Raw genomic sequence first — 57,245 nt, forward strand, 5'->3', positions numbered from 1 at the left:
GAAGAGTCAGAGCACCCGGCAGGGCGCTCCGGCAAGTGTCAATGCTTGAGGATCTGGTCGAGGAAGCTGCGTGTGCGCGGGCTCTTCGGATTATTGAAGAACTCCTCCGGGGGACCATTTTCGACAATCTGGCCCTCTGCCATGAGGATCACGTTGTCGGCCACCGTCCGGGCAAAGCCCATTTCGTGGGTGACACAGACCATGGTCATCCCGCTTTCTGCTAGCTCGATCATGGTATCGAGCACTTCCTTGATCATCTCTGGATCAAGTGCAGAGGTCGGCTCATCGAACAGCATGATCTCAGGCTGCATGCACAACGAGCGAGCAATCGCCACGCGCTGCTGCTGCCCACCCGAGAGTTGCAGCGGATATTTTTGCGCCTGCTCTGGAATGCGGACTTTTTCAAGGAAATGCATCGCCAGTTCCTCGGCGGATTTCTTGCTCATCTTGCGTACCAGCATCGGACCAAGCGTCAAATTATCGAGCACACTCAGATGTGGGAACAGGTTGAACGACTGAAACACCATGCCGATATTGCGGCGGATCGCCTCGATGTTCTTGATGTTCTCGGTCATCTCGATGCCGTCGACAATAATCGTGCCTTGCTGGTGCTCCTCCAGCCGATTGACGCAGCGAATCAGCGTGGATTTTCCGGATCCGGAAGGCCCGCAGATCACGACCCTTTCTCCCTTTGCGACATTCAGACTCACGTCATTGAGCACTTTGAAGGTGCCGAACCACTTGGAAACATTGCGCAGTTCGATCATCGTGGTTTTTTCGGGCTGTCTCTGGGCCGGCGCGGTCGCGACAGAAGTTTCAGAAAGATTTGCGGGCATGAAAGTCATCCTTTCCAGCCATATTCAGATACGGCCCGTGTTGATCCATTTTTCGACCTGGCGCGCATAGAGCGAAAGCGCATAGCCGAAGAAGAGGTAAATGGCGGCGACAAAGAGATAGGCCTCAACGTAGTAGCGGCGCCAAAGCGGATCCTGCATGACCGCGGTGGTTGCCGTGAGGATGTCGAAGAGGCCGATGATTATGACGAAGGAAGTATTCTTCATCGCGGCGATGATATGGTTGGTGATCGCCGGCAGACTGATCCGCAGCGCCTGCGGCAGGATAATGCGTCGGGTGGTCTGCCAATAGGTCAGGTTGAGCGAGGCGGCGGCCTCGTACTGCCCCTTTGGAATGGCCTGGAGACCACCCCGGATCACCTCTGCCTGATAGCAGGCGAAGAAAATCGCGATGCCAATCACCACCCGCAGCAGCTTGTTGACTTCCACGCCGGCCGGCAGAAACAGTGGAAACACGTTGACCGCCACGAACAGGATAGTGATTAGCGGCACCCCGCGAAGAGCTTCGATGAAGACCACTGAGAAGCCCTTGGCGACCGGTAAGGGAGAGCGCCGTCCAAGTGCCAGCAACACCGCTACCGGCATGCCGATCAGCACCGTGCCTGAAAACAGGATCATGGTCAGCGGCAGGCCGCCCCAATCGGCACTGGGTACGAACGGAAGCCCGAAGACGCCGCCGAACATCAGCACGAAGATCGATGTCACAGACACGACCCATAACGGTATGAGCAACTTGAGGTTCCAGAAGCGCGGCATCAGCGAGACGACCACAGTGAGGAGGTAGATCACCATCATCACGACCAGGCGCCACTGCTCATCATAAGGGTAGAGGCCAAACAGCATCGGTCGGTGTTTTTCGACAATCACCGCCCAGCACGCTCCGGCCGCTGCGCGGCAAACGTCGGGGTCGGTCGTATAAAACACCGCGTCGAGAATGCCCCAGTTCAGCACGAACCAGAAAAAACGCAGCAGACAGGCGGCAACGATCACCGTAAGAATGCTCTGCGGTACGGAGTTGAACAGGTTCTTGCCCACCCATTTCCCAAAAGGCAACGTGGCATTGGGATCAAATTCATCCATGGTGTGCACGGTTGCGGCCACCTTCGGCGCGCTGAGAGAATTTGGCATCGCCGTTACCGCTCCTTGATCGCCACGAGGCGGTTGTAGAAATTCATGAGGGTCGAGGTGACGATGCTGATGGTCAGGTAGACAAGCATCATCACGGCAATGGCCTCTACGGCCTGGCCAGTCTGGTTCATCACAGTATTGCCGATATTGACGAGGTCGGGATAACCGACAATGACGGCGATCGAGCTGTTTTTCATCAGGCTCACATACTGGCTGGTGAGCGGCGGCACGATCACTCGCAACGCTTGCGGCAGAACGACATAGCGCATGACGAAACGCGGTTTGAGCCCTATCGAACGGGCAGCTTCCACCTGGCCCCTGGGTGTTGCCTGAAGGCCTGCCCGCACGATTTCGGCAATGAAACCGGAGGCATAAAGCGCAATGCCGACGAGGAGCGCTGTAAACTCGGGCGAGATGGTTGCGCCGCCCTTGAAGTTGAACCCTTTCAGCACGGGAATGCTAAGAGCTGTTGGGGCCCCACCCGCCAGCCAGACCAGAGCAGGCAGACCGAAGATCAGCCCAAGCGACGGCCACAGCATGTCGATGTACTTCCCCGTCTTCTCACGATGCCGCCGCGCCAGATAGCTTCCGATAATTGCAAGGACGATGCCTGCTGCGAAGGCGAGGCCCATGATTTCGTGAACCGGATTTGCACTCGGCACCGTGAAGGAGAGACCGCGGTTTGTCAGAAAGACCAGTCCGTAGAAATCCATGGCGTTGCGCGCGTTCGGCAGGTTACGAAGCACGACGGCCCAGAAAATCACCTGAAGGATCACGGGGATATTACGGACGATCTCAACATAGCCGGTGGCGACCTTCGACAGCAGCCAGTTGCTTGAAACACGCGCGAAGCCGACCGCAAACCCCAGAACGGTGGCCAGAACTATTCCCGCTGCCGAAACAATCAGCGTGTTCAGCAGGCCAACCAGAAAGGCTCGAGCATAGCTGTCGCTGGCATCGTACCGGATGGCTGTCTCACCAATATCGAACTGTGCGTCCTGTTCCAGAAACCCGAAGCCGGTTGCGATATTCTGCGCGTTGAGATTGTCAATAATGTTTCGATACAAGAACAGCCCGGCCATTAGGACGATGACCGCCATCACGATCTGAGCCGCAAACGTCCGAAACGTCTTGCTATAGAGAAAATTGCCGAGCGTTGGGCGTGGCCTGCCGCCGCCCTGCATGCTCTCATCAAGGTGAGACACTTGTCACTCCTGCCTGGAAAGTCGATCTCGCGTGATCAGGTGGCGCCGCCGCTTGACAACAATGTCGCGGCGGCGACTCCGAATTGGCGATTTACTTGATTGGAAAACCGTAAAGCAGGCCGCCATCGACCCAGAGGGTATTCAGGTCGCGGTCAAGCGGCGTGGCGCTTTCCGGACCGAAGTGACGGTTGTATATCTCGGCATAGTTTCCAACTTGCGTGACAATGTTGTATGCCCAATCCTCGTCGAGGCCGAGCTTTGCACCGTAATCGCCGGTGGTTCCAAGCAGCGACTGGATGTCGACGTCATTCGACCCCTTCATTTCATCGGCGTTTTCCGCGGTGACGCCAAGTTCTTCTGCGTTGAAGGTGGCATAGACCACCCATTTCACCAGATCGTACCACTGATCATCGCCCTGCCGAACGGCGGGGGCGAGGGGCTCCTTGGAGAAAATGCCGGGAAGAAGCACGTGCTCCTTGGGGTCGGTCGTGTCATAGGCACGAACACCAGGCAGCGCGGCCTTGTCCTTGGTCAACGCATCGCAGCGGCCGGTGACGTAGGCGTCGACAAGCTGCTTGTTGTTTTCGATCACGACGGGCGTGTATTCCATTCCACGCGAAGCGAAGATTTGTGCAACGTTCCGCTCAGTGGTGGAACCGGGTGCCACGCAGATCGTCGCCCCATCCAGATCCTTGATTGTCTCGACCCCGGAGTCTGCATGCACGAGAAAGCCGGTGCCAGTGTAGAAGATAGGCGGGGCGAAATTCAGGCCAAGCGCCGTGTCACGCCCAAGAGTAGCGGTAACGTTGCGGACAAGAACGTCGACCTCTCCAGACTGGATGGCTGGAAAGCGCTGCTGGGATGACAACGCAACAAAGCGCACCTTGCTCGCATCACCGAAAATCGCAGCCGCAATAGCACGGCAAAAGTCGGCTTCAAGTCCCGCCCAGTTGCCCTGACTGTCTGGCGCTGCAAAGCCATGACGCGCCGGATGAACACCACAGAGCAGCTCTCCACGTTCTTTCACCGTCGCAAGAGTGTCCCCAGAATCAGCATATGCCGCAGTCGCGGCGAGCGTGGCTGCGACCGTGACGCAAGAAAGCATGGATTTGTAAATACTGATCATTTTTCCCTCTTCTGCTGGAAGTCAGAAGCCCCGGACCATCCTGCTGTTGCCGCAGGTTGAGGTCGTATATTGACGCTTCGATGAGCAATGTATACAAATGTTTTTATTGGAATGCAATGGTTGCCAAACATATCCCAACTTGAAAGCAGACAATGGACATTGATCACCTCGGTACCGACACCCGCCTTACCCACTGCGGTAGAAACCCTAAAGAGCATCATGGCGCGGTCAGCACACCGGTATATCGCGCCTCCACCATTCTGTTTCCCGACCTTGCATCGCTAGACGCCAAGGAAGGCGCGCGCCTCCGGTATGGCCGGCGTGGCACCCCCACCACCCATGCGCTCGAAGACGCGATCTGTGCCCTCGAACAAGCAGAAAAATCGCTGGTAACACCTTCAGGTGTGAGCGCTATTTCCAATATTCTGATGTGTTTCGCCGAACCAGGCGCCCATTTCCTTGTCAGCGACAGTTCTTATGGTCCGACCCGAAAATTCTGCGAGTCTGTCCTGCGCAAACTTGGCGTCGACACGACTTATTACGATCCGCTGATCGGGGAAGGGGTTGAGGCGCTGATACGCCCCGAGACCAAGCTGATTTGGATGGAAAGCCCCGGCTCTCAGACCTTCGAGGTCCAGGACATCGACGCAATCGTTGCCGCGGCGAAAAGGCACGACGTTAAAACCGCCATCGACAACACGTGGAGCGGCGGCTTTTTCCTCCAACCGATAAGCCAGGGTGTCGACATTTCGATGCAGGCCGGGACAAAATATATCTCAGGTCACTCCGACCTCATGCTCGGCACCATTGCTTGCAGCGACGAGATGTATCCAGCGCTACGCGAAACCTATCTGCGGCTCGGGCTTTGCGTGGGTGCCGACGATGCGTTTCTTGCCTTGCGGGGGCTGCGCACGATGCCGGTGCGAATGCGCCAGCACCACGCGAGCGGTCTTGAGGTGGCAGAGTGGCTTGCACAACAGGCCGAGGTCATCCGGGTGATGCATCCGGCCCGCCCGCAGGATCCTCACCATAGCCAATGGAAGCGGCAGTTCTCGGGTGCATCCGGTCTGTTCGGCTTCGTTATGGCTGAAACCGATCGGTCGCGGCTGGCCAAGATGTTCGATCACCTCGAGATCTTCGGGATGGGATCGAGCTGGGGCGGTTTCGAGAGCCTTCTGGTTCCCGTCAACCCGAGCATCTACCGCTCCGCGACAGACTGGTCGCCGGCGGGACAAACGGTACGCATTCATGTGGGCCTTGAAGACCCGGCTGATCTCATCCGAGACTTGCGCGCCGGTTTCGACCGTCTGAAGTCCATTTGAGTAGCCGGCAGCACAGACGTCCACTTGGCTCCCAATGTTCCTATATGTATACAGTGGGTAATGTGAGAGGGGGCAGACCCCGCCCCTCTCCAAGCCGAAGAAAGCATTGGTCACGATGAACGCTCTGATGGAAAAGAACAATCAACGCGGCACACCGCTTGAGAAGCTGCTTGCAGCAATTGAGGACGGTCAGCTTCTGCCCGGCACGCGATTGCTTGAAACGGAACTCGCGGAAAAACTCGGGGTGAGCCGTACGCCGGTGCGCGAAGCACTGCATCGGCTGCACGCGATGGGGCTCGCCGAACACGGACCGCAGCGCGGTCTGGTGGTGTCGCATCTGGGATATGACCATTTGCGCCAGCTCTTTGCCGTGCGTGAAGGGCTGGAGGGCATGGCAGCACGCCATGCCGCAGAATATGCCACGCCGGCCGAAATCGAGCTGATGCAGCAAATGGTGGCTCAGGACCGCAGCTACGATGATCCCGAAATCCTCAAGACGCGCAACAAGCATCTGCACCAACATATCGTGCGGTCCTCGCACAACATCTATATGATCGACGCCCTGGCGAACCTCCGCATCCATCTCAGTCTGCTTCCCGGTTCAACCTATTCGATGAAGGACCGGCTGCTGCAGGCGCAGGAAGAGCACGAAGCCATTGTCGATGCGGTCGCCAGCCGTGACGGGGACCGCGCCGAAAGCGCGGCCCGCGAACATATTCGCTCTGGCTATAGCACGCGACTCACTCTGCTGGCTGAGGGCCGTGACTGACGGTTCAGCTCGGCGCCAAAAAGCTGCGGTGCCGATCAGAGGATGATTTAAAAGGCAGGCAGTTTGAGGCCTGGCTCATCGTGCATCAGGTAACCTGGTATCTTTGCTATCCGCTCTCCGCTTTTTGCAATTTGAAAAAATGGTTCTCAAATTTTTTGGACGAATTTAGCAATCAAATTGCTTTTGTTTTGTTCAGATAGTCATCAACTTCTTCCCGCAAAGCTTGGGATTGATTAGAAAGTTCCTCAGCTGTATCAACAAAGTTTCCAACCGATTTGAGATTGCTTTCGGAAGCGCTAGCGACCTCTGTGAGGTTGTCGGCAACGTTCTTTACGCCGTTCGCAGCTTGTTCGACATTGCGAGCGATTTCGCGGGTGGCGCTGTCCTGTTCTTCAATGGCACTGGCAATGGAAACCGAGATTTCCTTAACCTTGTCGATTGTCTTGCCGATGCCATCAATCGCATCAACGGCTTCCTGGGTGGCACTCTGAATTTGAGAAATCTGGTCTACTATGCTGTCCGTAGCGCTCGAGGTCTGATTTGCCAGTTCCTTGACTTCCGCTGCGACAATGGCAAAGCCTTTGCCAGCATCCCCGGCTCTGGCAGCTTCAATGGTTGCGTTGAGAGCCAGCAGATTGGTTTGTTCAGCAATGGCGGTGATCAGCTGGACAACTTCGCCAACTTTGTAGGAAGCCTTGGCCAGGCCCTGAATTTTCTGGTTGGTTTCTTCTGCTTCCCTCGCAGCCCCGCTGGCAATATCGGTAGACTGGCTAATCTGCCCACTGATTTCCGCGATCGACGCTGATAGCTGTTCGGAAGCTGCTGCCAAAGTTTCCAGATTGGTTGAGGTCTCATTGGCCGCCTGAGACATGGTCTGGCTTTGTTGGTTGGTTTGTGTCGCTCCGGCAGCCATTTCCTGCGCTGATTCCCGGAGTTTGGACGATGCGGAGGACAAAGACCCGACAACATCTGCCACGCTTGCATCGAGTTTCTCAGCCAAAGCAAACATGGCAGTCCGCTTGGTTTCTTCATGTTGGGCGCGGATTTTGGTTTCTTCTACCAGTTCACTCGCCTCGGCCTGCGCCAAATTCAGTTTCATCATGGTCTGATGATTGTCTGTAAACTGACGATTGATGCGATAAGCCAGCCAGAGCATCGGCCCGCCCACAAGCACAACATATGTTGCGTGGATGAGGAAATGATGCAGAACATAGTCAGCCGAAGGCCAGACATAGAGCGGCAAGAGCAGAGAAAAGACCACGTGGTGCACGGTCGCCAGCACATTGACTATGAGGATTGTGCGCCAGCAACAATAAATGACCAGCACTGCATTCAAAACGAAAAACAGCATGTGGGCATCCAGAACCAATCCATCCGGCAATCCGCTTGCGCAGTAAACCAGCAGCGCCCAGTCACTGGTCAGGGCTGCCCCAATGGCAAGTCTGGTCGCCGGTCCAATCGGATCTTTGAGAAACATTAAAGTCGAGACGCCGGCAAGCGCGGCTGCGATCACAGATGTCGTCAGCGCTGGTGCAGCTGTAAAAGAAGCAACGCTTCCTATGACCACTACCATGAGCCATAAGCCCGCAATGAACGCCTTGCTGGCTATCTGGCGAAGTCTTGTGAGTTCAGGGGCGGTTTCAACGACGGAAGATGGGGAGGTTGCGTGCATTTTTGGCCTCTGGGTAGCTTGATCGAGATGAAGCTGATTTGGTGCTTTTCGTTAAATGTTGCTGCCGTTATTCGTTGATGGTTTTGGATTGCAGCCGCCAATACCGAACGAGCTGATGACCCCCCAGGCACCAAGCGCACGCACCTTTGCTGCGTAATCCTGTTGTCCAGGCAAAACCATCACGAATGTTCCTTCCAAGTCGGATCGAATAAATTTAGACGCAGGTGTGAGGGCTCTGGTAATCGCTTGGCGTTCGCTGTCCCAGGGAGACGAAATGACGATAACCGGGGCATTTTCCGCAAAGTTAAACAAGGTCAGGTATCCTACAACCAGAAAACCAGTAAGACTGATTAGTGCAACCGGTACGTAGGTAGAGATCGTAAACTCTTGGACATCTTGAGATGCTTGCATTGTAAATTATACTTGTATTGCGCGTGCATGCACGACAAACTAGTCTACGCTACTGTTGCGCCTGTTGAACGTTGCGTAAGTCATCAATATGATAATATTTTTAATGAGGTCTTAATTTACTTGTCGGCGCCTGGTCTTGTTCGCCGAGCCCCGCCATCGTGAGAGCCGAAAATCGGGCGAGCACAGCGAAATGACGCCTGGTGTCGATTTGCCGGCATCCGGTGACCAACCGTGCTGACAAATGAAATGAATGACGTCATGGCAGACTGCGCTGCAACAGCATATCAGAGAGTTAATGACCGGTTGGGACCGAGAGGCGTCTGCAGCTCAGCGATAATGGTGGTCGTTGCGACTGCCGTAAAATGCCCTATTCGGCGACGTCGCAGAAATCAGGATGTGGTGACAAGTCCTTGACCATGAGTATCCATTCTCCCTCATCTGACCCCGGAAAACCTAAATAGGCGCGTCTGGCATATTCGGTGAAACCGCACCGTTGATAAAGCCGATAGGCTCCTGCGTTGAAGCTTCCGACTATAAGCGTCAGCCGATCATTGCCCGCCAGTATTGCCAAGCTTTCTGCCTCGGCCAGTAGCAGGGAGCCGAGACCCTTGCCTTGATGTTCGGGATAGATCGCGGCGACGGAAATGTACCATGTGCCTGCGGCCAGGTTTTTCAGCTCGTTCAGCGGCTGCACAACGTCCGGAGCGGCGAGCGCCGAGCCGGACGAATGAGGTATCACATAACCGTTCAAGGCCCCGACAAGCTGGCCTTTATGCTCTGCTACACGCCAATTATCAAAATACGTAAAATGGCCTTCGACATTACGGATCACATTCCGGCCGACTTCGAGCGCAGACTGCCCGGGAGCCGCCACCTGCCCCCACAAGAACGAAGTCAGGCGACGTGTAGCCATGTCGGCAAAAACTACGAGATCGGCGCAATCCTCTTGCGTTGCGGACCGGAAAGTGATCGGCGAAGCGACAGGTTGCGAAGGCATGTTTTCTCCATGTTTCGACAGTTCAGGCAACAAAAAACCCGCCGACCGAAAGGAAGGCAGGTTGCGTGCAATTCTATAATGGTAAGGAGGATTATCCCTCTCGGAACTCTCGCCATTCCAGAATCAACGCGCCACACTGCACAGTCATGCAGCGTCGACGTCGGATGATGATGGAACCAGTCGTGTTCATAACGGCGAGAATGTGCGAGATCGTGAAGCCGGTCAAGGGTGCCATCGGAAGGTACTGAAATTCGGCCATCTCCACGCGCCGTGAAGTTCAGCGATCTGGGCCTTGCAGTTAATGAATGTCAGCTTCCAAGAAATTGAAACGATCGCCTTGGCGACCGGAATCGAAGCGCCAAGCCGCCAATCATTGAGACGCTGCCCGATGGCAGCATGGGGTCGGTGGTTGACTGTCCCGTTCTGACCGACAAATTTATTAGACCGCCATTCAGTTGATTGACTGTTCTTGGAAATTCGCGATCGAAAACCTGTGTCATGATGGAATGTGCGTACCTGAACCGTGCTCGCTTAAAGCCCTATAAAACCATCGCGAGTTGACCACAGGTCCGGTTCGCGAGATTTATCTTGAGAGTGGCGATCGTGCGAAAGCACTGGTCCCGGGGTCACCAAAAGCTTTTGATCATGAACACGTCGAGTTTCAGGACGGCCGCCCTGCCGCGGCATTCGCTTTGCACCGGTCATGGATGAAACCCAGCAGTTCCTATCGCTCACCCTGATCGTGTGTTGCATGCCTGAGCCGTTCGAGCAAGTAGCGGCTTGGCGGCTTGCCGACCATCTTGCGAAACATGGTCACGAAACTGCTGGCGCTTTCATAGCCCAGATCCATCGCGACGGCCTGAACCGTCTGGCCGGCACTCAGATGCCGCAAGGCGAGAACAACATGCAACTGCCGTCGCCAGCGGCCGAAACTCATGCCCACCTGTTCCGCCAGCAGACGGCTCAGGCTTCGCTCGCTGAGCGCGATGCGGGAAGCCCATTCCGCCACGGAGGCATGATCCGCCGGTGCCTCGATCAACAGGTCGGTGAGCTTCTTCAGGCGCGGGTCGCTTGGGATTGGTAGGCGGAGGTCTTCGACCGGTGCCACAGCCAGCTCATCGAAGATAACCGACACGATGCGTCCGTCCGGACCGTCGACGTCATAGCGCTCAGGAAGCTCGTTGGCCCGCATCAGCAGTTGACGGAAAAAGCTCGACACCGTGATCGTGCAGCATTCGCGCGGCAGGTTCGAAGCCTCGGGCGGTTCGATAAACAGGGAGATGCACTCCACTTCCCCCGAGCCGAAAACAGTATGGGGCAACCCGCCGGGAATCCACACGGCACACTGTGGCGGCACGATCCAGACAGCGTCTTCAACCTCGCAGTTGATGACCCCACGGACCGTGAAAAGCAGTTGCGCTTTCTGATGGTGGTGCCGCGGCGATTGCTCCAGGGCCTCAAGATTGGCGACAGCGTTGGCCGCGACGAGCGCGCGAGGAACCTCGTCGACATAAGAAAGCCAATCGCTACGGGCGTCTACATACATCGAAGGCCTCGTCATGTTCGGTTTGGCCGGATCAAAACATATAATGGCAGGATTGCGCAATGACGCCATTCGCCGACGGACCTATTGCTTTCAGTTAGAAGCGGCCAGCGGCGATCATGATCACGCTCCTCTTTGACAGTGGAAGCGCTCAACTGCCCTGTCGCGCACATTCGGATAGGAGTTTTAACGTGAACGACAATAACCCGGTTCAGCTCGCACTCGCATGGCTCGTGCCAGCGCTCGGTGCCACGATCTTCGTCACGATCCAGTGCTTCTCTTATCTGAACGGCTACGTCGGCAGCGGCGGAACGATGCAGCCCACGACGTTCGACCCCGCCGCACTGTGGGGCGTGTCTATCTTTTACGGCGCCTGGGTTATCCCGCCGTTGCTGGCGCTTGCCAGACGGCGTGCCACCGACTGGGCCATGCTCGGCCTCGGCGGTCTTCTTTTCATCGTGAGCACACTCGCCGGCGTGATGGACGGCTTGCGCGACGGCGGCCATCTTGTTGGCCTGGAACTGTTGGCCGTTACGCTTCCGGGCGTGGTCGCACTCATCTTGTCGTGGCGGCACATCCGCTCGAATTGAAACCATCCATCCCTTCAGCGAGACGACACATGCCTTTGGACAACACGAATTTCCCGCTCGTCTGGATGAGCTATGACGAAGAGCCCGATCACGACCACGACGAGGACTTCGAAGCGCTTGAGGCGAGCTTTAGGCGCGGCACACCCTTCGTGATCTTGACCGATAACGCTCCGGCCGAAGACCATGAGCACAGCCCGGAAGAAAAGAAGCGCACCGCGCTGTGGATGAAGAAACACAAGGCCGAACTTCGGTCGCTCGTTCTGGCGATGATCGTGATTGAGCCGAACCTCCCCAAGCGTATGGCATTCAAGCCTTTCGGTGTGGCCTTTGCCAAATTCTGGGGCTATCCGATGAAACTCGCCTCGTCCCGCGAGGAGGCTCTCGAGATCGCCGGGAAACTGCTGTCAGAGCACGCCGGGTCTGCAACAACCTGACAAAGCTCACGGTTCTCCCGCTCCAGGGCCTTCATCTTTTCGGCCACATCCGTCGAGACGCTGGCGCGAATACCAGGAACAATCCTGGATATTTTGACGCATTCATTCAGCGAGTGCGCCGACCAGCCGATCTTGGCTGCTTGTGATACGATCGCTTGCCAGCCAATTCCGTGCTGGACTTCAATCTCCAGCACAGGGTGAACCGCTCGTTCGCGGATTTCAGGGAAGATTTGTTCGTCGTGTTGCCCATCATGCTCCAGCCTGCTCAGGAGTTGGAGTCTCCGGCAACCCGAGACGGTTCAGTCGTCCGCCGAGACGTTTGTCGGGTTGCGCCGCGGCATTATTTCGGCAGGTGAATGACCGGCAAGGGCTTCTCTCCGGTTTTTATGAACCTTTGGATGTCTCATCTCGTATGGCAGCTTTGCAGACCGGACCTGTATCTCCCGCCAGAACGACATTGGGACGCCTTATTGACAGACTGCTCCGCGGAGGACAGCGGTTGTTCGCAAACTTCGCGCGAATAGCTGGGTTACAAGACCAAAACCAGAAGTTGACATTCTCATTGAAACTCAATAGAAACGCGTTATCGATATTTTCTTGCCGAGCTTTGGTTACAACGCGATTGGCACCGCGTTTCTAACGAACCCTCCCTTTAAAGCATCGTTATTCTCACCTGCGAGCTTCTGGCTTGCCGGTTCCACTCTCTATGCTATGAAAGGGTTCATCATGACCACTGGCACAGTAAAATGGTTCAATTCCACCAAAGGCTTCGGCTTTATCCAGCCTGACAACGGCGGCCCGGACGCATTCGTCCATATCACCGCTGTCGAGCGTGCTGGCATGCACGAAATCGTTGAAGGCCAGAAAATCGGCTACGACATGGAGCGCGACAGCAAGTCGGGCAAGATGTCCGCCTGCAATCTGCAGGCCGCCTGATAGATCCGGCATCTGCTTTCCCTTGACCACGGATGTACTGGCACTGTCGAAAGCATGAGACCAAGCAAGGTCAGGCAAGTTGCCTGGCCTTTTTCGTAGCGGCTCACTGGTAAGCGGTCTCTTCGAAGAAAGTCACGATCGAGAACTGCCGCAAACTTCGCCAGCAGGCCGAATCCGTTTTTGGTAATGCCCAGTCGCAACTTTTCGTAAGCCAATCTGCGATTGACGACCAGAACTCGATCGCAATCGCCCGCAACGACAACACCCACAGACTGGACGAGGCTCGGCTTGCCAAGGAATTGCAAGACAGTGTGACCTCAGCAACCAAGTCGGCTTCAGAACGGGCAACAAAGTCCTGCAGCCGCTATACCTAACCCGTCAAATGGAATTGAGATTTGAAAAGAAAAATAAACAGCGAACACGCCGACCGTCGCAGCGCTGCGACGGACGCCAAGGCAGCCCTCGTTGAGGCCTTTCGTGCCGCCAAGGAAGCTGCCGAACCGACCCGAGAAGCCAAACAGGCGGAGCGGCGTTTGATCGCCGAAGCTCGTGAACAGCGTCGGGCTGAGCGCGAGCAGGCAAAACTTGAAGAACAAAACCGCGTTGCCACGGAAGCAGCCGCAAGAGAAGCCGCCGTTGCTGCCGCAGCCAGAGCTGAAATCGATGCGCGCGAGTTGGCTGACAAGACCCGTATCGAGCGCGTCCTGCAGGACGAGGCAGCTCGTAAAGCTGAACGTGACCGGCGCTACGCAAATCGAAAGGCCCGTCAGGCCTGAAGTTGTCATGACGCATGGTCGTGCTCCTGCCTGGTGAGAATGACCGCAATCTGGTCCTTGGCCTTTCCGCTCTCGAAACAGGCCAGGGCATCCACCCTCTGCGCAAACGGAAACACCTTGCCCAAGACGGCCGGATGACGCCTGCGTCAAGATCCGTCGCCTGGGAGGTGTCGACCTATGTCAGACCATCTGGGTGGTCTCAGAACCAAGCCGAGAGAAAAGATGGATTTGGTTCCATTCAATGCGCGGCCGCTTCGAGTCCGCAGGCGAACGCGTGCGATGACTGAATTGGCAGCGCATCTCGTTCATGTGTTCTCCACGCAAAGAATGTCCGGTTTTGAAATCTGGACGCGAGACAATGCATGTCCGAATGGGGCGCGAAGCTGCAATTGAAGAAACTGGCCTTGAACGACCGGTAGGAGCCCATACCGTCGAAAACTCGACCCGGTAGTTGCATTTATTGCCTCTTGAAGTTTCGCGCGCGTCGCCCTTTCTCGTGTCAGCGGGAGAACTGCCGCGGTGGCAGGAGCTTTGCGAGCTTTCGGAGGTTCTGCCGGTAGCTGCGAGGTGGAATTCATCACGCGATCCGCATGGTCCGCGCAATCGGAGGCGGTCCAATCCCGGGATCCCATCATCGCCATCTACCTCCGTCTGTAGCATCGAGATTGAATCAGCGATCAGGGCATCGGGCAAGACGCGTTTTTCAACGGAATAAGCCCAAACTTGCTTCTGGCGTGAACGCTTTTCCCGAAGACTTTCTGTGAAACGGCGGAGAAGCCGTTTCGCACGGCCAAACTTGGGCTGTGGCAGGGCAGTTGCTCTTTCCACTGCGACCTGAAATCGACACTACTGCAATTCCACGCTCACCTGCTTGATCGTGCCGGTAAACGCAAATGGCGCCTCCTCCCTGTAGACAGGAGTAACCGTTGCCCCGAGGTCCATTCCTATGTCCAACGTCTCGGTTGCAGAGTATCGGGAAGGAACGACTTTCCCGATTTCACCGCTTGCAACTTCGGCATCGTCCACAAGGAGCGTCGCCATGCCGCCAGTGATCTCCTTCCCGGGCTCGAAAGGACGTTGTTCATATACCATGGTCACCGTGTGTTCCCCCGGCTCCAGAGGTGTCTCGCCTGCGACCCGGTAGAGGTCCTTGCCGAAGAAGTTGAACTCATACACCGGAACCCCGTTCTCGAGATACAACGTGTATCCGGCCGACGAGCCGCCGTTCGCGATGAGGACGCCGCTTGCGCCTCCCTCAGGAATCTCGATCTCGGCTGTGATCGTATGAGAGCGCTGATAGGCCGGAGCCGCGCTGCCTTCTGGTATGCGTGTCGTTCCCGGCGCATAGGTGAACACGTCTCGCCCGCGGGTCACGGACGGGCGCTCTGGGTTTCTGGCACGCTCGGAGAAGCGGTCATCCAGCGGGTAGACTTGGAACTTTTTGGCCTCTTCGTCGAACATCGCCTGAAGCTCGGCCAGCTTCTCGGGGTTTTCGGCGGCGATGTCGTGTGCCTGCGAGAAATCTTCCTCGATGTTGTAGAGCTCCCAGGTGCTGTTGTCGAAACCAACCGAACCGGTCAGCATCCAGGGCGCGCCATGGAACGACGCGGCGACCCAACCGTCATGATAGAGTGCGCGATGCCCTCCGGTCTCGAAGTACTGCGTGTGCCGTCTTCCGGGAGCCTCGGCATCGGCAAAGCTGTATTCCATGCTCACGCCTGCCATGGGTGCCTGCTTGGTGCCGCTGACCACTTCAGGCTCGGGAATGCCGGTGGCTTCGAGGATCGTCGGGGCAATGTCCACGACATGATGGAACTGTGTCCGGATGCCGCCGCTGTCGGTGATCTTCGCCGGCCAGCTGATGACCAACCCATTTCGGGTTCCACCAAAATGAGAGGGCACGCGCTTCATCCACTGGAACGGCGATGAGCCCGCCCACGCCCAGCCAACTGGGTAATGATTTTCATGCAGCGGGCCGCCGATCTCGTCTATCACCGGCAGCTGCGCTTCGACCGTGTCCTGAATGCCATTCTGGGTCATCATGTTGTTCAGCGTGCCGGTAACGCTTCCCTCGGCGCTGGGGCCGTTGTCCCCGGCCACCAGGATTATCAACGTATTGTCTGCCTCGGGCAAAGCATGGACCTTGTCGATCAGACGTCCGATTTCATGATCTGTCTGGGCCAGGAATCCGGCGAACACTTCCTGATGTCTGCTGTAGAGCCGCTGCGCGTCGGCGTCGAGTGTGTCCCAAGCCTCGATTTCCTCCGGTCGCGACGTGAGGTCGGTGTTTTCGGGAACAACATCGAGCTCCTTCTGCCGGGCCAGTGTTTCTTCGCGGACCTTGTCCCAGCCCTGATCGAACTGGCCCGCGAACTTGTCGATCCATTCTTCGCTGACGTGCAGCGGCGCATGCACTGCGCCTGGTGCAAAATAAATGAAATAGGGCTTGTCCGGCGCGATGGACTGCTGGCGGTCGAGCCAGGCGATCGCGTCGTCCACCAGATCGACGTTGAGGTTGTAGCCTTCCTCGGGTCTGATTTCCGGTTCCACCGGGATCGTGTTCCTAAAGAGCTGCGGGTCCCACTGGCTGGTCTCGCCGCCTTGGAAACCGTACCAGTATTCAAACCCCAGACCGGTCGGCCACTGATCGAAGGGCCCTATCGGAGAGGTTTACCAATTGGGCGTGTTGTGCCATTTGCCGAACGCGGCGGTCGAGTAACCATGGCTCTTGAGGATCTCTGCAATTGTTGCCGTTGAGCGAGGCCAGATGCTGTCGTAGCCCGGATAGCCGGTGGACAGCTCGGTAATTGTGCCGAAGCCGCTTTGGTGGTGGTTGCGCCCGGTCAGCAGTGCCGCACGCGTCGGCGAACAGATTGCGGTGGTGTGAAACCGCGTGAAACGCAGGCCATCTTCTGCGAGGGCATCCATGGCCGGGGTGGGAACCGGCCCCCCGAATGTGCCGGGTTGTCCGAAGCCGAGGTCATCGATGAGGACGACCAGGACGTTGGGCGCTCCTTCGGGCGGCGTTACGGGTTGCGGGTAATCCTGTGTCGAGCCTTCAAATGTCTCGGTAATGACCCCTTTGAAAGGTGCTGGCGGTAATGGCAACACGCTGCCATCTTGCGGCGTATCCTGTGCGCTGGCCGCTGACGATGACGCGATGAGCAGGAGGACAGCACCTATTTGAATTCCACGCACAAAATAGGATGGCTGGGACATAGACTTCCCTCCGCGATCATCGAACTAAATTCTTACGTATGGTAACATGCAATTCATGCGTGTAGGAATGCATTTTAAGTTATTGTTCCTTGAAGCGGAACTGTGCTTGTCAGGCTGGGAAGTATCGTCGCGCGCTACCAATGAAGAGGCACACCGGCTCAATTCTGCACCCTGTCCGTTGCTGTGGTGCAGATGCAGCCATCGGCAGGAAGGTCGCGCATTGCAGGCATCTGGCGAACGATCGTCTTCGCGGATGCAACAAATGGCGGATTAGGTGAGCGTTTTTCCAAGAGCAGAAATTTGACCGTGGTTCAGAAAATAATCCATAAAAATAACGTTTATTTTGGTTTTATCCGTGCGATCCGATAAGCTTTACGGGTCTAGAGTGCTTTAACAAGCTCCTCCTGGACTTGCTTTGTGAGGGGGATCCTGAATGCGCCGATCCGGCCGTCTGGTTCAAAATTATATGAGCGCTCAGGCATATCGGAGTTGAACTCGTCGCAAATTACCGAATGCCTGAAGTGTTTATAGGGCGGCTCCCCCTCCGCCACAGGCAGGAGTAGTCCTATATCGACTCGTCTTCTGCAGTTTTCTTCTCGATCTGAGGTACGATTTGTAGAGCTCCATAGCGGACCGACCGCTCAGCAATGACGTGTTCGGCAAAATGCTGCACTTCAGAGGTGGGGCCCTTCAGAACTCCGATTTCCAGGCAATTGTCTGGGTCGAGGTGTACGTGCATGCTGGCGACCGTCAGGTCGTGATGATGGTGAAAGGTGCTGGTCAGCCGACGCGCAAGGTCCCGTGATGCGTGGTCGTAGACATAGCTGAGCACGCCAAAGCAGGGCTGGCGGGTTTGGGCCGTGCGTTGGGCCTGGCCGAGGCCTGCCCGTGTCAGATCGCGGATTGCTTCGGATCGGTTCTGATATCCTCGCTCCTCGATCAGTTTGTCCAACTCATCCATCAGATCATCGTCCAGAGTGATCGTTACGCGTTGCATTGCCATATCCCGAATCAGTATGATGTTTTGACCTAGACATCATACATTTTGGCTCCTAGTGTCTGCCCGAACGCGGCGAAGGCCACGGTCAGGCTGACTCGTCCAGCAGGATATTAGGAACGATTTCATGACAATGCCAATTTCCGGCACCTTGAGCCTTATTGCGGTCTCCCTTTTGCTCGGGGTTTCCACATCCGCCCTGGCTGCACCGAAAACCGATCTCGTCCTGGCCATCGGCGGCGAGCCGGACGAAGGCTATGATCCTCTTCTTGGTTGGGGGCGTTACGGCCATCCCCTTTTCCAGTCGACCCTGCTTACACGTGACGCGCACATGCGCACGCAGCCGGAACTTGCGAAGAGCTGGTATTTGTCCGAGGACCGGCTGACCTGGACCATCGAGCTTCGCCCGGATGCAAAATTCTCCGACGGCACCTCGTTGACCGCAAGAGATGTCGCCTTCACCTTCAACCATGCCAAAACCGCGGGTGGCGAGCTTGATCTGGGTGTCCTTGAGCAGGCAAAGGCAATTGACGACACGACCGTCCAGATCAAGCTGTCCCGGCCCTGGATCACCTTTTCCGACTTCCTGTTTACTCTCGGCATCGTGCCAGCAGACAGCTACGGACCGGAATATGCCCGCAATCCCGTCGGCTCGGGCCCTTACGAGATGGTTTCCTGGACTGAAGGCGAGCAGCTCATCGTCAAGAAGAACCCATATTTTTACGGCAAGCAGTCGCCCTTCGAGCGGATCACGTTCCTGTTTACGGGAGAAGACACCAGTCTTGCAGCTGCTTTCGCCGGACAGGTCGACGTCGTATCGGTTCCGGCGACTTCGGCCGATGCGCCGCCAACCGGGTTCAAGCAGATCGTCGTGGACACGGTCGACAATCGCGGCATCAGCCTCCCAATGTCTGCGGACGACAGCAAGACCTCGCCGGACGGCTATCCAGTCGGCAACAACGTGACCTCCGATCCGGCTGTCAGGCAGGCGATCAATCTCGGGGTCGACCGGGAGCAGATTGTTGAAGTCGCTCTTTTTGGCCACGGAACCCCCGCCTATGGCCCAGCCGATGGTCTGCCATGGTCAAATCCGGAAGCGGCGGTGGATCATGACCCTGAAGCTGCCCAGGCACTGCTTGAAGACGCCGGCTGGACAGTCGGCACCGATGGCATCCGCAGCAAGGATGGCATTCGCGCCAGTTTTCCGCTCATCTATCCGGCTTCCGACAGCACACGTCAGGCCATCGTCATTTCGGCCGCCGAACAGTTGAAAGACATCGGCATCGAAGTGGTGCCACAGGGCAAGAGCTGGGATGACATCGAGCGGCTCATGCATGCCAATCCGGTTCTCTTCGGGTGGGGCAGCCACACGCCCCAGGAAGCATATAGTCTCTATCAGAGCTCCATGGGTGGTCAGGGATATTTCAATCCCGGTTTCTTCTCCAACCCGCAGGTCGATGCGCATTTCGCTTCGGCACAGGCAGCTGAAAGTCTGGAAGCCTCCTATCCGCACTGGCAGGCCGCCGAGTGGGATGGGCAAACGGGCTATTCAGGCAAGGGCCTGGCGGGCTGGGCCTGGCTCGTCAATCTTGACCACATCTATTACGTCAACGAGTGCATAGACCTCGGCCCGACCCAGATCGAACCTCACGGTCATGGCTGGCCCATCACGTCCTTGATACAGAACTGGACCTGGACCTGCGACTAGCTGCATGACGAGCAACTGGCCCCTCTTTGTGACACTCCGTATCGTGCGGCTGGCGTTCCTGCTGGCCGCCGTTGCCGTTGTTGCGTTCATGTTGGCGAAAATGTCGCCTGTCGACCCCGTCCAGGCCTATCTTGGCCCGGCGATCGCCAAGGTCGGGCCGGAGCAACAGGATCTCATCGCGCAGAAATGGGGGCTGGACCAGCCGCCGCTCACCCAGTTCGGCAAATGGCTTGGAAATGTCGCCCAGGGTGATCTGGGCACGTCCATGACCTACAACGAACCGGTTGCGGACGTGCTAGCAAAACGCGTGCGGGCCTCCCTGCCGCTTATGGCCATGGCCTGGTTGCTGTCCGGCCTACTCGGCTTCATACTCGGAGTTACCGCAGGTGCAATGGCAGACACGTGGGTTGACCGCATCATCCGCACCTATGCCTACGTCCTCGCGTCGACCCCCACATTCTGGCTGGCGATTGTGCTGCTTGTGGTGTTTTCGGTCGGCCTCGCCTGGACGCCTGTTTGTTGCGCCGCGCCTATCGGGGTTCTTCCGCAAGACGTGACGGTCCTGGAAAGACTGCATCATCTCATTCTTCCGTTGATCGCGCTGACGGTGCTGGGCGTGGCCCAGATCACGCTTCACACCCGCGCAAAAATGATCGAGATCATGCAATCCGATTTCGCACTCTATGCCAGAGCACAGGGGGCTTCTCTTGCGGATGTCGCCATCAGGCACGGCGCGCGCAATACTGCATTGCCTGCAATAACAGTTCTTTTTGCCTCGCTTGGCGAATTGTTTGGCGGATCGGTGCTGGCCGAGCAGGTTTTCGCCTATCCGGGGCTCGGGCGTGCCGCCGTACAGGCGGGTGTCTCGGGCGACGTCCCCCTGCTTTTGGCGGTTGCCCTGTGCCTGACGGTGTTCGTCTCCATCGGCAACACGATTGCCGACATTCTCTATCATGTCGTTGATCCCCGCATCGGAGCGACACCCGACATGGAGATCAGGCCATGACCGATGCCGTCGAGACGACCTCGCGCGCCTCATCGCGCCTGCGCCTCAACAAGCGGATGCTGACCATTTCTGCCACGGGGATAGGCGCTGCAGGCATTGCCTGTGTCGTTGCCGGGGCAATCGTCTTCGGTGACTTCGGTATCGCCACCGACTTTTCGGAAAGACTTGCGCCACCGTCCTGGGCGCACTGGTTTGGTACGGATCAATTCGGTCACGACATGTTCGCCCGGACTGTTCACGGTCTGAATGTGAGCTTGTGGGTCGGCCTGATCGCGGCAACACTGTCGGCCTTCATCGCGCTCGGGCTCTCGATCTTTGCAACGACCTGCGGCCGGTGGGCTGACAGGGTCGTATCCTTCCTTGTGGATGCGACCATGGGCCTGCCCCACCTGGTGCTGCTGATCCTGATTTCCTTCGCCCTCGGCGGGGGCACCCATGCCGTGATCGTCGCCGTGGCCGTAACGCATTGGCCAAGGCTGACGCGCGTGCTGCGGGCTGACATCCTTCAGCTTCGAAACGCTGATTTCATCATCGTCTCGCGGCAACTCGGCAAATCGTGGTGGTATGTCGGGCGTCATCATTTTCTGCCCCACCTGATGCCTCAGATGCTTGTCGGACTGGTGCTTCTGTTTCCCCACGCAATCCTGCATGAGGCAGGCCTGACGTTCATCGGCTTCGGCCTTGAGCCGACCAAACCGGCTATTGGCGTCTTGCTGGCAGACTCAATGCGCTACCTGACGGCGGGAAAGTGGTGGCTCGGTCTTTATCCGGGCGTCAGCCTGTTGGTGCTCGTGCTCTGTTTCGATGCAATTGGCAATGGGCTGCGCCTGTTGCTGGATCCAAGGCAGGCGCAGCTATGAGCTTTCTTCGTCTCGATCAGGTGTCTGTTGGCTTTACCCGCTACGATGGTCTCATACGTCAGCGGGAACTTCGCATTCTCGAAGGCCTGAGCTTTGGGGTTGACCGGGGTGAACTTGTTGCACTGATCGGTGCATCCGGTGGCGGCAAGAGCCTCCTTGCGCACGCAATCTTCGGCATACTGCCGTCGAATGCTGTTGTGGGTGGGCGTATCCACGTGGATGGCGCCACACTGGATGCTCCGCTCAGGCAGAGGTACTGCGGCAGACGAATGGCGCTGGTGCCGCAGTCTCTCAGCCACCTCGATCCGATGACCCGTTGCCGCAAGCAGATTGCCTGGGCAGGCCAGCGAGCGGGTTATAGGCTCGACGCCGAGAGCATCGAAAGTCTGCTTGCCCGATACGGGCTTGATGAGCAGGCGGCAAAGGCGTTTCCGCATCAACTGTCCGGAGGTATGGCGCGGCGCATGTTGATGGCCATCGCGGCGGTGGGCGACCCAGATCTGATCGTCGCCGACGAGCCGACGAGTGGGCTGGATGGCGAGAACAGCGCAAATGTGCTGTCTCATCTGCGCGAACAGGCGGATTGCGGCAAGGCAGTCCTGTTGATAACGCACAGCCTTTCAGAAGCGCTTGCGTTTGCTGACCGTGTTGCCGTGATGAAAGGGGGACGCCTCGAGTCCATTGAGGCGGCTTCGGACTTTGCTGGCGGTGGCGAGGCCCTGCGATCACCGTTTGCACGTGCCCTGTGGACGGCACTGCCCCAGAACGCATTCAGCGCCGGAGGTGCAACTTGCTGACCGCACACCGCGTGAGCTTCCGCCACGGGCCACGTGCGCCCTACATTCTGCGCGAGTTTGACCTCTCCATCCGTCCTGGCGAGATCGTTGGATTATCCGGCCCTTCCGGGCGAGGCAAGTCGACCCTGGGCAGACTGCTCGCCGGGCACCTTGGGCCGACAAGCGGCAGCGTCACGGTCGATGAGCGCGCAAACCAGTTTCGTTTCAACCCGGTCCAGTATCTGCATCAATCACCGATTTTCGCCACGGATCCACGGTGGCGGATATCCCGGATCGTTGCGGAGGGATGGACACCGGATGATGTCACGCGGAACGAACTCGGTGTCAAGGAAAGCTGGTATGATCGCTATCCGCACGAGATTTCCGGCGGAGAGTTGCAACGGGTCGCCCTTCTTCGCACCCTGGCACCTGGCTTGCGCTACCTGATCGCCGACGAAATCACCTCAATGCTTGATCCGGTCGCTCAGGTGGAAATCTGGCAAGTCCTGCTTAAACGGGCTCGGCAGGGCCTGGGCATTCTGGCAATCAGCCACGACCGGGCTCTGCTTGAGCGCATCGCAACGCGGGTTGTCACGATCTGAGGCCTGCAGGAGAAATTCGTCTGTCCCATGGGACTGCATCAAGCCGAAACCTGAGCCTGCTGAAGCCGGCTCCGATCAGGATGACTGCGTGCGGCCTGGCAAAATCCTGTTTTTGAATATTAATTTTCCGGGATAGGCTAAGGGACGTTTATCGCTCTTCGAGTGAATGACCGAAATGGGCCGTTTGGGTCCAAAAGGGACGCACCAAGATCAGGATCAGCACCTCACGTTGCCGCAACTCTGCTTCCAGCGCCTTTGGCGCTGGCCAGACGGCCAGACCGTCCGATGGATCTCGTGTATGAGAACGCCAGCAGTTTCGAGACCATGTTTCGAAAGAGGGTCGGCAAGCCGTTATCTGCATTAGGGGCCTGCGTCTCGCGATATTGGCGGACGACAAAGGCTGCTGGGTATCATCCTGGATCGCCTCAAAGCGAATGCTTTGGCAGGACAGCCGCCCCGGCGTTGCCATGCGCCGGGGCGAAGCCTTTGCCGTCAGGCCTTTTGCAGATCAAGATCCGCCGCGCGCTCAAGTGCCTTTATCTGGTCTCCTGCAGGATCCGCTGTCAGAAGCGAGGGCTGGAACCGGACGGTTTCGATCTCGGTCACGCCGATAAAGTCGAGCCACCAGTTAAGATAGGTCGAATGGTGGTCGGTGCCGTATTTGGCGGGCGCCCCAGGTGCATAAACCCCGGAGGTATAGAAGACCCGGGCCGACTTTCCGCTCAGCAAACCGCTGTATCCGGCATCGGGATCGAAACCGAACAGCAGGCCGGGCTGGGTGATGATGTCGATATATTGCTTGAGCTTGTAGGGGATGCCGCCGTTCCACATCGGCACCGACAGCACATATTCATCCGCCTCGATGAAGCGGTTGGTAACGGCGACCACCTGGTCCCAGGCGCTCTGGCGCGGCGCGTCCATGTCGCCTACGCCGAAAAAGGTCATCTTAGCTGCCGCCTTGTCGCCGTCGAACTCGGGCAGATCGGCATGCCACAGCTCGAGCCGGTCAATGGCAACGTCCGGCTGGGCTGCCTGCCGCGCCTCGAGATAGGCCTCGGCCAGTTTGCCGGATTGAGACATCGGGCCGCGCGGCGATGCCGCAATATAGAGAATTTTGGTCATGGGGTTATTCCTTTCGATTGGGGTCGGTTGGTTGAGGTGAGGGGTCATAGATGCCGTGTATGGCGGTGCTGATTTCCGGGGCTGTTCATGATCCGGGTGAGCCTTAAACGCGGCTTTCGACGCAACGCTGTTGCGGTCGCCCAAGCTGGATGACCTGACTGCCAGGCCGCACCATCCTTGCCTGATCGCCGACCCAGGCCTGCGGGCTGCCAGCGAAGGATGCGGAAGCGTGCAGACCAGGTGCGAGGGCCGTCGTGACAAAGGGTTGGCATAATGATGGTCGGTTCATGTTGCACCGCTGATAACCAGTCAAAGGCGTTTTGACGGTTACTTAATAACCATTAAAAATTGTTTTTGATAGTTACATTGTTGTGAGTGTGCGTGAAGAAATGTAACTGGTGAAACTTGAGAAGAATGGTTATCAGGGAGGATCGTCCCCTTGGCACGCAGACGGAGAACCAGATGACACAGAACACCAGGCCTGCGCCGTTCTTCGTCGCAGAAAGCCCCGCGCTGGATTTCCTGAACAGCGTTGCGGCGCCGCGATCCGAGCGCTACGACTGGCTGGAGACCGGCCCGGATCTGCTGGACTGGCTGATCGCGGCGGGGCTTGCATCGGAGTCTGAGTTGGCCCCTTTCCGCAAAGTCGCCACCGCGTCCGCGCTTGAAGAGGCACGACAAGAAATTGTCACCTTCCGCGAGAGGTTCCGGCCCTTTGTTGAAGAGGTCTGTGGCAGCCAGCTGACGGATGCGGCCCATCCCGTCATTGCCGAGATCAATGCAATCCTCGCGCGCGGTGCGCGTTTCCTGGAGATTGCACCCGCAACGCGATCGGACGATCCCGCCTCGCAGCCGCTAGTCCTTCTCGACAGGCATCCGCTGACAGAACCGCGCGATCTCATCGTCAGGATCGCGTTCGCCGCCGCGCGCCTGATCGCCGAGGCGGATTTCCGCTATGTGCGCAATTGCGAGGGGCCGACCTGCACGCTTTATTTCCTCGACATCAGCAAGAACCACAAGCGGCGCTGGTGCTCGATGGAGGTCTGCGGCAACAGGGCCAAGGCCGCCGCCTATCGCAAGCGCTGACCGGGTGCGCACTCCGTCGTCAATTTAATCCAATTTTCTTTGTCACAGTCTCCCGCACCACCGCCTCCTTATTTACATGCGGCCGGGACTGGCCCGGCGCAGGACACTGAGGACAAAAAATGAAGACCCATGACGTGCAATCTATCAGCATTGCGAAACCCCGCTCGGAGGTGTTTGCCTATATCGCCAACCCCGAGAATTTGCCCAAATGGACCAACGCGTTCAAATCCGCCGACGCCGAAAGCGCCGAGTTGGTCACTCCGAACGGGGCCGTTCCAATCCGGCTGGAAACCCGCGCCTCCGCCGAACACGGGACGGTCGACTGGATTATGACCTTTCCCGATGGCTCAAAGGGGGCGGCCTATTCGCGGGTGACCGAGGATGTGAGCGACACGTCGATCTATTCCTTCGTTCTGATGGCACCGCCGGTGCCTCTTGAAATGCTGGAGGGAGCACTGGAGGAACAGAAAAAGACCCTGGCCAAAGAGCTGGTGTCCCTTCAGGCACGGCTTGAGGCATGATCATTCTCGATCCCGAACAGGTGAGCGCCGCGCGGCAAGGAGACCGCGCGGCGCTGGCATCGGTGGTGCAGTCCTTGCAGCACCCGATCTATGGACTTGCCATGCGGATGCTTGCGCATCCCGCCGATGCCGAGGACGCCACGCAGGAAATTCTCATCAAGATCATCACCCATCTCGGCACAATCCGCGACGACCGGGCCGCCGGTGGCTGGGCGCTGAAAGTCGCGTCCCGGCACCTTGTCGGGATGCGCAAGCGCAGCCGCGTGGAGGCCATGCGGATGAGTTTCAAGGATTTCGCCGACGATCTGGAAAGTGGGCTCGCCGCCCCCGACGACGACCAGACCGACAGCACGATCACGGCCATCGCAATCGAAGAGATCAAGATCGGCTGCACGCTGGCGATGCTGACCTGCCTCAACCGAAGCCTGCGCATTGCCTATATCCTGGGTGACGTGTTCGAGATGTCCGACAGCGAGGCGGCAGAGGCGCTCGAGATCTCCGCCGCCGCATATCGGCAAAGGCTGAGCCGCGCCCGCAAGGAGGTCACCCGCTTCGTGCAGACCACTTGCGGTGTGGTGTCGCAAAGCGCCGCATGTCGATGCGAGAACCGCCTGACGGCGGCGCAGGGCAGCGGCCGGGTCACCCTGGGCGCTCCGGCTTTTGGGCTATCGGCTCCAGCCACCGATATCCCCAAACTGCGCCACCAGATCAGGACATTGGAAGAGGGAAGGCGTGCCGCCGCACTAATGCGGTCTAACCCGTCCTTTCCAACCAATGTTGGCGATCTGATCATGGAAGTCATGAAATAACGCCTAAACGTCGCGTTCTCCATAGTGCAGACCTAATCCAAGGCGGTCAGCGCTCTGACATGCCCTCGCTGGCCGTGCAAGTGTCCCTTGTCCTCGCAGAACCATGCCGTAGAGCGAGGTCAACGAACTAAACGTGATCACATTGTTTTTGTCGAATTTTCCGTCATGGAATTTTCCGCCATAAATCCTTCATAATTAAGAGAAAATATTTTCACTTTCAAATTTGTCCGTTGACATCAAAGGACGTGATCCATAATTGTGATCATATTATTTAGTCCAGAAGGTCTTGATTAGTGCTGAGCAGCTCACCGGAAACACCCCTTCACAACGACGCAATTGTCAGTGCGGCCGAGCGCATTCTCGCCGATGAGACAGCGATCTTCGCGGGTGCGCACGCGCGCAGCAAAGAGGTGTTCGCCACGCCGTCCTCCGGCTTCTTCGATCACGTCCCGCAATATTGGATGCGGGACTGGCCAATGCCGTTTCCAGTTGTGATCGACAAGGCGTCCGGAAGCGAAGTCTGGGACATTGATGGGAATCGTGTGATCGATTTCTGTCTCGGAGACAGCGGAGCGATGTTCGGTCATGGGCCGCAGCCGATTTTGAAGGCCCTTGCCGGAGCGGCATGCCACGGCCTTACCACGATGCTGCCTTCCAACGACCTTGATGCCGTTGGCGACCTTTTGCGCAGCACATTCGGCATGTCGAAGTGGCAGGTCACGACGACGGCAAGCGATGCCAACCGCTTCGCCTTGCGGGTTGCGCGCGCGGTGACCGGGCGCAAGAAGATCCTGGTGTTCGATGGCTGCTATCATGGGGCGGTCGACGAAACATTGGTGGACCTTGTCGACGGGAAAACGGTGCCGCGTGGTGGCCTGATTGGCCAGGCGGTGGATCTGTCCGAGACGACGGTCTGCATACCCTTCAATAACGTCCCGGCTCTTGAGGCAGCATTGAAAGGGGGGGACATCGCTTGTGTGGTGGCAGAACCTGTCATGACCAATTGCGGCATGATTCTTCCCCAAGCCGGCTTTCACAAGACGCTGCGGGATCTGACGCGCGCGACCGGGACACTGCTTCACATTGATGAAACCCATACGGTTTCGACAGGATACGGTGGATATTCAAAGGTGTACGGTCTCGAACCGGATATCTTCGTCGTTGGAAAGCCCGTCGGCGGCGGTATTCCGGTGGCTGTGTGGGGCATGACGAAGGATGTGGCGAACAGGCTCGACGCTGCGCGGGCGGCAATTACCGGCACGGGTCACTCAGGCATTGGCACAACGCTCTCTGGCAGCGCGTTGCAACTCGCCTGCCTCAGGGCCTGCCTCGAAGAGGTGATGACGACCGAAGCCTACGCCAGAATGAACCGTCATGCCGATATGATCGAGGAGGGCTTCGCAGCCGCTATCAAACAGTGCAATTTGCCCTGGCATGTGGGCCGCGTCGGAGCGCGGCTGGAGGTCGTGTTTTCTCCAAATCCATTGCAGAACGCTGCAGAAGCAAAGGCCGCTGCCAATGCGACGATCCAGAAGGCGCTGCATTCGGCATTTCTGAACCTCGGATATCTCGTCACTCCATTCCACAACATGGTTCTTGTTGCCCCAACCACAAGCGAAGCAGATGTCGCTGGCCTTGTTTCCAGCTTCGAGAAAATCCTCCATAGATTGACAGAGGCTGCATAAAATGGCCGGAACACGTCCACAAAATGCGGCCCCTGTCGAAGAAGCCGAAACCTTTCTGGAACAACATCCGGAAATTGCAGCCTTCGACCTGGTTCTCATCGATCCGAACGGGGTGGCACGCGGCAAGATCATTCGCCGTCATGAACTCTTGCCTCTGTTCCGCTCCGGTCGGCATCTGCCCGGCTCAATTCTCGGGCTCGATATAACCGGTGCGGATGTCGATGAGACCGGTTTGACCTGGGACGATGGAGACGCCGACAGAGTTGCCTGGCCGATTTCCGGTTCACTGGTAACATTGCCCTGGACGTCACCCGAACGCGGCGAAGTTCGCGTCATGCTGTACGAACTCGACGGCTCTCCCATGGGGGCTGATCCCCGTCAGGCTCTGGTGCGCCAGATCGAGCGTTTTGCCACCAGAGACATGTTCCCGGTGCTGGCTTTCGAACTTGAATTCTATCTTCTGGACGCTGAAAAAGACGGCGCCGGCAAACCAGAGGCGGCCCGCCTGCCACTTTCGGGAAAAGCGGCACAGGGCAACCACGTCTACAGCGTTGCCATGCTGGACCAGTTCGAGCCGTTCATCGATGCGCTCTACCGTGCCGCCGCAGCCCAAAATCTGCCCGTGGAAACAATCATCTCGGAATATGCGCCCGGCCAGTTTGAACTCACGCTCCGCCATCAGGCCCAGGGCCTTCGTGCGGCAGACGATCTCGTGATGCTCAAGCGGCTCGTTCGCGGTCTTGCGATCCGGCACGGTATGCGCGCCAACTTTATGGCCAAGCCGTTTGCCCATCGCTCGGGTTCCGGCATGCATCTTCATGCCAGTCTTGCCGACCCGTCGGGTCGCAATCTGTTTGCCGACGAGGAGGACGATCTCGCGCCTTTGCTGCGCCACGCCATCGGTGGCTTGCAGGAAACAATGGCGGAGTCGATGCTGGTCTTCGCCCCCAATCTGAATTCCTGGCGTCGCTTTACGCGCAACAGCTATGCTCCGACTTCTCCGACATGGGGTCGCAACAACCGCAGCGTTGCCATCAGGGTGCCGGCTGGCAACCCCGCCAACCGCCACCTTGAACATCGCTCACCTGGTGTCGACGCCAACCCTTATCTGGTTGCTGCGACCGTCCTTGCAGGGATCTACCGGGGGATCGAAACACAAATCGAGCCGGACGCAGAGGCAACCACCTATAGCGATGCTCCTGAAACGACACTGCCCTGCGATTGGCGGGAAGCAATCGATTTTGCTGATCGATCCGACTTTCTGAAGGATGCGCTCGGTGAGCGCATGGCCTCTGTCTTCATTGCGCTCAAGCGTGTTGAACACAGTTTCTTTGCCTCGGAGGTAACAGACGAAGAATTTGCCTATTATGGCGACGTCATATGACGACATGCGAAGACGACTTTCGCACGGCTCTGGTGACCGGAGCTGGAAGCCCCGATGGCATAGGCTTTGCGATTGCCCGCAAACTTGCACAGAAAGGCCTGACTGTATTCATCACAGGCGCGAGCGATCGGATCCACCAGCGCGCGGATGAGCTGCGTGCGCAAGGCTACAGCGTCACATCCCATGTCGCGGATCTCACCAAGGCAGATGAAGTTATTCGATTGCGGGACATTGTTGGGCCAGTTGATATTCTCATCAATAATGCAGGCATGGGGTCCGTGGCGGTGCCAGCCGTGCAACGAGATTTTCAGGCGCTGAGCGAGGCTGATTGGGACGCTGGAATGGATGTTACGCTCAAGACGGCTTTTCTGGTCACGCGCGCATTTCTGGGCTCAATGACCGAACGGCGGCGCGGGCGCATCGTGAATATCGCCTCCGTTACCGGTCCATTGGTTTCCAATCCGGGTGAAGCTGCCTACTCAGCAGCAAAGGCAGGCATGGTGGGGCTCACCCACGCCCTGGCGCTTGAAGTTGCGCCGTACGGTCTGACCGTGAATGCAGTCGCTCCCGGCTGGATCGAGACCGGGGCGTCCACCGAGGACGAGCGGATCGCTGCGCGGCACACGCCACCCGGACGCGCCGGCACACCGGATGAAGTCGCTGCCGCCGCTGCCTTTCTGGCCTCTGCCGACGCGAGTTACGTGAATGGCGCAGTGTTGGTCGTTGATGGCGGAAACACTCTGCAGGAACGCAAGGTCCAACTTGCCTGAGCTTCAACCATGTCACGCGCACAGGCAGAAAGTGCGCCCGAAACAAGGCATGTTGCAAGTGGTTTCAGCGCAGTGTCTTGAAGGTGTAGGAAACAATGCGAGAGCTATCGACGCAACAGCAGCAGGTTTATCAGGCGCTTCGCGAGCAGCTTATTTCGGGCCGCTTTTCTCCCGGCACGAGCGTTAGTCTCCGGGGCCTCAGCAAGAGTATGGACGTTGGACTGATGCCTGTCCGCGAGGCGATTACGAGGCTTGGTGGCGAACGGGCGCTGGAAGTGCGTCGCAACGGCCGGGTCGGCATTCCCGAACTCACGCGCGAACGGTTCGAGGAGCTTATGCAGGCGCGGCTGCACCTGGAGCCGCTTTGCGCACGCCGGGCGCTTCCCTATGTGAAGTCTGAGACGATTGCCGCAATGGAAGCCAGCGATTCCCGCATGAACCAAAGCTACGGAGCCAAGGATGCGGACACCTACATGCGGGAAAACTATCAATTTCACTTCGAATTGTACCGGGCAGGGGGCTCGGAAGTCCTGGTGGCTCTGCTCGAAAGCATTTGGATGCAGTTCGGTCCGTTCATGCGGAGCGTTTATGACATGAACGAAACGACCCGAATGGTCGACAAGCACCAGATGACGCTGGAAGCAATTCGGCGAGAGGATGCCGAAGCGCTGGGCGTTGCGATCCAGGCGGACATCCTTGATGCCATTCACCTTTTAAAACAAACCCTTGGAAGCTAGGCCTTTCTTGAGTGCTGGCGTCAAGCATCGCTAGATCATTCCGAGTGACCGGCGCTACAACATTGGTGGCAGCTGTCGATGCCGTTTTCGAGCGAAAGGTAATTCCGTTTCGCCGCAGCTATGGACTGGTGGCAGTTGCTGTAGTTGGCGACATCCAGCCGGTTTTAAGGATTTCGCCAGCGGGTCGACGTTCTTTTTCAAGATAGCAGATTTCAAGGTCGCGCCTCGTCTGTTCCAGAATTGTCCGGAAACTAATCGCCTCGGCCTTCAGCAGTCGCTGCAACTTTCGTGCGGTCATATCGAGAGGCTCGCTGACATCGCCAATACCGCACCTGCCCGAGGTCAGGATTTCAACAAGGTCTTTGCCAACCCGGCAAGGACGGTGACTTGATTTCGCGAGCCCTTATGATCGGCTGGCTTTGCCATCTAGAAGCCGCAACACCCTGTCGGGGAGGGCGAAGGCCGCCCGCTCCGCATGTGCTTTTCCTTGCTCGAACCAGCGGTTGGCCACAGGGGTGCCAAATACAAAAAAGTTTTTTGCCCGAATGACAGAGGCCGCTCTCCCGTGAATAGAAGCGTTCAAAGGCGATCTCCGTGAATTTGTCACGATTGTAAAGTTCGGGCAAAGGCCATGCCGGGCCAGCATCCTATCTCAGTCTCAATGACGCATCGATCAAGGAGACAGTAGATGCCAAAGGCAGAGCAAAACCTGCTGGTGTTGCAAGGCGGCGGCGCACTCGGCGCTTATCAGGCGGGCGCTTACCAGACGCTGAGCGAGAGCAGTTTTGCGCCGGACTGGGTCGCAGGGATTTCCATTGGTGCAATCAACGCAGCAATCATTTGCGGAAATCCAGTCGAACTGCGCATGGAACGGCTCCGGGCCTTCTGGGAAGAAGTGACATCGGACCTGACCGTGAAGCCTTTCTCTTGGGGCACGAAGTCACGTCGTACCTTTTCGGAACTGGCTGCAGCTGAGGTGACGATAGCTGGCGTGCCCGGTTTCTTCCGGCCCCGCGTGCCAATGGCACTTTGGCCCTTTTCGGCCGATCCAGCTCTCAGTTTCTACGATACCACGCCTCTGGAAGGCACGCTTGGCGAGCTGATCGATCTCGATTATCTCAACGAAGAAGGGCCTCGGCTGAGCGTTGGCGCTACCGACATCGAAACCGGCAACTTTATCTATTTCGACAGCGAGAAGATGCGCCTCGATCTGCGGCACATCATGGCCAGCGGTGCGCTGCCGCCGGGATTTCCGCCAGTCGAGATCGATGGACGTTTCTACTGGGATGGCGGCCTGGTGTCGAACACACCGCTGCAATACGTAATGGAAAATGCCGGGGCCGACACGCTCTGCATTTTTCAGATCGACCTCTTCAACGCGAGGGGGGAGGTGCCCGGCGACATCGCCGATGTGCAGCAGCGCGAGAAAGACATCCGCTTTTCGAGCCGCACCCGGTTGACGACCGACAGGTTCAAACATCTTCACGATCTGCGCGCTGCTGCCGAAAGATTGGTGGAGAAGCTGCCGAAGGACATGCAGTCGGATCCCGACCTTGCCCTTCTGCGAAATGCCAGCCCGGCCTGCCCGATCACGCTGGTGCATCTCATCCACCGCAAGGAAGGGTTTGAGAGCAATTCCAAGGATTACGAATTCTCGCGGCTATCGATGACGGAGCATTGGGCTGCCGGCGTCGACGACGTGAAGCGCACGCTTGCACACAGGAAATGGAAAAGCCGCGAGATCGGCAAGGACGGACTGCAGGTCTTTGACCTGAGTTCCAGCAATGCATGAAGGAAAATAAGATGAAAGCGGAAGACGTCGCCAGAAACGCATTTTCAATGCCTCTCACCAACCCTTCCTATCCGAAAGGTCCCTACAAGTTCGTGAACCGTGAATTCTTCACCATCACGTATCGTACCGACCCTGACGTGCTGCGCCGCCTCGTGCCGGAACCGCTGGAGATCCCGGAACCGCTGGTGAAATACGAGTTCATTCGCATGCCGGATTCCACCGGTTTTGGCGACTACACCGAAAGCGGCCAAGTCATCCCTGTTACCCTCGATGGTGTTGCAGGGGGCTATTCGCATTCGATGTATCTCAACGACGAGGCACCCATCGCAGGCGGACGCGAAATCTGGGGCTTTCCGAAGAAACTCGCCGATCCCTCGCTCTCCGTGAACAAGGACACGCTCATTGGCACGCTCGACATGGGTGGCATCCGCGTGGCGACCGGCACGATGGGCTACAAGCATCGGGAACTGGATCATGCCAAGGTTCTTAAATCACTCGAAGGCCCGAACTTTCTGCTGAAGATCGTTCCGCATGTGGATTGCACACCGCGGATCTGCGAGTTGGTCCGCTACTACACGACCGACGTGACCCTGAAGGGTGCCTGGGAAGGCCCGGCGCGGCTGGAACTCTTCCATCACGCGCTTGCTCCCGTCGCCGACCTGCCGGTGCTCGAAGTGGTCTCGGCAGTACATCTGGTGACCGACCTGACGCTCGGTCTGGGCGACGTCGTCCACGACTATCTCTCCTGAAACGCTTATTTGAAACAGAAGGAAATTCGTCATGAACCTCAAGGATAAAGTCTGCATCGTTACCGGTGCTGCCAGTGGTATCGGCCAGGGCATCGCCAAACGCTATATTGCCGATGGCGCCAAGGTCGCCATTGCCGATTTGAACCTCGACGCGGCGCAGAAGACCGCGGACGAATTGAACGCGCAAGGCCCCGGCAAGGCGATCGCTGTCGAGATGAACGTGACCGACGAGGCACAAGTCAACGCCGGCGTCGAAAAGGTCGTGAAAGAATGGGGCCGGATCGATGTGCTGGTCTCCAACGCTGGTGTGCAGATCGTGCATACGATGGAGAATTTCCCTTTCAACGAGTGGAAGAAACTCCTGTCAATCCATCTTGACGGGGCTTTTCTGACGACAAAGGCCTGCCTGCCGTACATGTACAAGGCAGGATCGGGCTCGATCATCTTCATGGGCTCGGTCCATTCCAAGGAAGCCTCGCCGCTGAAATCCGCTTATGTCACGGCCAAGCACGGGCTGCTGGGTCTCGCCCGGGTGATCTCGAAGGAAGGTGCGGAACACGGCGTGCGCGCCAATGTGATCTGCCCCGGCTTCGTGAAGACACCCCTGGTGGAAAAACAGATCCCCGAGCAGGCGAAGGATCTTGGCATTTCCGAAGAGGAAGTCGTCAACCGCGTCATGCTGGGCGATACGGTCGACCAGGAGTTCACCACGATCGAGGACGTGGCAGAAGTGGCTCACGTCTTCGCAGCCTTCCCGACAAATGCGCTCACCGGACAATCACTCGTTGTCAGCCACGGCTGGTACATGAACTGATGCGTCTTGCGGACCAGGTACCTCTGGGACGGTAAATCTGCCGGTGGTCTCACAGCAGAATACGCAGAGAGAAAATTAATCGGGCACGCGCAAGCGTGACATGCAAGGCGCAACTTTCTCTGGAAGGTGCGCCTTACTCTCGTTTTGAAGGCGTAAGGAATGTGCAGCAAAGTTGCCGGGACGAGATGACGGCGTGGCTATGATGCAGACTTGCGGTCGGCAGTGGCTTCAGAGCGTTGTGAACGTTCAGGTGTTTGCACGTGTCAACAATCACCAGGCCGGCAAACAGTCCAGACCTCAAGGAAGAGAACAACTGGCCTGCGGTTCCCGCTACGCGGCTAGCCGGGAAAATCGTGCTGTTCTCCCAGTGCCGGAAATGCAATCTCGACCCGCAGTCCCGGATCGTTGTCTTGCAAGGTTATGCTGCCGTTGTGACGTTCCACGATCACGCGCACCAGCGCCAGGCCCAACCCGCTGCCAGATTTGGTTCGGCTCGGGTCCAGACGATAAAACGGCTGGAACACCGCATCGCGGTCCGCTTCGGGAATTCCGGGCCCTTTGTCCGCCACCACCAGAATGACGCAGTCCTCGTGCCGGGTCAGTTCCAGGCAGATCTCGTTTCCCTCCGGCCCGTAATTGACCGCGTTCTGCAGCAGGTTCACGATCAACTGCTGCAGCATCTGCGTATCGCCATGGATCTCACATGAATCTGCGTCGTCCAGATGCGGCACGAGAATCTGTCCGGCATCCTCGGCGACCATTGCGTAAGTCTCGGCCAAGTCGCTAACCAGAGCGCTCAGCTCGACCGTCTTGAACGTCGCGTTGTCCGTTCCTCCTTCAATCCGGGACAACTGAAGATATGTGTCGAAGATGCCGCGCATCCGCTCCAGTTCGTCCTGGGCATCTAGCAGTGCATCCATCGGATCTGCCCCTTCCTCGACCTTGTCCTGCGCACGGCCAAGCGCGAGATAGGCTCGGCCAAGAGGCGATTTCAGATCATGCGCCACCGCTGCGGCGGTGTTGCGCGTCGTGGTCATCAATCGCGATGAGCGGTCGAGATGCAGGTTCATCTCACGCGCCAGCCGGTCAATCTGCGTCGTGCCGCCGTTCTCGGGAATGCGCGCCGCGACGTCCCCTTCGCTTGCCCGCGCCAGCGCCGCCTCGATTTCGCGCAGGCGGAGCAGGCTTTGCCGGCTGAGGAAGTATCCGAACGCAATCATCGACAGGACGACGATGAACCCTGTCAACGCGAGCGTTCGCACAAAGGCTTCCCGAGTGCGCTTCAGAACGTCCAGCCGCTGTCCGACGACCAGCCAGCGTCCGTCCACCTCGTTGCTGTAGTATATGGATTCGGTCGAGGCGCCGGGCTGCGGTGGGGGCAGGTATTCCAGTGTGCCAACCTGGAATCCGGACCCTGGCGGGCGTGTCGTCAGGTTTCCGGCCAGGTGCCTGGTTTCATCGAAGATAGCCAGCGCGCGCGTTCCCGATTCCTCAAGCGAGGCCACATGCTGGATTGCGCTGATGACGTGATCGGCGCCTTCTGCCTGATGATCCGCAGCCAGAATGTCCCAGCGTTCCTTCACGTCGTTTCGGATTTCTTCCAGCAAGGTGTGCTCGACATACGTCAGCGCAGCCCATCCCACCGCGATCAGGATGAAAAGAAAGACAATTGATGACCGCAGCACGGCGGTAAAGGCGGCTCCTGAAAGAACTTCACCGCGGTCCATGCAACGAATACCCGGTGTTGCGGATCGTATGGATCAGGGCCACGTCGAAAGGCTTGTCGATCTTTGCGCGCAGGCGGCTCATGTGGGTCTCCACAACCGTGGAGTTCGGTTCAAAGTTGAAGTTCCAGACGCGTTCCAGCAGCATTGTCCGACTGACGACATGGCCCGCGTTGCGCATCAGAATTTCCAGCATGTTGAACTGCTTGGTATGCAATTCGATCAGCATGCCCTGGCGTGTTGCCGTGCGTGCAAGAAGGTCCAGCGTCAGGTCATGCACCTTCAGGAACTGGTCCACCCCGCTAGTCTTTCTGCGTCCTGTGACCGCCCCGATCCGCGCCAGCAGCTCCGAGAAATGGAACGGCTTGGTCAGATAGTCATCGCCGCCCGCCGACAGGCCTTCGACCCGATCATCCACCTGTCCCATCGCAGTCAGAAACAGCACCTGCAGGTCTTTCTTCGATGCCCTCAGCGCCTTGAGCACCGACAACCCGTCCATGCCCGGCATCATCCGGTCCAATATTGCCAGGTCGCAATCGTTGTACAGGCAATAGCTCAGCGCATCGCGTCCGTCGGTAACGTGATCGACACTGTGACCGTTCTCGGTCAACCCGGCGACAATGTACTCGGCCATCTTGGCATCGTCTTCGGCAAGCAGGATTTTCATGAGGCGGCGTCTCCTTTCCAAAGACCCTATGACAGTGGCGGCTGTCTCACCAGCCAAACTGCATTTCTTACACGGATGTAAGTTTCACGCGAACTTCAGGGGCATTGGCGGACGTATTGAAGCCATGGATCCAGGACTTTGCACCGGATCATTTGGAGCAACACTCATGAACACGAAAACCGCCGCGCCGTTGAATTGCACCGTTGCGCAGCAGGCAACGCGTCGGCTCACAATCATCGGTGTAGTGTTCGTTGTCGTCGGCCTCCTTGTTATGCTTCTACCGTCAATAGCGACGCTTGCGGCCGAACGCCTTGTTGCTTCGATGTTGATCCTCTGGGGAGGAGCCGGTCTCTGGTGCATGGTCGAGATGCGATCCGCGCCCGAATGGCGATATGGTGCTGGGGCCTTTGCCTTCATGCTAATCGTCGGCCTGATTTTCGTGATCTTCCCCGTCGCAGGCATCGGAACGCTGTCCATCCTGATGATAATCGCCTTCCTGATTGAAGGGATCGTATTCATTCTTCTGGGCCTGCGCAGTTCCTCTTACTTGGCCAACTGGCGATGGTTGGTTTCAAGCGGTGCGTGTTCTCTGATTGTCGGGCTGATCGTTGTCCTCGGCTGGCCCAACTCGGCCCCTTCGATGCTCGGCCTGCTGTTGGGCGCGAATTTCCTGTCCAACGGGCTGTCGCTCGTCATGCTCAGCCGCTCCGGCAGGGCCACGACCTAACGCGATGCGTCTGGCAGATACCGTCAAATGTGTCGTCCTCGGATGCCTTCGATAGATGTCTGACATCCTTCAGCAAACTTTGCGGTCTGACCTCTTCAAAAACGTCAACGGCAAGGACGGCCATAACCCTCACAAATGTCAAAGACTTGCGTATCAGGGCCGGTCAACGACACTGGAATTTCAATTCTAATCGATACCTCCGTTGACAAGCGGCAAAAACAGGTTCCATAGTAGTAATAGTGGAGCATATTCCACAATAATGAAATAAGGGGAACTTCCGATGTCTGTCCGCAAATCTCTGTTCGCGCTGTCCAGCGCGCTGATGCTATCAGTTTCTCCTGTTCTGGCTGCTGGAACGGTCAACGTCGCCATTATTGGCGAACCTGACACGTTCGATCCGATGGTCTCAACCAAAGATGTAGTCAGCATCGTCACACAGCATTTTGTCGAAACACTCTACACATTTGACGAGAGCTGGGCCGTTGTACCGCTCTTGGCGGCCGATATGCCTGAAATCAGCGACGACGGCCTTACCTACAAAATCCCGCTGCGCGAAGGCGTAACGTTCCATGACGGTTCTTCCATGGACAGCGCCGATGCCGTCGCATCGCTGAAGCGCTGGCTCGAAGTTTCAAGTCGCGGAAAATCCGTTGCTGACAAGGTGGCTGGTGTCGAAGCATCCGGCCCGAACGAAGTGACCATCACGATGAAGGAGCCCTATGCGCCGCTCCTGTCGCTTCTGGCCTTTTCCAACTCCGCTGCAGTTGTCTATCCCGAAGAGATCATTGCGCCCGAAATCGAAACGATTGTCGGCACGGGGCCCTACAAGATCGAGGCGCATGAGCCGGACCAGTATACGCAACTCGTCCGCTTCGACGGCTACACACAGCCAACCGGCGCGGCTGAGCGCAAGCAGGTGCCTGATGAAATCCGGTTGATCCCGGTTCCCGACGGCAACACCCGCGCTGAAGGCCTGCTCTCCGGTCAATACGACTATGCCGACGGACTTTCGACGGAAACCTACGACCGTCTGGAAGCTTCGGACGCGGCGGAGCCGGTTCTCCTGCAGCCCTTCGGCTGGCCGGTATTTGCGGTGAACCACAAGAAGGGGATCATGATGGATCTGAACATCCGCAAGGCTGTTCAGGCTGCTCTTCCCTTTGACGATATGCTCTTTGCCGGCTTCGGTAACGAGAAGTTCTTTAAGACTGATGGTGCGCTCTATCCGGAAGGCTGGACATGGCACAGTGATGCCGGTGTGGAGCTCTATAATCAGAACGACCAGGAAAAGGCTGCGGAATATCTCAAAGCTGCCGGGTACGACGGATCTCCGCTGCGCATTCTCACCTCGCATCAGTACGAGTTCCATTATCAGATGGCCGAAGTTGCGAAGGCGGGGCTGGAAGCGGCTGGCATGAAAGTTCAGCTTGATGTTGTCGACTGGGCGACGCTTGCTCAAAACCGCAACAATCCGGACCTTTGGGATATCTACATCACCCACTCGCCGTTCCTTCCGGAACCGGCGCTTATTTCCAGCCTGTTTTCCACCGCGCGTGAAGGTTGGGACAATCCGACGAAGAACGAAATTCTCAACCGGTTCACCTCCGAAAGCGATCCGGAAAAGCGGAAAGCCATCTTCGGAGAGCTGCAGAAGATCGTTCTGGAAGATGTCGGCTTCATCAAGGTCGGTGACTTCAATGCACTTCAGGGCAAGGCAAAGGGCCTTACAGGGGTCAACCCGTCGCCATGGCCGGCTTTCTGGAACGCACAGGTCTCCAAATAAGCTTGCTTGAAATTGGCTGCGCCGGAATGTCCTGGCGCAGCCGTTTAACGACTACTCGCGGTTCTACAGGGTTCCATGGCAAAGTATCTTCTTCGGCGTTTTGTTGGAATGGTCGTGGTGATCATTCTTGTTCTGACAATCGCCTTCGTGCTGGTCAGGCTCGCCCCCGGCGACCCGGCTGCCTTGATGCTGGGCCCGGATGCCACGCCTGAGGAAGCCGCGGAACTGCGCACAAGGCTCGGCCTCGACGATCCGATCATCCTGCAATATGCGACTTTCGTCGGCAACGCACTGAAGGGGGATCTGGGCGAGTCGCTTTTCTTCAACCGTCCTGTGACCTCCATTCTGGCGGACCGTGCGGAGCCGACGATTTTTCTGGCTCTGATGTCTTTGTTTTTTGCGCTTTTCATCGCCACGCCGATCGGGATCTACGCGGCGTATAAACGCGGTTCGCTTCTCGATCAGAGCTCCGTGACATCTGCAATGCTGGCGGCGTCTATTCCCAGCTTTCTGACCGGACTGGTGTTCCAGCGCGTCCTGGCGACCAATCTCGGCTGGTTTCCAACCGCCGGGTATGGCGGTCCCGATGCCGATATATGGGTTCGGCTCGGGCATCTCATCCTGCCTTCCATCACCCTGGGCATTACCAATTCAGCGCTGATCCTGCGTTTCACCCGCGCCTCCATGCTGGACATTCTGGGGGAGGACTACGTGAGAACGGCCCGGGCAAAAGGGATGCCGGAAAGACGGGTCATCTTGCGGCACGCTTTGAAGAATGCCGGCATTCCGATCATAACCGTCGTCGGACTGACCTTTGCTCTCCTGGTTTCGGGTGCGGTTGTTACCGAGCGCGTCTTCAATCTGCCAGGCATGGGCAACCTGGTTGTCAACGCCGTCCTGCGCCGTGATTACCCCGTCATTCAGGGCACCTTGATCATTGTCGCGTCCATCTATGTGCTGATCAACCTGGCCACGGATCTCATCTATTTCTTCATCGACAAGCGGGTCAAATACTGATGGCGACCGTATCTCAAACCCATCAACCGCCAGGCTTTCGCGACGTGCTTTTTGCGCGCCGCTCCACTGTGGTTGCGCTTGTCTGTTTCGTGGTGATTGTTCTGGCATGTTACGTTTTGCCAACGCTCGATCTGACCGCTATCGGCAAGATGTCCGTGCGCAACAGGCTTACGCCGCCGGGCGCGGACTATTTTCTGGGAGCGGACGCGTTCGGACGCGATGTTCTCGGCCGCCTGCTCGTTGCGGGCCAGACCTCGCTGCAAATTGGTCTTGGCGTGGCGATCCTGTCATCGTCTGCCGGCATTGTCATCGGTCTGGTCGCGGGCTTTTTCCGGCGGCTCGACACACCGCTGTCGCGTTTGATTGACGCCATGATGGCGTTTCCCGATATCCTGCTGGCTCTGTCGCTTGTCGCGATTTTTGGCGGAACGGTCGGCAATGTCATCCTGGCGCTTTCCATCGTCTACACACCTCGTGTCGCCCGCATCGTGCGCGCCTCGACGCTGGTTGTCCGCGAATTGCCTTATGTCGAGGCGGCGCGTGCGCTTGGCTCCAGCACGCTGACGATCATGGTCACGCACGTTCTGCGCAACATCCTGTCCCCCATCCTGGTACAGGCAACCTTCATCTTTGCCTATGCGATGCTGGCCGAAGCGGGCCTGACCTTTCTGGGCGTCGGCGTTGATCCGTCTACGCCCACGTGGGGCACGATGGTCAACGAGGGACGGCAATATATCGACAATGCCTTCTTTCTCATTCTCTTCCCGGGCGTTGCAATCGCGCTCTCCGTCCTCTCGCTCCAACTGGTCGGTGACGGTTTGCGCGATGCATTGGACCCCAAACTCAACAAGGAGACCTGAATGGCGCTTACCCTGACCAATTTCAGCGCGGTCGGTTTCGACAGTGCCCCGACTTCCATCCACATTGCGGATGACGGAACACTGCTCGATGACGCTCCCGAAAACGCGCGTCAGGTAGATCTGAACGGGGCCTATCTGTCTCCGGGGTGGTGTGACCTGCATGTCCATGTCTGGCATGGCGGGACTGATATTTCGATCAGGGCCAGTGAGGCTGGCCGCGCAACAGGCGTGACGGCCATGGCCGATGCCGGCTCGGCGGGCGAGGCAAATTTCCACGGTCTGAGGGAATATGTCATCGATCCTCATGCGGAAACCATCAAGGCCTTCCTCAATATCGGTTCGATCGGGCTTGTTGCCTGCAACCGTGTGCCGGAACTCATCGACTGGCGATCCATCGATATCGACAGAACGCTTGAGGTCGTGGAGAAAAACCGGGATGTCATCTGCGGCATCAAGGTGCGCGCCTCCGGAGTGATTGTCGGCAGCTGGGGCATCACGCCGGCCAAGATTGCCAAGCGCGTTGCGGAAATGACCAATTTCCCGCTGATGGTTCATGTCGGCGAGCCGCCCCCCCTTATCGATGAGGTTTTCGACATCCTCTCTGAAGGGGACATCGTCACGCATTGCTTCAATGGCAAACCTGCAGGCTCCATACGCGATACGCCTGCACTCTTCGCCATGGCACAGGACATGGCCGACAGAGGCATTCGCATGGACATCGGCCATGGCGGAGCGTCGTTCAATTTTGAAACGGCACGCGCTTCCATTGCCGACGGGCTGCGTCCGTTCTCCATCTCCACCGACCTGCACAAGGTTTCCATTGAATCGCCCGTCTACGACCTGGCGACCACAATGTCGAAACTGCTGGCTGTCGGCCTGCCATTTGAAGACGTCGTCCAGGCAAGTTGCGCCGCTCCGCGGTCGATCCTCGGCCTTTCCGGCAGAGATGGCCTCAAAGCCGGCATGCGGGCCGACTTCACTGTCTTCGATCTGGAAGATGCCGACATCGAAGTGCTCGACAGTCAGGGCAATTCGATGGTGATGGACAAGGTCTTCGAGCCTCGCGCAACGATTCTCGGCGCTGATATGCAGGCGGCGAGCCGGAGGCTTCCGTGATGGATAGCAGCGCGATCCTCAAGGTCGACGGATTGCGCGTTGGCTTTGGCAATGGATCCGGGCAGGTCACGGCCTTGCGGGATGTCAGTTTCGAGATCGCGCGGGGCCGTACGCTGGCACTCGTTGGCGAAAGCGGTTCCGGCAAGTCGGTGACTTCGCTTGCGTTGATGGGGCTGCTGCCGCCGTCAGGCCGCATTCTGTCCGGTGAGCTGTCCTTCAGGGGCAGGTCGGGAAAGACGGTTGATCTGGCAACCCTGTCCGCCCGCGATTTTCGCAATATTCGCGGTTCCGAGATTGCCATGATCTTTCAGGAGCCCATGTCGTCGCTCAATCCGCTTTTCACGATTGGCGATCAGATCGGCGAAATGCTTCTGCTGCATGAAAACCTGGATGCAGCCGAGAGGCGCAAACGCGTCGTTGAAATGCTGGAAATGGTCGAGATCCCCGGCGCTGCCAAACGTGCCGATACTTATCCGCATGAGTTGTCCGGGGGCATGCGCCAACGGGTGATGATCGCCATGGCAATGATTTGCAATCCGGCCTTCCTGATCGCCGATGAACCGACAACAGCGCTGGATGTGACCATTCAGGCGCAAATTCTCGACCTGATGCGGAGGCTCCAACGCGAGCGCCAGATGTCGATCCTCTTCATTACGCACGATATGGGTGTGGTGGCCGAGATGGCTGACGATGTCGCGGTCATGTATGCGGGCAGTGTGGTCGAACAGGCCCCGGTCAATGATCTTTTCGACCAGACAAGGCATCCTTATGCACGCGGCCTTCTTGGCTCGATACCCGGCCCAAACCGCCCAGAGGGCGAGCGGCTCAAGTCAATTCCGGGATCCGTGCCACCACTCAATGCGTTGCCGGAAGGCTGTGCTTTCGAGCCTAGGTGTTCTTATGCCCTGCCAGCGTGCAAGAAGCCTGTCTCGTTGCAGGTCAAATCCCCGGGGCATTTGGCAGCCTGTATTCTGGAACAGGAGCTGGTTGAATGACTGAGCCGCTTCTGCAAATCCGCGGTCTGACGAAGATATTCGATACGTCCGGCGGCCCTGTTCACGCGCTGGAAGATATCAGTTTCGATATTCCGCGCGGGTCCATCACAGGTCTCGTCGGCGAAAGCGGCTCGGGCAAAACAACGCTTGGACGCAGTCTGCTGCGGCTTGTCGAGCCGACGCGCGGCCAGACCATTTTCGATGGAACCGACCTGAACACGCTCAGCGCCAGCCAAATGCGCCAGATGCGCCGCAGGATTCAGATCATCTTTCAGGACCCGATGTCCTCGCTCAATCCGCGACTGCGGATCGCGGATCTTATCGGTGAAGGCTTGAAGGCATTCGGCATCTGCAATCGGCGCGAGCGCCGTGATCGTGCTGCTGCGCTTCTGGAAGAAGTCGGGCTTTCAGGTGACCACTTGAACCGCTTTCCTCATGAATTTTCCGGCGGTCAGCGCCAACGTATCGGCATCGCTCGTGCATTGGCGCTGGAGCCGGAATTCATCGTGGCGGACGAAAGTGTCTCGGCGCTGGATGTTTCGATCCAGGCTCAGGTGCTCAATCTACTGCTGGATTTGCGTGAAAAGCGGAACCTGACCATGCTTTTCATTGCGCACGACCTGTCGGTTGTCGAATATCTTTGCGATCAGATCGCCGTGCTCTATCTGGGGCGCCTTATGGAAATCGGGCCGTCACGGGCCGTTTATCAAAAGGCCATGCACCCGTATACGCGTGCGCTCAACTCCGCGATCCCGCTACCCGATCCCCGTGCCAAGCGGTCACGTGAACTTCTTCAGGGCGACATTCCCTCTCCACTCAATCCGCCATCGGGCTGCGTATTCAGAACGCGATGCAAATTTGCCGACGCTGGTTGTGCAGATGGCCTACCCCATCCCGTTGCCGTTGCTGAAGGTCATGTCAGCTACTGCAAGAAAATCGAGGTACTAAATGACAATTGAATTACGCGCCGAAACGCCTGAAACACGCTTGAAGGCACTCGGCCGTCCTCTGCCTGATAGCCCGCCTTCGCCCATAGGCGCGTTCAAGAATGTGCGGCGTTCGGGCAACATGCTTTATGTGTCCGGTCAGGGGCCTGTCCTGCCGGACGGCAGCTTGCTGAAAGGCAAGGTTGGCGGCGATGTCACGGCCGAAGAGGCGAGAGATCATGCCGAGCTGGTTGCACTCAACATTATTGCCGCGCTACGGCAGTTTCTCGGTTCTCTCGACCACGTCAGTGGAGTGGTGAAACTCCTGGGTCTGGTCAATGCCACACCGGAATTCGAACGCCATCCCCACGTGATTGATGGCGCGTCCAATATACTGGCTCGTGTCTTCGACGACAAACGCGGCCATGCACGGTCGGCGTTCGGTGTCAGTTCTCTTCCAAACCAGATCACCGTGGAAATCGAGGCGATATTCGAGCTTTCGGACGATGCCCTCAATCAAGCCTCTAGCTGGGAAAACTAATGATTGCCCAAAGCTCGTTCGACAGATCGCGCCGCATTGCGGACTTCCGTGGCGATGCTGTCGAACCTGTCGGCAACCCGATGCTTGGGCATGACGACCGAGAGAGTCATCAGACATGCACCCTGAGGGTCGCGGATCGGGGCGGCAATGCAGGCAACGGACTCCTCGGAAGTGTCGATCTGAACCGAAAGGCCTTCAAGAAAGGCCTCTCGCGACATCTTTGCCAGTTTCTCCGGGTCCGTTTCCGCAAGTCCTGTGTGCGATGGTTCGGCACAGGCCTTGAAGATCGCCAAACGCTCGGCCTCGGGAAGATGACCGACCAGCAGGCGACCCGACGCCGTCCAGTTCAAAGGCACCCGCGTGCCCACGTCGGAGGTCACACGAAAGGCGCCCGAACCCTCCGCCATGTCGATGACACTCATCTGGCCTTCGTCACGGGTGCAGATCTGAATCATCTCACCGGTGCGCTCGTTCAGTTCCATCATCGCGCGGCGCGCTTCGGTAAAGGCGTTCATGCGCGTGCGGTAGGCGAGTCCGTAACGCATGAGGCGTGGACCCAGCCAGACCCGGCCATCGGCGGTCCGGCTCAGCATCGAACACTCCGCCAACTCGTCAATGAGTTTATAGACGGTCGAAGCCGGTGCTCCACTGGCTTTTGCCAGCTCGTAAGCCGTCATGGGAACGAGTCTTTCAGTCAGGATATCAAGTATTTGAAGGTTCCGCGTAAGTGCACTGGTGCGGCTTCTACGAGGGACTTCCATATCCATACCATCATCTCATGCTGCGAGGCCAAAACTACGGCCTCTATGCCACAATAATGGAAGTGCTCGCAAGAGTAGAGGAACAAATCATGGGCGAAAAACAAATTCAGCGTGAAGACTATGGCATCGATTGGTCATGGCATGATTCCATGGGAATAAGCCGTGTCGTCAATGTCTGCGGGACAATGACCTCGCTGGGAGGCTCGATCGCAAGCCTGCGCGTGGCGAAAGCAACCGCGGATGCAATGCCGCGCTTTGCGCGCATGCACGAGTTGCAAGCCAAAGCATCCGGTCTGATTTCGCAACTGACCGGTGCGGAAGCCGGTTTTTTGACCGCATCGGCAAGCGCGGGGATTTCTCTCGCAGTCGCCGGCTGCATGACGGGCCTCGACCCAGCCCGCGCGGAAGACCTGCCCTGTGAGCCAGGCCCGAAATCCGGGGTGGCGGTGCAGATGGGCCATCTGTGCGAATATGGTGCGCCAGTTTCCCAGGCCATTGAGCTGGTTGGCGGTCATGTGCGTATCGTCGGTCAATCCACACTGGCAAAGGACTATCAACTTGAGGCCGTTCTCGACGAGGGAGCTGCCGCCGCGCTTTACGTGATTTCGCACCATGTCGTTGACTACGGCATGATCCCGCTGAAACGCTTTTGCGAGATCGCGCATGCCAAGGGCGTTCCGGTGATCGTCGACGCGGCCTCCGAGTATGATCTGGAGAGCTTCATTGCTGCCGGTGCGGACATAGCCATTTACTCCGGTCACAAATTCATGGGCGGGCCGACGTCCGGTATCGTCGCCGGGCGCAAGGATCTTGTGCGGGCCGCCTACCTGCAAAACATCGGCATTGGCCGGGGCATGAAGATCGGCAAGGAAAGTATTGCCGGCGCCATCGAGGCAATGGCCCAGTGGCTCGAGCGCGATCATGACGCCGTCCGTGCCGCGGAAACCGCTGCATTGGAAATGTGGAAGGAAGCGATCGACGGCTTGCCGGGATTTGATGCCAAACGCATACCGGATCCGACCGGAAATCCTCTGGAGCGGCTGGAAGTTCACGTCGACCCGGCAATTGCCGGCGCAAGCGCAGCCCAATACGCCGTTGCATTCGGTAGCTACGACCCGCCGATTATCGTGCGCGGCCACGAAACCGAAAAGGGCTACTTTCAACTCGATCCCTGCAACCTCATGCCGGGTCAGGCCGAACTCGTGCGCGATGCTCTGCGGCAAGTTCTGACGTCGTCAGCTGCCGCCGCGGTTGATGAAGACGCGGCTTTGGCTGACACCCGCAACGGCGGAACGGAAAGCTACATGCGTTGGTTGCAAGATGTTTGAGTAAAGGTCTGTTGCAAATTGGAGGTCAGGACAGGTTCAGGCCAGTATCCGCCTCCATTTCAGGCTTACATCTCTCGAAGACGGTTCTCGCGTACGGTCATCGTTCCATCCAGGACGCAGAGACCGCGCGCGAAGGCTTGTATGGCTGCGCGTGAAACCCTTTCCGGTTTGATATCCGAAACCGATACGGGTGTGGCCGGGCGTCTTCATTCCGTCGACGATAGCTGCGGAGAATTGAACGAAACCGCCCAATCCAGGCGTGCAATCGCCGAACAGAATACCAATCAGTCGTCAGCGTATCGGCGACCTCGAAACAATCGGCAGCCAGTGTTCAGACCATCGTGCATTCAAGCCGTTGCGGAACGAACCAATCTGCACGCACTCAATGCCACAATTGAAGCTGCGCGTGCTGGTGAGGCCGGCAAGTGCTTTTAGGTGGTTGCGTCGGAGGGAAAGAAACTGGCTGGCCAGTCGGCAACAGCTCTTCTTCCACCCTCTGCCGAAACCTCGCGCAAGGCCAATCAGACGGGAACAGATTTGTAGACATCCGCGAGGGCGTCCAGTTCCCAGTTTCCGCCTGTCAGAATAACGCAAACCTTTTCGTCCGGCCTGACAGCGATCGAACCGGCCAACAAGGCTCCAATGCCAATCGATGCCGCCGGTTCGGCAATCAATTTCGCATCGACCGCGAGTGAGCGCATGCCTTGGATGATATGCTCGTCGTCTACGAGGACGATCTCATCGACATATTTTTCGATGATTGGATAGGGATTCCTGCCAGGAACGCTGATCCGCAATCCATCGGCTATCGTGTCCCGCAAGGGAAGGGAGGTCGGCTCTTTGTTGATCCGGCTCTGATAGTATTTTGGTGTCAGCGCAGGCTCTACGCCGATGACGCGCACGCGCGGATTGGTTTCCTTGATGGCTGTGGCAACGCCGGAGATCAGCCCGCCACCACCCAGGGGCACAATCACGGTGTCGACATCTTCCAGGTCTTCCAGGATTTCACAAGCCATCGTTCCCTGGCCTGCCATTACCATCGGATCCTCAAATCCATGGACCACCGTGTAGCCGTTTTCCTCGGCAATTTCATAAACCCTTTTCCATCTGGCGGCGTTGTCGCCATCGAAAAGAATGACTTCCGCACCAAGGGCTTTTGTGTTTTCGACTTTCAACTTTGCCGTGGTGGTCGGCAGCACCAGCAAGACTTTCGTGCCCAGCATTCGGGCGACATAGGACAGGCCTTGCGCGTGATTGCCCGAGGAACTGGAGATGAGGCCCTTGGCGATCTTTTCTTTGGGCAAAGAGAGGACCGCGTTCAGAGCGCCTCGGATCTTGAACGCCCCGGTAACCTGCAGGGTTTCAGGTTTGAGATAGACCTGGCAACCGACAGCCTTTTCGATCCGTTCTGCGCGCAGCAGCGGCGTGCGCCTGATATAGGGTTCTATCCGTTTCCGGGCCTCCCGAATATCCTCGATGGTCGGGGAGTTGCGATGACTATCTTGCTGGTTCACCTTCGCGGCCTTTTTTATTGTTCAGAGGAGGCTGGAGTTGATGTGTCCTTGGCAAACCCTGGAAAAATCTCAGATTTGCCCGACATGAAACGATCCCGCCAAAGCGAGCAGACGCGGCTTACGAGAAGAACTCGAAATACGTTCCGACGTTCTGCGCAATGGCGTTTTGGTAAATCCTGTCGGCGGTGGTGATGTCCTGTATCGCCATGCCGGTGGAATCGAAGATGGTCACTTCATCTTCATGTTCGCGGCCAGGCTTGCGACCCAGCAATATCTCGCCGATTTCACCATGAATATCATCTCTGGTAATGATGTCATGGTTGAGCGGGTGCCAAGTCTCACCCTTCTCGGCGCATTGCGCCAACGAGTCGACAACAATTTTCGCGTTTCTGAAGATCTCCGGCTCCAGTTCCTGCTTGCCGAATTGGTCAGTGCCGATCGCAACGATATGCGTCCCCGGTTTGACCCAGGCTGCTTCCACCGGGGCTCCCACGCCGCGCGTAGTCGTAATCAGGACATCCGCTTGCTCAACCGCTTCTTTCTTGGTTTCGGTGATTATCACCGGAATGCCGAACTCGCTTTCGATGTCGGCCTTGTATTTGGCAAGTTTTTCAGCCGTGCGGCTCCAGGCATAAATCTCGTCGATCTTCATGACCTCGTTGATGGCGCGAATTTGCATTCTCGCCTGATTTCCAGTGCCGATCGACGTGATTTTCGAAGCGTTTTTTCTGGCGAGCGCCTTTACCGAGACGGCTCCGGATGCACCGGTTCTCAGCCCCGTGATCAGGCTTCCGTCCATCACGCAAATCAGGGCACAACTCCTTGCGTCAAAGAGAATGATGGTCCCCATTCCGGTCGGCAAACCGAAGCTGGCCGGGTTGTTTTCGAAGCCCCCTGAAGAGGCCTTCATGGAGATTGTTTCATTGACTTTGTAATAGCCGAGCTTGAAGTCAATTTCTCCGCGCGGCGCAGGCATGTGAATGGAAAGATATTCCGGTTGTTCGACCTGCCCGCTGTTGAAGGCTTTATAGGCATTTTCAACAGCTTCGATAACTTCCCGATTGGAGATCAGGCGGCTCACTTCCTCTTTGTTCAGGAGCAACGTCTTCATGTCTCATCCTTGTTGGTCACCAGAAGCTGCCTGGCCCTGGTTATTGATCTCCATAGCGCTCAGGCAGAACCACCTAGCCGAGCGTCTGGCTGACAAGCGAATAGGTGACAGGGCCCTCGACAACATCCGTTCCAAATTTCCGCAGCCGCTCGCCCAGTGACATGGTGAGGACCGTATCGAAAACGGACATGCCGCTGCTGGTAACCAGATGCGCGAATTCGCCGCTTTCGAAGTGGGTGTCGAGCCGCAGAAATCGGCCTTCATGCTCTTTGATGTGAGGTGAAAGAACGTCAATTGCGTCGGCATCGTTCGACGCGACAATGGGGCCAACCACATGGCCGCGCCCGAAACGTCTGCAAAGCGCGAAGGCCGTCAAGGCACCGTCGCGAAAAAGGCCATAGCCCACCGATTGCGCCAGGAGCTTGTCGATCAAACCCGCGCGCACAACACCGAAAGCCGCGCCGTCAAGCGCCGTGATTGCCGGCAGATCGTCTTTCGTGAGGACACGAAGGTCGCCTTGCGGCGCGTCACATGCGGCACCGGCACCGTCCTTCACGACACCCTGACACTGGAAAACAGTCTTTTCCGGCGTAAAGCCGAGCGAATGATAAAGCCGTTGGGCCGCGCGCGTGGCATTGAGCCTGAGGTTACAGCCCTCAAGCTCATTCAACGCATATTCCATCAGCCAGAGGCCGGTTCCTTGCGTTTGCAGCCGGGGAGACGTGATAACCATGCCGATTGTGGCCAGGTTTTCAGCCTGACGGTACCACATGGCGGATCCCATGATCCTGCCGATTTCGTCGTTGGTGACGACACCCTCGCCGACCTCGCGCAAGAACTGCCAGTCTTCACCCCGGTGTGGCCAGCCGACGGAAATCGACAGCGCATGCAATTGGTCGAGATCGGCATCCTGCACGTCGGCAATATGCATTGAAAAAGCGTCGATCTGATTTTCTTTGCTTGGCCCCAAAGCCCCGCTCCCGGCAATCAAGAGTGTTATTGACCAGCGCGCCATATTTGCGCAGCACCCTGACCATCGTAAACCTGCGCCGCCGCATAAATTGCTCTTAAGACCCCCAAAAGCAAAACATTCGACCGAAGTGAGCGCAGGTTCGGCATTCAATCCCGCAACAATCCGTCATGCTTCATGACTGCAATTTGAATTATGGGACCGCTTGTCGATGCCACTTGCCGGGGAAAATATGTACGCGACTGACATTCTGGAGCGGCTGGTCTCGTTTCCTACCGTGGTAGGGGCGCCTAACGGCGAGATTGTTGACTGGATTTGCTCTTACCTGGAGGCAGAGGGTATCGCGGTTACCGTTCTGCCTGGCCCGGAAGGCGACCGGAGCAACCTGTTTGCCACCATCGGCCCCCGGGACATTCCCGGCTACATCCTCTCCGGCCATATGGATGTCGTGCCGGCAGAGTTGGCGGAATGGACATCCTCCCCGTTCTGCCTCCGACGTGACGGCGAGCGGCTGTACGGTCGTGGCACGACAGATATGAAAGGTTATCTGGCCGCAGCACTTGCAGCTGTCCCGAAGCTGGCCAAGATGGATCTCGCACGGCCTGTTCACCTGGCATTTTCATACGATGAAGAGGCCGGGTGCCGGGGCGTGCCACATCTGCTTGCCGCGCTGCCGGATCTTTGCGCTGCCCCATTGGGCGCGATCATTGGAGAGCCCAGCAACATGCGAGCGGTGCTCGCCCACAAGGGCAAATCCGCGGCAAGCGTCACCATTCAGGGTCGTGCCGGTCACTCCTCCCGACCCGATCTCGGGCTCAATGCCATTCATGCCATGGCGGGCATATTGGATGCGGCTATCGAGGCAGCGGCAAAGCTGTCGTCCGGTCCGTTCGATCAAGCCTTCGAGCCGCCTTATTCCTCGCTGCAGGCCGGGGTGATTTCTGGTGGCAAGGCTATCAACATCGTGCCGGACTTATGCCGGCTTGAACTGGAAGCGCGCGCAATATCAGGTGTCGATCCGCAGAGCCTCCTGACCCCAATCCGGAACAAGGCCGACGCGTTGCGCGAGATGGGGTATTCGGTCGAGTGGACTGAAATGAGCGCTTATCCGGCGCTCGCGCTCGATGTGACCTCGCCAATGGTATCCCTGATTGAGGACCTCACGCATCAAACGGCGCTTGGGGCGGTCAGTTACGGCACCGAAGCCGGCCTTTATCAGGCGGCCGGCATAGATGCTCTCATCTGCGGCCCCGGCGATATCGGGCGGGCGCACAAACCCGACGAATTCATTCTCGAAAGTGAGCTTGTCGCCTGCCAGACCTTCATCGAAGCGCTCGGCCAGCGCTGCCGGGCCTGAGCGGGATCGCATGCTATGACATTTCTCTTCAGGTCCGATGCCGAACGCGGTGCAATCTTTGCAGAGGCATTTGCCGAAGCGCTGCCGGATGTCCCTTTCAGCATGGATGAAAATGACGTTGCTCCCGAGGACGTGCGGTACCTGCTGACCTGGGGAATGCCGGACAATCTCGGCCGCTACAGAAACCTGGAAGTCCTGTTTTCCATCGGGGCAGGCGTTGACCAGTTCAATTTCGATCTGGTGCCGGACCATGTGAAAATTGTCCGCATGGTCGAGGACGGCATTGCCCGGATGATGCAGGAATATGTGCTTCTGGCGACATTGGCACTTCACCGCAATCTGCCCGCCTATCTCGACCAGCAAAGACATCGGCTCTGGTCACCCTTGCCGCAGATGCAGGCCGAGGAGCGCCGTGTCGGCGTGCTCGGGCTGGGCGTGCTGGCGCAGGCGGTCATAGAGCGATTGAAGCCGCTCGGCTTTTCGCTTTCGGGCTGGTCTCGCAGCGCTCGCGTGATTGACGGCGTCACCTGCCACCACGGTGCTGATGGTCTCGATGAGATGCTTCGGACAAGTGACATTCTGGTCTGCCTCCTGCCGTTGACGGAGGAGACGCGCGGCTTTCTCAATGCCGACCTTTTTGCAAAGTTGCCTGAAGGGGCCGCCCTCATTCACGCGGGCCGCGGTCCGCAGCTTGACCATGCCGCCCTGACAGACGCACTCGACGACGGCCATCTTTCGGCTGCGATGATCGACGTCACCGATCCGGAGCCGCTGCCTGAGGCGCATCCTTTCTGGTCGCACCCCAGGATCATCCTCACGCCTCATATTGCCAGCGTTACCCAACCAGCCAGTGCTGCGCGGACCGTCATTGAAAACATCAAACGGCACCGCGCCGGTCTCGATCCTGTCGGGCTCGTCGACAGACGTCGTGGCTATTGAAACACCTGAAAGGATCAACATGTCCCTGCTGAAAACCCTCGACCCGAATCCAACCTTTGCTCCCCGTGAATCGCTGCCAGCGCCCGAGAAGTTGATTGCCGGATCGCCATCCTTCAAGACCTGGCCGATGGATGAAGCAAAGGACGGCAAGGTTCTTTCCGGTGTCTGGGAAGCGACACCGGGCGAAACGAAGTCGATCAAGGGCGAGGTTTTCGAATTCTGCCACATCCTCTCCGGCCGCGTCGAAATCACCCCTGAGGGCGGCGAACCGGTCATCTACAAAACCGGCGACAGCTTCGTGATGAAACCCGGCTTTGTCGGCGTCTGGAAGACAATTGAGACAGTGCGCAAATTCTACGTCGTGGTGAACTGACAAGACCGGTGAGGGCGGCAGCTTTTTTCTCTTGGAAGATTTGACTGCCGTTGCCCGCCAAAACGCAAGAAACGCCGACCGCAACAGATGAGCACAGCATTCGTACTCGGACGTTCGGGCCAGGATGCGGACCTCTCAAGGAAGACCTCTCATGAGTCTCAGTTTCGACCCGGACAGCCTGTCTCTGCCCATCGGCCATTTCATTGGCGGTGAACTCGTCCCGGCTTCGGACGGGATCGAGATGCGCCGGCCCTCCGACGCAAAGGCCTATGCCGAGTGTCCCGTTGCAGATGCCGGTCTGGTCGACCGCGCCGTCGAAAATGCCAGGGAAGCGCTCAAGGCCAGCAATTGGGGCGGGGTTCGCCCGCGCGAGCGGACCAAGGCGCTGCAGGCCTGGGCAGACCTGATCGAAGAAGAAGCGGAAACATTGGCGAAGATCGAAGCCCTGTCTTCCACACGGCCTGTTGGCCAGCTTATTGCTGGTGACATTGCCGTGACTGCCGAACAGATCCGCTTCTTTGCCGAATTTGCGGACAAGGAAGGCAGCGATCTGGTGCCGACCGATGATCAGACCTGTGGCATGATCGTGAGTGAACCCTATGGGGTCGTGGGCGCGATCACGCCGTGGAATTTCCCCATCTCCATGGCGGGATGGAAGCTCGGTCCGGCGCTTGCCGCAGGCAATGCGGTGGTCATCAAGCCATCGGAAATGACGCCCTTCTCAACCGTTTACATGGCACAGCTTGCCGTGAAAGCCGGCATTCCGGCAGGTCTTTTCAATGTGGTTCTCGGCGACGGCCCGCTTACCGGCAACGCCCTTACCGGTCATGAGGACATCGCCAAGGTGAGCTTTACCGGTTCGACCCGTGCGGGTTCGGCAATCATGGAAAACATCGCACGCACCGGCATCAAGCCGATGACGCTGGAACTCGGTGGCAAGAGCCCGCAGATCGTGTTTGCCGATGCCGACATCGCGAAAGCCGCGTCGGCAATCGCCGGCAGCGTCATGTTCAACGCCGGCCAGGCCTGCGTCGCGGGCACCCGGCTGATCATTGAAAAATCCGTCGCAGAAGAGCTTGTCGCTGCGATCATTGAGCAAATGAAAACCGCCCGTCCCGGACCTACCTGGGACGAAACAACACAATATTCGCCAATCATCTCCGAACGACAGCGTGCCCGCATCGCCAGCATTGTTGACGCAGCAAAGTCCGCCGGAGGCGAATGTCTCACGGGCGGTGGTCTGATCGCAGGTGAGGGCTATTTCTTCGAGCCAACCTTGATCGGCAATGTCGATCAGACGAACCCCGCCATTGTCGAGGAAATCTTCGGGCCTGTGTTAACGGTCCAGACATTCGAAACCGAGGAAGAAGCCCTGGCGCTTTCTGCGCACCCTGTCTACGGCCTTGCTTCGGGCCTTTTCACCAAAGACCTGTCGCGCACGATCCGCTTTGCCCGCAAGCTTGAAGCGGGCACTGTGTGGGTCAATCGCTATAGCCGTTCGCGCGACCATATCCTGCCGACCGGCGGTTACAAGCGTTCCGGTATCGGCAAGGACCTTGGCCGCGAAGCCTACCAAGCCAACCGCAAGACAAAGAGTGTCCTCATCAGCCTCTAAGGAAAACCATGCAAACCTATTCAATCGCATTGATCCCCGGTGACGGCATCGGAGTCGACGTCATCGACGCTGCCTGGGGAATCCTGAATTCGGTCGCCGAAAGCTCCGGATTTGCGCTCAAGGGCACCGAGTTTCCCTGGTCCTGCTCCTTCTACAAGGAAACAGGGCGGATGATGCCGGAGGACGGTATCGAGACGCTGCGTGGCTTCGACGCCATTCTTCTGGGTGCGGTCGGCTGGCCGAAAGAGGTGCCGGATGCTGTCTCGCTGCACGGCCTGTTGCTGCCCATCCGCAAGGCATTTGTCCAATATGCCAACATCCGCCCCCACCGCCTTCTGCCAGGCGTTCAAGGTCCGTTGAAAGCGGAGGCTTTCGACATTCTCTGTATCCGCGAGAATACCGAAGGCGAGTATTCAGGCGCCGGCGGGCGGGTCCACCAGGGCATGGACAACGAGGTCGCAGTCGAAACCTCGATCTTCACGCGCGCGGGTGTCGAACGCATCATCCGCTTCGGTTTCGAACAGGCAAAAGCCCGTCGTGGCAAGCTCGCCTCTGTCACCAAGTCCAATGCGCAGAAATATTCCATGGTTTTCTGGGACGAGATCACGCAGAAGCTGGCTCCCGAATATCCGGAGGTCGAGGTGACGAGTTATCATGTCGACGCGCTCGCCGCTCGCATGGTCATGGCGCCGGAAAGTCTCGATGTCATCGTCGCCTCGAACCTCTTTGGCGATATTCTGACGGATCTGGGGGCGGCCATTCAAGGCGGCCTCGGTTTTGCCGCCTCGGCCAACATCAATCCCGACCGCGCTGCCCCCTCCATGTTCGAACCTGTCCACGGCTCGGCCCCGGATATTGCCGGTAAAGGCATCGCGAACCCGATGGCGACCATCTGGTCCGGCGCGATGATGCTGGAGCACCTGGGCGAAACCCAGGCGGCCCGGCGCATCATGGAGGCGCTGGCGATCACCACCGGCAAGGGCATCGGCACCACGCCTGGAAAAGATACGACCGCCGCTATCACGAGTGCGGTCAAGAATGCACTGACAACACTGTAAGGATATCTCGATGCTGAACCTCAAGGATAAGAGTCTTTTCAGCCAAGAAGGGCTGATCGGTGCAAACTGGGTTGCAGCCCGCTCCGGAAAGACCGTTGACGTCATCAATCCGGCGACGCAGGAAACGCTGGGCACCGTGCCCGATATGGATGGCGAAGATACACGCGCCGCGATCGAGGCTGCAGAGGCGGCCTGGAAGACATGGAAAGCCAAGACCCATGCCGAGCGCGCCAAGCATCTGGAGGCCTGGCATGACCTGATGATCGAAAATCTCGAGGACCTGGCGCTCATCCTGACAAGCGAGCAGGGCAAGCCGCTGGACGAGGCGCGCGGCGAAATCCGCTATGGAGCGTCCTTCGTCAAATGGTTTGCAGAGGAGGCGCGCCGCGTCAACGGTCACATGATCCCCGCACCGAGCAACGACCGCCGCATACTCGTGCTGAAAGAGCCGGTCGGTGTCTGCGGCATTATCACGCCGTGGAATTTTCCAAATGCAATGATCACTCGCAAGGTTGCCCCTGCACTGGCCGCCGGCTGTACGGTGGTTATCAAGCCTTCGGAATTCACGCCCTATTCGGCGCTGGCGCTTGGGTTACTTGCCGAGCGGGCAGGCATCCCCGCCGGCGTGATCAACATCGTCACCGGCATGCCGACGGACATTGGCAACGAGATCATGGCGAACGAGACGGTGCGCAAGATCTCCTTCACCGGCTCCACGCGGGTCGGCTCACTCCTGATGCGCGGCGCTGCCGACAGCGTCAAGCGCCTGAGCCTTGAACTTGGTGGGAATGCTCCCTTCATCGTCTTCGATGACGCTGATCTTGATCTTGCAATCGAAGGCGCTCTTGCCTCGAAATTCCGCAATGGTGGCCAGACCTGCGTTTGCGCCAACCGCATTCTGGTGCAGTCCGGCGTTTACGACGCGTTTGCCGCCAAGCTGAAGGCGCGCGTCGAAGAAATGAAAGTTGGGGCCGGCACGGAAGCCGGTGTGTCCATCGGGCCGATGATCAATAGCGCGGCGATTGAAAAGATCGAACGTCATGTTGCCGATGCCTTGGAGAAGGGCGGCAAGGTCATTACCCAGACGCCCGAAATGCCGAACGGTCGCCAATACACCGCACCAATCGTTCTGACGGGCGCGACAACCGACATGCAGCTTGCCAGCGAAGAGACCTTCGGGCCTGTGGCGCCGCTCTTCCGCTTTGAGACCGAAGAAGAAGCCATTGCCATTGCCAATGGAACGCCCTTCGGCCTTGCTTCCTATTTCTATACGGAGAACCTGAAGCGTGCCTGGCGCGTCGGCGAGGCGCTGGAGTTTGGCATGGTGGCCCTCAACACCGGTCTCATCTCCATGGAAGTTGCCCCCTTCGGCGGCGTCAAGCAATCCGGCCTTGGCCGCGAGGGCGCTCAAATGGGGATCGAGGAATATCTTGAAACCAAGAGCTTTCACATGGGCGGGCTCG

The 57,245-nt window shown here is 57.9% G+C and carries 52 protein-coding genes and 1 pseudogene (1 of these 53 only partly in view); 36 read left to right on the plus strand and 17 right to left on the minus strand.

Annotation, left to right across the window (positions count from 1 at the left end; translation table 11 throughout):
- Positions 1-38 precede the first annotated feature (38 nt).
- From V1T76_RS25880 to V1T76_RS25895, 4 genes are all read right to left on the minus strand, one after another.
- Complete coding sequence (locus V1T76_RS25880; RefSeq protein ID WP_330563665.1) at positions 39-767, minus strand: amino acid ABC transporter ATP-binding protein; 729 nt, start codon at positions 765-767, stop codon at positions 39-41.
- Between the two features lie 93 nt (positions 768-860).
- Positions 861-1,955: an amino acid ABC transporter permease gene (locus tag V1T76_RS25885; RefSeq protein ID WP_330563568.1), complete on the minus strand. Its 1,095-nt coding sequence runs from the start codon at positions 1,953-1,955 to the stop codon at positions 861-863.
- 32 nt (positions 1,956-1,987) lie between these two features.
- Positions 1,988-3,187 (minus strand): amino acid ABC transporter permease, encoded by a 1,200-nt coding sequence (locus tag V1T76_RS25890; protein ID WP_330563569.1) that lies wholly within the window; start codon positions 3,185-3,187, stop codon positions 1,988-1,990.
- A gap of 91 nt (positions 3,188-3,278) precedes the next feature.
- Entirely contained in the window at positions 3,279-4,313 is a 1,035-nt protein-coding gene (locus V1T76_RS25895) for an amino acid ABC transporter substrate-binding protein (RefSeq protein ID WP_330563570.1), read from the minus strand.
- Positions 4,314-4,465: 152 nt separating this feature from the next.
- Here V1T76_RS25895 and metC point away from each other — a divergent pair, with 152 nt between their 5' ends.
- Positions 4,466-5,635, plus strand: a complete 1,170-nt coding sequence (gene metC / locus V1T76_RS25900; RefSeq protein WP_330563571.1) for a cystathionine beta-lyase — start codon at positions 4,466-4,468, stop codon at positions 5,633-5,635.
- A gap of 127 nt (positions 5,636-5,762) precedes the next feature.
- Entirely contained in the window at positions 5,763-6,404 is a 642-nt protein-coding gene (locus tag V1T76_RS25905; protein ID WP_330563572.1) for a GntR family transcriptional regulator, read from the plus strand.
- Positions 6,405-6,576: 172 nt separating this feature from the next.
- Here the strand turns inward: V1T76_RS25905 and V1T76_RS25910 are convergent, their stop codons facing one another.
- The 4 genes from V1T76_RS25910 to V1T76_RS25925 all read right to left on the minus strand — a co-directional run bounded on the left by V1T76_RS25910 (position 6,577) and on the right by V1T76_RS25925 (position 11,030).
- Complete coding sequence (locus tag V1T76_RS25910; protein WP_330563573.1) at positions 6,577-8,076, minus strand: methyl-accepting chemotaxis protein; 1,500 nt, start codon at positions 8,074-8,076, stop codon at positions 6,577-6,579.
- Between the two features lie 51 nt (positions 8,077-8,127).
- Positions 8,128-8,487 carry a hypothetical protein gene (locus tag V1T76_RS25915; protein ID WP_330563574.1) on the minus strand — a complete coding sequence of 120 codons (360 nt, stop codon included), beginning with the start codon at positions 8,485-8,487 and terminating at the stop codon, positions 8,128-8,130.
- Between the two features lie 367 nt (positions 8,488-8,854).
- Entirely contained in the window at positions 8,855-9,484 is a 630-nt protein-coding gene (locus V1T76_RS25920; RefSeq protein ID WP_330563575.1) for a GNAT family N-acetyltransferase, read from the minus strand.
- A 724-nt stretch (positions 9,485-10,208) separates the two neighbouring features.
- Positions 10,209-11,030: an AraC family transcriptional regulator gene (locus V1T76_RS25925; protein WP_330563576.1), complete on the minus strand. Its 822-nt coding sequence runs from the start codon at positions 11,028-11,030 to the stop codon at positions 10,209-10,211.
- Between the two features lie 188 nt (positions 11,031-11,218).
- On the opposite strand from V1T76_RS25925, the gene V1T76_RS25930 reads away from it, so the two are divergent.
- The 4 genes from V1T76_RS25930 to V1T76_RS25945 all read left to right on the plus strand — a co-directional run bounded on the left by V1T76_RS25930 (position 11,219) and on the right by V1T76_RS25945 (position 13,763).
- Positions 11,219-11,617 (plus strand): hypothetical protein, encoded by a 399-nt coding sequence (locus V1T76_RS25930; RefSeq protein ID WP_330563577.1) that lies wholly within the window; start codon positions 11,219-11,221, stop codon positions 11,615-11,617.
- 29 nt (positions 11,618-11,646) lie between these two features.
- Complete coding sequence (locus V1T76_RS25935) at positions 11,647-12,051, plus strand: hypothetical protein (RefSeq protein ID WP_330563578.1); 405 nt, start codon at positions 11,647-11,649, stop codon at positions 12,049-12,051.
- A gap of 726 nt (positions 12,052-12,777) precedes the next feature.
- Complete coding sequence (locus V1T76_RS25940; protein ID WP_330563579.1) at positions 12,778-12,987, plus strand: cold-shock protein; 210 nt, start codon at positions 12,778-12,780, stop codon at positions 12,985-12,987.
- Between the two features lie 395 nt (positions 12,988-13,382).
- Positions 13,383-13,763, plus strand: coding sequence for a DUF6481 family protein (locus V1T76_RS25945; protein WP_330563580.1), 381 nt, complete (start codon positions 13,383-13,385; stop codon positions 13,761-13,763).
- A gap of 846 nt (positions 13,764-14,609) precedes the next feature.
- Here the strand turns inward: V1T76_RS25945 and V1T76_RS25950 are convergent.
- Together V1T76_RS25950 and nikR are read right to left on the minus strand one after the other, a co-directional pair.
- Positions 14,610-16,982: pseudogene (locus V1T76_RS25950) on the minus strand (arylsulfatase).
- Positions 16,983-17,547: 565 nt separating this feature from the next.
- Positions 17,548-17,979, minus strand: coding sequence for a nickel-responsive transcriptional regulator NikR (gene nikR, locus V1T76_RS25955; RefSeq protein WP_330563581.1), 432 nt, complete (start codon positions 17,977-17,979; stop codon positions 17,548-17,550).
- Between the two features lie 127 nt (positions 17,980-18,106).
- Between nikR and V1T76_RS25960 the strand changes: the two genes are divergently transcribed.
- Genes V1T76_RS25960 through V1T76_RS25980 form a run of 5 tightly spaced genes read left to right on the plus strand, consistent with a single transcriptional unit; the run spans position 18,107 to position 22,931 of the window.
- Entirely contained in the window at positions 18,107-19,687 is a 1,581-nt protein-coding gene (locus tag V1T76_RS25960) for an ABC transporter substrate-binding protein (protein WP_330563582.1), read from the plus strand.
- Between the two features lie 28 nt (positions 19,688-19,715).
- Complete coding sequence (locus V1T76_RS25965) at positions 19,716-20,693, plus strand: ABC transporter permease (RefSeq protein ID WP_330563583.1); 978 nt, start codon at positions 19,716-19,718, stop codon at positions 20,691-20,693.
- The gene (locus tag V1T76_RS25970) at positions 20,690-21,553 is read left to right on the plus strand and encodes an ABC transporter permease (protein ID WP_330563584.1); all 864 of its coding nucleotides are present in this window, start codon (positions 20,690-20,692) and stop codon (positions 21,551-21,553) included. The genes V1T76_RS25965 and V1T76_RS25970 overlap by 4 nt, the downstream gene beginning before the upstream one ends.
- The gene (locus V1T76_RS25975; RefSeq protein WP_330563585.1) at positions 21,550-22,350 is read left to right on the plus strand and encodes an ATP-binding cassette domain-containing protein; all 801 of its coding nucleotides are present in this window, start codon (positions 21,550-21,552) and stop codon (positions 22,348-22,350) included. Before V1T76_RS25970 ends, V1T76_RS25975 begins: the two co-directional genes overlap by 4 nt.
- Positions 22,344-22,931 (plus strand): ABC transporter ATP-binding protein, encoded by a 588-nt coding sequence (locus V1T76_RS25980; RefSeq protein WP_330563586.1) that lies wholly within the window; start codon positions 22,344-22,346, stop codon positions 22,929-22,931. Before V1T76_RS25975 ends, V1T76_RS25980 begins: the two co-directional genes overlap by 7 nt.
- 492 nt (positions 22,932-23,423) lie before the next feature.
- On the opposite strand, the gene V1T76_RS25985 is transcribed toward V1T76_RS25980, so the two are convergent.
- Positions 23,424-24,053 carry an FMN-dependent NADH-azoreductase gene (locus V1T76_RS25985; RefSeq protein WP_330563587.1) on the minus strand — a complete coding sequence of 210 codons (630 nt, stop codon included), beginning with the start codon at positions 24,051-24,053 and terminating at the stop codon, positions 23,424-23,426.
- A gap of 462 nt (positions 24,054-24,515) precedes the next feature.
- Here V1T76_RS25985 and V1T76_RS25990 point away from each other — a divergent pair, with 462 nt between their 5' ends.
- The 10 genes from V1T76_RS25990 (at position 24,516) to V1T76_RS26035 (ending at position 34,400) form a co-directional block, all read left to right on the plus strand.
- On the plus strand, positions 24,516-25,139 hold the full coding sequence (locus tag V1T76_RS25990; protein ID WP_330563588.1) for a CGNR zinc finger domain-containing protein: 624 nt from the start codon (positions 24,516-24,518) through the stop codon (positions 25,137-25,139).
- A gap of 119 nt (positions 25,140-25,258) precedes the next feature.
- On the plus strand, positions 25,259-25,660 hold the full coding sequence (locus V1T76_RS25995; RefSeq protein WP_330563589.1) for a hypothetical protein: 402 nt from the start codon (positions 25,259-25,261) through the stop codon (positions 25,658-25,660).
- Positions 25,657-26,469, plus strand: coding sequence for an RNA polymerase sigma factor (locus V1T76_RS26000; protein ID WP_330563590.1), 813 nt, complete (start codon positions 25,657-25,659; stop codon positions 26,467-26,469). The genes V1T76_RS25995 and V1T76_RS26000 overlap by 4 nt, the downstream gene beginning before the upstream one ends.
- 293 nt (positions 26,470-26,762) lie before the next feature.
- Positions 26,763-28,154 carry a transaminase gene (locus tag V1T76_RS26005; protein WP_330563591.1) on the plus strand — a complete coding sequence of 464 codons (1,392 nt, stop codon included), beginning with the start codon at positions 26,763-26,765 and terminating at the stop codon, positions 28,152-28,154.
- Between the two features lies 1 nt (position 28,155).
- Positions 28,156-29,538 carry a glutamine synthetase family protein gene (locus V1T76_RS26010; RefSeq protein WP_330563592.1) on the plus strand — a complete coding sequence of 461 codons (1,383 nt, stop codon included), beginning with the start codon at positions 28,156-28,158 and terminating at the stop codon, positions 29,536-29,538.
- Complete coding sequence (locus V1T76_RS26015; protein ID WP_330563593.1) at positions 29,535-30,308, plus strand: SDR family NAD(P)-dependent oxidoreductase; 774 nt, start codon at positions 29,535-29,537, stop codon at positions 30,306-30,308. Before V1T76_RS26010 ends, V1T76_RS26015 begins: the two co-directional genes overlap by 4 nt.
- Positions 30,309-30,403: 95 nt before the next feature.
- Positions 30,404-31,045 carry a GntR family transcriptional regulator gene (locus V1T76_RS26020; protein ID WP_330563594.1) on the plus strand — a complete coding sequence of 214 codons (642 nt, stop codon included), beginning with the start codon at positions 30,404-30,406 and terminating at the stop codon, positions 31,043-31,045.
- Between the two features lie 688 nt (positions 31,046-31,733).
- Entirely contained in the window at positions 31,734-32,837 is a 1,104-nt protein-coding gene (locus V1T76_RS26025) for a patatin-like phospholipase family protein (RefSeq protein WP_330563595.1), read from the plus strand.
- Between the two features lie 11 nt (positions 32,838-32,848).
- A complete protein-coding gene (locus V1T76_RS26030; protein ID WP_330563596.1) occupies positions 32,849-33,586 on the plus strand; it encodes an acetoacetate decarboxylase in 738 nt (245 codons plus the stop codon).
- A gap of 31 nt (positions 33,587-33,617) precedes the next feature.
- Positions 33,618-34,400 (plus strand): 3-hydroxybutyrate dehydrogenase, encoded by a 783-nt coding sequence (locus V1T76_RS26035; protein ID WP_330563597.1) that lies wholly within the window; start codon positions 33,618-33,620, stop codon positions 34,398-34,400.
- A gap of 338 nt (positions 34,401-34,738) precedes the next feature.
- Here V1T76_RS26035 and V1T76_RS26040 read toward each other — a convergent pair whose 3' ends face one another.
- Both V1T76_RS26040 and V1T76_RS26045 read right to left on the minus strand, forming a co-directional pair.
- On the minus strand, positions 34,739-36,127 hold the full coding sequence (locus V1T76_RS26040; protein WP_330563598.1) for a HAMP domain-containing sensor histidine kinase: 1,389 nt from the start codon (positions 36,125-36,127) through the stop codon (positions 34,739-34,741).
- Positions 36,114-36,791 carry a response regulator gene (locus tag V1T76_RS26045; RefSeq protein WP_148587667.1) on the minus strand — a complete coding sequence of 226 codons (678 nt, stop codon included), beginning with the start codon at positions 36,789-36,791 and terminating at the stop codon, positions 36,114-36,116. The genes V1T76_RS26040 and V1T76_RS26045 overlap by 14 nt, the downstream gene beginning before the upstream one ends.
- A 166-nt stretch (positions 36,792-36,957) precedes the next feature.
- On the opposite strand from V1T76_RS26045, the gene V1T76_RS26050 reads away from it, so the two are divergent.
- The 8 genes from V1T76_RS26050 to V1T76_RS26085 all read left to right on the plus strand — a co-directional run bounded on the left by V1T76_RS26050 (position 36,958) and on the right by V1T76_RS26085 (position 44,756).
- Positions 36,958-37,518 (plus strand): HdeD family acid-resistance protein, encoded by a 561-nt coding sequence (locus tag V1T76_RS26050; protein WP_330563599.1) that lies wholly within the window; start codon positions 36,958-36,960, stop codon positions 37,516-37,518.
- Positions 37,519-37,798: 280 nt separating this feature from the next.
- Complete coding sequence (locus tag V1T76_RS26055) at positions 37,799-39,301, plus strand: ABC transporter substrate-binding protein (RefSeq protein ID WP_330563600.1); 1,503 nt, start codon at positions 37,799-37,801, stop codon at positions 39,299-39,301.
- Positions 39,302-39,376: 75 nt separating this feature from the next.
- A complete protein-coding gene (locus V1T76_RS26060) occupies positions 39,377-40,318 on the plus strand; it encodes an ABC transporter permease (RefSeq protein ID WP_330563601.1) in 942 nt (313 codons plus the stop codon).
- The gene (locus V1T76_RS26065) at positions 40,318-41,178 is read left to right on the plus strand and encodes an ABC transporter permease (RefSeq protein ID WP_330563602.1); all 861 of its coding nucleotides are present in this window, start codon (positions 40,318-40,320) and stop codon (positions 41,176-41,178) included. Before V1T76_RS26060 ends, V1T76_RS26065 begins: the two co-directional genes overlap by 1 nt.
- Positions 41,179-42,294 (plus strand): amidohydrolase/deacetylase family metallohydrolase, encoded by a 1,116-nt coding sequence (locus V1T76_RS26070; protein WP_330563603.1) that lies wholly within the window; start codon positions 41,179-41,181, stop codon positions 42,292-42,294.
- Positions 42,294-43,289 (plus strand): ABC transporter ATP-binding protein, encoded by a 996-nt coding sequence (locus V1T76_RS26075; protein WP_330563666.1) that lies wholly within the window; start codon positions 42,294-42,296, stop codon positions 43,287-43,289. The genes V1T76_RS26070 and V1T76_RS26075 overlap by 1 nt, the downstream gene beginning before the upstream one ends.
- On the plus strand, positions 43,286-44,248 hold the full coding sequence (locus V1T76_RS26080) for an ABC transporter ATP-binding protein (protein WP_330563604.1): 963 nt from the start codon (positions 43,286-43,288) through the stop codon (positions 44,246-44,248). Before V1T76_RS26075 ends, V1T76_RS26080 begins: the two co-directional genes overlap by 4 nt.
- Complete coding sequence (locus V1T76_RS26085) at positions 44,238-44,756, plus strand: RidA family protein (RefSeq protein WP_330563605.1); 519 nt, start codon at positions 44,238-44,240, stop codon at positions 44,754-44,756. Before V1T76_RS26080 ends, V1T76_RS26085 begins: the two co-directional genes overlap by 11 nt.
- Here V1T76_RS26085 and V1T76_RS26090 read toward each other — a convergent pair.
- Complete coding sequence (locus tag V1T76_RS26090) at positions 44,753-45,523, minus strand: IclR family transcriptional regulator (RefSeq protein ID WP_330563606.1); 771 nt, start codon at positions 45,521-45,523, stop codon at positions 44,753-44,755. The two genes, V1T76_RS26085 and V1T76_RS26090, sit on opposite strands and share 4 nt — an antisense overlap.
- A gap of 83 nt (positions 45,524-45,606) precedes the next feature.
- Here V1T76_RS26090 and V1T76_RS26095 point away from each other — a divergent pair, with 83 nt between their 5' ends.
- Positions 45,607-46,845: an aminotransferase class V-fold PLP-dependent enzyme gene (locus V1T76_RS26095; protein ID WP_330563607.1), complete on the plus strand. Its 1,239-nt coding sequence runs from the start codon at positions 45,607-45,609 to the stop codon at positions 46,843-46,845.
- Positions 46,846-47,366: 521 nt separating this feature from the next.
- Here the strand turns inward: V1T76_RS26095 and V1T76_RS26105 are convergent.
- The 3 genes from V1T76_RS26105 to V1T76_RS26115 form a co-directional block, all read right to left on the minus strand.
- Positions 47,367-48,359, minus strand: a complete 993-nt coding sequence (locus V1T76_RS26105; protein WP_330563608.1) for a threonine/serine dehydratase — start codon at positions 48,357-48,359, stop codon at positions 47,367-47,369.
- A gap of 118 nt (positions 48,360-48,477) precedes the next feature.
- Positions 48,478-49,470, minus strand: a complete 993-nt coding sequence (locus V1T76_RS26110; RefSeq protein WP_330563609.1) for an ornithine cyclodeaminase family protein — start codon at positions 49,468-49,470, stop codon at positions 48,478-48,480.
- A gap of 73 nt (positions 49,471-49,543) precedes the next feature.
- Positions 49,544-50,485: a GNAT family N-acetyltransferase gene (locus V1T76_RS26115; protein ID WP_442970184.1), complete on the minus strand. Its 942-nt coding sequence runs from the start codon at positions 50,483-50,485 to the stop codon at positions 49,544-49,546.
- A gap of 187 nt (positions 50,486-50,672) precedes the next feature.
- Between V1T76_RS26115 and argE the strand changes: the two genes are divergently transcribed.
- The 6 genes from argE to V1T76_RS26145 all read left to right on the plus strand — a co-directional run.
- A complete protein-coding gene (argE, locus tag V1T76_RS26120; RefSeq protein WP_330563611.1) occupies positions 50,673-51,797 on the plus strand; it encodes an acetylornithine deacetylase in 1,125 nt (374 codons plus the stop codon).
- A 15-nt stretch (positions 51,798-51,812) separates the two neighbouring features.
- Positions 51,813-52,736, plus strand: a complete 924-nt coding sequence (locus tag V1T76_RS26125) for a 2-hydroxyacid dehydrogenase (protein WP_330563612.1) — start codon at positions 51,813-51,815, stop codon at positions 52,734-52,736.
- 19 nt (positions 52,737-52,755) lie between these two features.
- Positions 52,756-53,109 (plus strand): cupin domain-containing protein, encoded by a 354-nt coding sequence (locus V1T76_RS26130; protein ID WP_330563613.1) that lies wholly within the window; start codon positions 52,756-52,758, stop codon positions 53,107-53,109.
- A gap of 151 nt (positions 53,110-53,260) precedes the next feature.
- A complete protein-coding gene (locus V1T76_RS26135; RefSeq protein ID WP_330563614.1) occupies positions 53,261-54,724 on the plus strand; it encodes an aldehyde dehydrogenase family protein in 1,464 nt (487 codons plus the stop codon).
- An 8-nt stretch (positions 54,725-54,732) separates the two neighbouring features.
- Positions 54,733-55,782: a tartrate dehydrogenase gene (locus V1T76_RS26140; RefSeq protein ID WP_330563615.1), complete on the plus strand. Its 1,050-nt coding sequence runs from the start codon at positions 54,733-54,735 to the stop codon at positions 55,780-55,782.
- A gap of 10 nt (positions 55,783-55,792) precedes the next feature.
- Positions 55,793-57,245 carry the 5' portion of an NAD-dependent succinate-semialdehyde dehydrogenase gene (locus V1T76_RS26145; protein WP_330563616.1) on the plus strand. 5 nt of this gene lie beyond the right edge of the window, so 1,453 of the gene's 1,458 nt are visible here — the first part of the coding sequence; its start codon is at positions 55,793-55,795; its stop codon lies beyond the right edge, outside the window.

Origin of the sequence: Roseibium sp. FZY0029 (assembly GCF_036350355.1) — a bacterium.
In the GTDB taxonomy this organism is placed as follows: domain Bacteria; phylum Pseudomonadota; class Alphaproteobacteria; order Rhizobiales; family Stappiaceae; genus Roseibium.

What these genes read in the sequence shown, in the direction of transcription:
- V1T76_RS26010 (WP_330563592.1), top strand. Translation starts at nt 28,156, where the DNA reads ATGGCCGGAACACGTCCACAAAATGCGGCCCCTGTCGAAGAAGCCGAA.
- nikR (WP_330563581.1), bottom strand. Translation starts at nt 17,979, where the DNA reads ATGCAACGCGTAACGATCACTCTGGACGATGATCTGATGGATGAGTTG.
- V1T76_RS25985 (WP_330563587.1), bottom strand. Translation starts at nt 24,053, where the DNA reads ATGACCAAAATTCTCTATATTGCGGCATCGCCGCGCGGCCCGATGTCT.
- V1T76_RS26110 (WP_330563609.1), bottom strand. Translation starts at nt 49,470, where the DNA reads ATGAAGACGTTGCTCCTGAACAAAGAGGAAGTGAGCCGCCTGATCTCC.
- V1T76_RS26115 (WP_442970184.1), bottom strand. Translation starts at nt 50,485, where the DNA reads ATGGCGCGCTGGTCAATAACACTCTTGATTGCCGGGAGCGGGGCTTTG.
- V1T76_RS26045 (WP_148587667.1), bottom strand. Translation starts at nt 36,791, where the DNA reads ATGAAAATCCTGCTTGCCGAAGACGATGCCAAGATGGCCGAGTACATT.
- V1T76_RS26015 (WP_330563593.1), top strand. Translation starts at nt 29,535, where the DNA reads ATGACGACATGCGAAGACGACTTTCGCACGGCTCTGGTGACCGGAGCT.
- V1T76_RS25880 (WP_330563665.1), bottom strand. Translation starts at nt 767, where the DNA reads ATGATCGAACTGCGCAATGTTTCCAAGTGGTTCGGCACCTTCAAAGTG.
- V1T76_RS26135 (WP_330563614.1), top strand. Translation starts at nt 53,261, where the DNA reads ATGAGTCTCAGTTTCGACCCGGACAGCCTGTCTCTGCCCATCGGCCAT.
- V1T76_RS26065 (WP_330563602.1), top strand. Translation starts at nt 40,318, where the DNA reads ATGGCGACCGTATCTCAAACCCATCAACCGCCAGGCTTTCGCGACGTG.
- V1T76_RS25940 (WP_330563579.1), top strand. Translation starts at nt 12,778, where the DNA reads ATGACCACTGGCACAGTAAAATGGTTCAATTCCACCAAAGGCTTCGGC.
- V1T76_RS26095 (WP_330563607.1), top strand. Translation starts at nt 45,607, where the DNA reads ATGGGCGAAAAACAAATTCAGCGTGAAGACTATGGCATCGATTGGTCA.
- V1T76_RS26000 (WP_330563590.1), top strand. Translation starts at nt 25,657, where the DNA reads ATGATCATTCTCGATCCCGAACAGGTGAGCGCCGCGCGGCAAGGAGAC.
- V1T76_RS26090 (WP_330563606.1), bottom strand. Translation starts at nt 45,523, where the DNA reads ATGGATATGGAAGTCCCTCGTAGAAGCCGCACCAGTGCACTTACGCGG.
- V1T76_RS25990 (WP_330563588.1), top strand. Translation starts at nt 24,516, where the DNA reads ATGACACAGAACACCAGGCCTGCGCCGTTCTTCGTCGCAGAAAGCCCC.
- V1T76_RS25895 (WP_330563570.1), bottom strand. Translation starts at nt 4,313, where the DNA reads ATGATCAGTATTTACAAATCCATGCTTTCTTGCGTCACGGTCGCAGCC.
- V1T76_RS26035 (WP_330563597.1), top strand. Translation starts at nt 33,618, where the DNA reads ATGAACCTCAAGGATAAAGTCTGCATCGTTACCGGTGCTGCCAGTGGT.
- V1T76_RS26130 (WP_330563613.1), top strand. Translation starts at nt 52,756, where the DNA reads ATGTCCCTGCTGAAAACCCTCGACCCGAATCCAACCTTTGCTCCCCGT.
- V1T76_RS26055 (WP_330563600.1), top strand. Translation starts at nt 37,799, where the DNA reads ATGTCTGTCCGCAAATCTCTGTTCGCGCTGTCCAGCGCGCTGATGCTA.
- V1T76_RS25920 (WP_330563575.1), bottom strand. Translation starts at nt 9,484, where the DNA reads ATGCCTTCGCAACCTGTCGCTTCGCCGATCACTTTCCGGTCCGCAACG.
- metC (WP_330563571.1), top strand. Translation starts at nt 4,466, where the DNA reads ATGGACATTGATCACCTCGGTACCGACACCCGCCTTACCCACTGCGGT.
- V1T76_RS25960 (WP_330563582.1), top strand. Translation starts at nt 18,107, where the DNA reads ATGACAATGCCAATTTCCGGCACCTTGAGCCTTATTGCGGTCTCCCTT.
- V1T76_RS26140 (WP_330563615.1), top strand. Translation starts at nt 54,733, where the DNA reads ATGCAAACCTATTCAATCGCATTGATCCCCGGTGACGGCATCGGAGTC.
- V1T76_RS25925 (WP_330563576.1), bottom strand. Translation starts at nt 11,030, where the DNA reads ATGTATGTAGACGCCCGTAGCGATTGGCTTTCTTATGTCGACGAGGTT.
- V1T76_RS26040 (WP_330563598.1), bottom strand. Translation starts at nt 36,127, where the DNA reads ATGGACCGCGGTGAAGTTCTTTCAGGAGCCGCCTTTACCGCCGTGCTG.
- V1T76_RS26075 (WP_330563666.1), top strand. Translation starts at nt 42,294, where the DNA reads ATGGATAGCAGCGCGATCCTCAAGGTCGACGGATTGCGCGTTGGCTTT.
- V1T76_RS26020 (WP_330563594.1), top strand. Translation starts at nt 30,404, where the DNA reads ATGCGAGAGCTATCGACGCAACAGCAGCAGGTTTATCAGGCGCTTCGC.
- V1T76_RS25975 (WP_330563585.1), top strand. Translation starts at nt 21,550, where the DNA reads ATGAGCTTTCTTCGTCTCGATCAGGTGTCTGTTGGCTTTACCCGCTAC.
- V1T76_RS25910 (WP_330563573.1), bottom strand. Translation starts at nt 8,076, where the DNA reads ATGCACGCAACCTCCCCATCTTCCGTCGTTGAAACCGCCCCTGAACTC.
- V1T76_RS26050 (WP_330563599.1), top strand. Translation starts at nt 36,958, where the DNA reads ATGAACACGAAAACCGCCGCGCCGTTGAATTGCACCGTTGCGCAGCAG.
- V1T76_RS25995 (WP_330563589.1), top strand. Translation starts at nt 25,259, where the DNA reads ATGAAGACCCATGACGTGCAATCTATCAGCATTGCGAAACCCCGCTCG.
- V1T76_RS26030 (WP_330563596.1), top strand. Translation starts at nt 32,849, where the DNA reads ATGAAAGCGGAAGACGTCGCCAGAAACGCATTTTCAATGCCTCTCACC.
- V1T76_RS25915 (WP_330563574.1), bottom strand. Translation starts at nt 8,487, where the DNA reads ATGCAAGCATCTCAAGATGTCCAAGAGTTTACGATCTCTACCTACGTA.
- V1T76_RS26080 (WP_330563604.1), top strand. Translation starts at nt 43,286, where the DNA reads ATGACTGAGCCGCTTCTGCAAATCCGCGGTCTGACGAAGATATTCGAT.
- V1T76_RS26125 (WP_330563612.1), top strand. Translation starts at nt 51,813, where the DNA reads ATGACATTTCTCTTCAGGTCCGATGCCGAACGCGGTGCAATCTTTGCA.
- V1T76_RS25905 (WP_330563572.1), top strand. Translation starts at nt 5,763, where the DNA reads ATGGAAAAGAACAATCAACGCGGCACACCGCTTGAGAAGCTGCTTGCA.
- V1T76_RS25970 (WP_330563584.1), top strand. Translation starts at nt 20,690, where the DNA reads ATGACCGATGCCGTCGAGACGACCTCGCGCGCCTCATCGCGCCTGCGC.
- V1T76_RS26070 (WP_330563603.1), top strand. Translation starts at nt 41,179, where the DNA reads ATGGCGCTTACCCTGACCAATTTCAGCGCGGTCGGTTTCGACAGTGCC.
- V1T76_RS25935 (WP_330563578.1), top strand. Translation starts at nt 11,647, where the DNA reads ATGCCTTTGGACAACACGAATTTCCCGCTCGTCTGGATGAGCTATGAC.
- V1T76_RS26060 (WP_330563601.1), top strand. Translation starts at nt 39,377, where the DNA reads ATGGCAAAGTATCTTCTTCGGCGTTTTGTTGGAATGGTCGTGGTGATC.
- V1T76_RS26085 (WP_330563605.1), top strand. Translation starts at nt 44,238, where the DNA reads ATGACAATTGAATTACGCGCCGAAACGCCTGAAACACGCTTGAAGGCA.
- argE (WP_330563611.1), top strand. Translation starts at nt 50,673, where the DNA reads ATGTACGCGACTGACATTCTGGAGCGGCTGGTCTCGTTTCCTACCGTG.
- V1T76_RS26025 (WP_330563595.1), top strand. Translation starts at nt 31,734, where the DNA reads ATGCCAAAGGCAGAGCAAAACCTGCTGGTGTTGCAAGGCGGCGGCGCA.